Raw genomic sequence first — 53959 nt, 5'->3', positions numbered from 1 at the left:
TACAAGGGCGTCGGCCCCATGGTGGCCGACATCATCGGCGGCCAGGTCGAGATGGGCGTGGTGGCGGTGCCGGCGATCCAGGGCCAGCTCAAGAGCGGCGCAGTGCGGGCCATCGGCGTGATGGGCAAGAGCCGGGTGCCTTCGCTGCCGGACGTGCCGACCATGGCCGAGCAGGGCTTCCCGGAGGTCGACATTTCCGGCTGGTTCGCCGTGATCGGCCCGGCCAAGCTGCCACCGGCCGAAGTCAAGCGCCTGCACGCCGCCATCGTGGCCGCGTTCAACACGCCCGAGACCCGGGACGCCATGGCCAAGCAGGAGAACATCATCAATCCGATGACGCCCGAGGCCTCGGCCCAGTTCTTCAAGACCGAGCAGGAGCGCTATGCAAAGCTGGTCAAGAAGGCGAATATCACCGCCGAGTGACCCACTCAGGGGCACGCACGCAAGGGAGCTCGCCATGTCTGATCTGTTCGAAAACCCGATGGGCCTGATGGGCTTCGAGTTCGTCGAGTTCGCCTCGCCGACGCCCAACACGCTCGAGCCCTTCTTCGAGAAGCTGGGCTTCCAGCGGGTGGCCAAGCATCGATCCAAGGATGTCGTGCTGTACCGGCAAGGCGACATCAACTTCATCGTCAACCGCGAACCCAACAGCCCGGCGGCGTACTTCGCCGCGGAGCACGGGCCGTCGGCCTGCGGCATGGCGTTCCGGGTCAAGGATTCGCACAAGGCCTATGCGCGGGCACTGGCGCTCGGCGCACAGCCGATCGAGATCGCCACCGGCCCGATGGAACTGCGCCTGCCGGCCATCAAGGGCATCGGCGGCGCACCGCTCTACCTGATCGACCGCTTCGAGGACGGCAAGTCGATCTACGACATCGACTTCGAGTTCATCGAGGGCGTCGATCGGCATCCCGTCGGCCACGGCCTGAAGCTGATCGACCACCTGACCCACAACGTCTACCGTGGCCGCATGGCCTTCTGGGCCAACTTCTACGAGAAGCTGTTCAACTTCCGCGAGATCCGCTATTTCGACATCCAGGGCGAGTACACCGGCCTGAGCTCGAAGGCGCTGACCGCTCCCGACGGCAAGATCCGCATCCCGCTGAACGAAGAGTCGTCGAAAGGCTCGGGCCAGATCGAGGAGTACCTGATGAAGTTCAACGGCGAGGGGATCCAGCACATCGCGCTGCTCAGCGACAACCTGATCGACACCATCGACCAGCTCGGACTGGCCGGCGTGCCGTTGATGACCGCGCCCAACGACATCTACTACGAGATGCTCGAGACGCGATTGCCGGGCCACGGCCAGCCGGTCGCGGAGTTGCAGGCGCGCGGCATCCTGCTCGACGGAAGCACCGAAGGCGAAAACCCGCGGCTGCTGCTGCAGATCTTCTCGGAGACGGCGTTCGGTGGTCCGGTGTTCTTCGAGTTCATCCAGCGCAAGGGCGACGACGGCTTCGGCGAGGGCAACTTCAAGGCCCTGTTCCAGTCGATCGAGCGCGACCAGGTGCGCCGCGGCGTGCTGAAGACGCACTGAGACCGGTCATCGGCAACAACCCATCGCCGGCGGACGCTCAAGCCATGCGCTTGACGGCTTCGATCCACTTGCCGAAGGCGCGCATCTGGTCGGTGACGAACTTGCGCGTGGTGTCGTCCGTGCACGTTCCGTCGGCGTCGAACTTGGCGCCGGCGCCACCGATGAACACCTCGGGCTTCACCAGTGGCGCAGCATTCACGAACAACAGGATCTTGCGCAGATCGTATTGAACGCGCGCGCCGCCCAAGGGCCCCGGCGAGGCCGAGAGGATGGCCACCGGCTTGTGTGCGAAGGGCTGGTCGTCGCCACGGCTGAGCCAGTCGATCGCATTCTTCAGCATGCCCGGGACCGAGAAGTTGTACTCGGGGGTGGCGATCACCAGGCCGTCGGCGCGACGGACGCGGTCGCGCAGCGCCTCGACCACGGGCGGCAAGCCCTGGGCCAGCAGGTCGGCGTCGAAGGGAGGCACGCCGCGCCACTCGACGACTTCCATGCCCATGTCCTGCGGCATCACCGACGCGGCCAGGTCCAAAGCCATCCTGTTGATCGACGCGGCACGCAGGCTGCCGCAGAGGCCGACGATATCCAATGTGCTCACCGTGTTCCGTCCTTCAATGAATCGTTCCGCCTGCCATGTGGAGCAGGCTCTCGGTGACGTTGCGCTCCGTTCCGGAAATGTGCTGTCTCAGCAAGCCCAGCGCCTTGTCCACGTCGCGCGCCAGCACCGCCGCCAGCAGGCGTTGATGCTCGGTCGTCTTGTTGCGCTCGACCTTGCGGTGCCGCGCGGAGTAATACCTGTAGCGCTCTGCGCTGTCGAACAGCGCCGACACGAGCTTCAGCATCAGGGGCGAAGAGGCTCCCGCGTAGATGGCCATGTGAAACGCGCGATGCCGCTGCGACCAGTCCTCCTGCAGGACCATCGGACCGGTGCCCAGTCGCTGCTCGATCAGCGAGAGGCTGTGCGCGGCGGCCACCAGCCCGGCCTCCCAGGCGTCCGACCCGTTGGCCATGGAGTCGCGAAGAGCCTCGCATTCCACCAGCAGGCGTACGCGCGTGAGGTCGGCGATGCCTTCCACCGTGAGCGGCGCCACGTGGAAGCCGCGGTTTTCGAAGGCCTGCACCAGGCCTTGCTCGGCCAGCCGGCTCAGTGCTTCGCGCAAGGGGCTGCTGCTGACGTCGTAGTGCTTGCTCAGTTCGTCGACCCGCAGGCGCTGCCCCGGCTCGACCTCGCACCGCACGATGGCCTGGCGCAGCCGCCGGTAGGCGAGTTCGGCCAGCGGGATGTCTGCATCCGCCGGGACATCGAGGGGTTTGACTGAAGTCTTCACGGCGGCGATCTTAACGCATCAGGCAGAGATCACTCAACCACGCATACACGTTTACCCTAGGCATATTTCTATTTTTTATGCATGAAAATACTTTCGTGCATTGAAAGACGCGACGTCTCGACGCGAAACCACACCCACCTTCAAGGAATCCACATGAAACTGATGTCATACCTGCGCGCCGGCCGCGAGACCTGGGGCGTCGTGATCGGCGATGGTGTCGCCGACCTGAGCCAGCGCACCGGCTGCGCCACCCTCGCCGACTTCATTGCGAGCCCGGCCTTCGCGCAGCGCGATGCGCTCGTGGAGGGCCTGCAGGCCGACGCGAAACTGTCCGACGTGGTCTTCCTGCCGGTGATTCCGCGCCCCGAGAAGATCGTCTGCGCCGTGCGCAACTACATGGACCATCACCAGGAAGTGCTGGCCGCCGGCATGCAGCGAGAGCTGTCGGAGCAGCCGCCGATCTTCCTGCGCGTGTGGCGCTCGCAGACCGCGCACGGCGCGCCGATCATCCGGCCGAAGGTGTCGGACTCGCTCGACTGGGAGGGCGAGCTGGCGGTGATCATCGGCCAGGGCGGCCGCGACATCGCCGAGGTCGATGCATGGAAGCACGTGGCCGGCTACAGCTGCTACAACGACGCCAGCGTGCGCGAGTGGCAGTTCCACGCCAAGCAGATCGCCTCGGGCAAGAACTTCGAATCGACCGGTGCGTTCGGCCCGTGGATGGTGACGGCCGATGAAATCGCGCCGGGCCGGGAGCTCAAGCTCGAGACCCGGCTGAACGGCCAGGCGGTGCAATCGAGCCACACCGGCCACATGATCTTCTCGATCCCGCGCCTCATTCAGTACGCCTCGACCATCTTCACGCTGGTGCCCGGCGACGTGATCGCGACCGGTACGCCCGCCGGCGTGGGCTGGAGCAAGAAGCCGCCGCAGTTCATGCAGGCCGGCGACACCGTCGAGGTGGAGATCGAGGGCATCGGCTTGCTGCGCAACCCGGTGGTGGCGCAGGCCTGAAGCCGCCCTCGCCCCAAGGAGACAAGCAACCATGAAAAGAAGACACCTTCTGGCAGCCTGCAGCGCCTGGGCCGCGTGCAGCGCGCTGCCCGTCGCGGCGCAGGGCTACCCCGACCGGGCCATCAAGATCTACCAGGGCTTTGCCCCAGGCGGCAACGCCGACGCGATTGCCCGCGCAGTCGGGGTGGAACTGGGCAAGACGCTCGGCCAGCCCGTGGTGGTGGAAGCGCAGGCCGGTGCCGGCGGCACCATTGCCGCCTCCACCGTGGCCCGTGCCAAGCCCGACGGCTATACGCTGCTGATGGCCACCGGCGGCCACGCGGTGGCCGGCGCGCTCTACGGCACGCTGCCCTACAAGACCGTGGCGGACTTCGAGATGGTGTCCACCGTCACCTACTTTCCGTTCCTGATCGTCGTCAACGCCAATTCGAAGTTCCAGAACTTCGGCGAACTGGTCGCCGCGGCCCGCGCCGCGCCGGGAACGCTGGCCTACGGGACGGCCGGCATCGGCTCGACGCACCACCTGGCGGGCGAACTGCTGGTGAGCATGGCGCGCACGCCCATGCTGCACGTGCCCTATCGCGGCGACGCCGCCTCGCTCACGGCGCTGCTGTCGGGCGAAATTCCTTTCATCATCGCGCCGCCGACGGCGGTCATCTCGAACATCCAGGCCGGCAAGCTGCGCGCGCTGGCGACCACCGGGCCGCAACGCTGGCCCGGCCTGCCGGGCGTTCCCACGGTGGCCGAGCAGGGCGTGCCCGCCTACAGCGTGCGCTCGTGGGCCGGCCTGATGGCGCCGGCCGGCACGCCTCGCGCAGTGATCGACCGGCTCAACGCCGAGACGCTCGGCGCCCTGCGCACGCCGGCCGTACGCCAGCGCCTGGAAGACATGGGCGGCGAGGCCCGCGGCAGCACGCCGGAAGAGATGAAAACCCTGGTCGGCAGCGAGCTCCAGAAGTGGACGCAAGTGGTGGCCGAAGCCAAGATTCCAAAACAATGACCATGACACTGATCCACATCCGAAAGCGCAGCCTGACCGTCGAGACGGTCTATCACGAAGGCGGCCCCGTCGCCGACACGCACCTGCGGCTGGCCGCCGCCTGCGCGGTGGTTCGCAACCCCTACGCGGGCCGCTACGAACCCGACCTGCTGCCTTTCATGGCCGAGCTGCGCGGCCTCGGCCGGCTGCTGGCCGAGGAACTGGTGGCCACGCTGGGCAAGGGCCAGGTCCAGAGCTACGGCAAGGCCGCGATCGTCGGCGTCAACGGCGAGCTCGAGCACGGCGCCGTGTGGCACGAGGCCGGCGGCTGGGCCATGCGCGAAGCGCTCGGCGAGCCGAAGGCCATCGTGCCCTCGGCCAAGGCCGTGGCCCAAACCGGCTACCGCCTGATGGTGCCGCTGCACTACATCCATGCCGCCTACGTGCGCAGCCACTACAACAGCCTCGAAATCGGCATCCAGGACGCGCCGCGGCCCGACGAGATCCTGTTCGCACTGGTCATGGGCGACGGCGGCCGCATCCATGCGCGCCTGGGCGGCCTGAGCACGGACAAGGTCTGCGTGCATGACGGGCAGCGCTGAGCGATGACACGCGCCACCATGAAAGCCATCCAGCTCCAGGCCCCGGGCGGACCCGAGGTGCTCTCGCTGGTCGACCTGCCGCTGCCCGAGCCCGGCCCCGGCGCCGTGCGGGTCCAGGCGCATGCCATCGGCGCCGGCGGGCCCGACGTGCTGATCCGCAACGGCACCTACAAGTGGATGCCGCCGATGCCCGCGATCCCGGGCAACGAGATGGCCGGCGTGGTCGATGCCGTCGGCCCCGGCGTCCAGGCCCTGCGGGTCGGCCAGCGCGTGCTGGTGAGCGCGCGCGAGCTGCCGCAGCGCGGCAGCTGCTATGCCGAGTTCATCTGCGTGCCCGAAACGGCGCCCTTCGTCCTGCCTGACACCATCGCTTTCGACGACGCCGTGAGCCTGGGCAACTTCCAGCTTGCGTTGGCGCTGCTGGGCAGCAACGGGAACCTCCCGGCGCAATCGATCCTGGTGCCCGGCGCGGCGGGCGGCGTCGCGACGGCGCTGATCCAGGTGGCGCGCGCACGCGGACTGCGCACCATCGGCACCGCATCCACCGACATCAAGCGCGCCTTCGCGCTCGACAACGGCGCGGACGAAGTCATCGATGGCGATCCGCAGACCTTGACCGAACAGGTCATGCGCCTGACCGGCGGCCGGGGTGTGGATCTCGCCTTCGACCACCTCGGCGGCCAGCTGTTCATCGCCTGCCTGCGCGCCTTGGCGCCGTTCGGCATGGTGGTGTCGTACAACATCGTCAGCGGTCCGCCGGACGGCGACGTGTTCGACGAACTGCGCAAGCTGCTGGGCAGGAGCCTGGCCATCCGCACCTTCTCGATCCACACGGTCGACGCCGACGCCGCGCAGCGCCGCGGCCTGATGGCGTCGGCCATCGCCCTCATGGCCGACGGCCGCGTGCGCGCGCCGCGTGCCACGCACTTCGCGCTGGCCGATGCGCGCCACGTGCACGAGCTGCTCGACAGGGGCGAGACCCTCGGCAAGATCGTGCTGCATCCCTGACCTCACGCCCGGAGCCCACCTTGAACCAGCCCTACGCCCCCAATCTTTCGCACTGCGGCATCTTCTGCCGGGACCTGGCGGTGATGAAAGCCTTCTACTGCGGCACCTTCGACATGCAGGAGACCGACCGCGGCGAAGGCTTCACCTTTCCCTTCACGATCGTGTTCCTGAGCGGACGAGGCGACCAGCATCATCAACTGGCGCTGGCCTCCAGCCGCGGCGCCGACTCGCCGAGCACCGTGATGCAGCTGTCTTTCAAGGTCCAGACGCTCGATCACCTGCGCGAGGCCCGCCGCCGCGCACTCTCGCTCGGCGCCACGAAGATGCGCGGCCTCAACCACGGCAACGCCATCTCGATCTACTGCATGGATCCGGAAGACAACACGGTCGAGGTCTACCTCGACACCCCTTGGTATGTGAGCCAGCCGCACGGCGATCCGCTCGACCTCGACCAGGACGACGAGGCGATCTGGTCGGAAACCGAGCGCATCGTGCGCACCGATCCCAGCTTCATGCCGGTGTCGGAATGGGCGGCGCGCTTCGTGCAGCGCAGTGAGGCACTGCGCAACGCAGGCCCCTGAAGCCGGACGAGCGGGCCTCGCGTCAGTCGGCCAGGAGCTTTCCGGCGAACGCGGAGAATCGCGCCAGATAGGCGCGAAGGAACGCGGCCGTCGCTTCATCGCGCACCGTGTTCTCCTCGTCCAGCAGGTCGGGCTTGAACGAAACGTAGGCCTCGCCGCCGACCACAGAAGCGCCCAGGATGCCGAGGATCTGACGCAGGTGCTGCTGGCCGACGGCGGTACCGATCGCGCCCGGCGAAGTGCCGGTCATGGCGATCGGCTTGTCCTTCCACACATTGCGATCCATCGGCTTGGAGCCCCAGTCGATCGCGTTCTTCAGCACGGCGGGGACCGAGCGGTTGTATTCCGGCATGACGATGAGCATGGCATCCGCCCGCGCGCATTGCATCGTGAATGCGTGGACCGCTGCCGGCCTGTCCGCTTCCAGGTCGCCGTTGTACATCGGCAGGTCCGCGAGCGGTATCTCGTGGAAGTCGAGTTCGGGCGGCGCGAGCTTCATCAGCGCCTCCGCCAGCCTGCGATTGAGGGACGCCTTGCGCAGGCTGCCGATGAGGATGGCGGTCTTGATGCGCTTCACGGGGAGCTCCAGGGCCTCACGCAGCGCCGTGCGCCTCGCGCAGGACTTTCGCCGCCGAGACCATCGCGCGCAGCTTGGCCGTGGCGACGTCGCGCGCCAGGTACTTCATGCCGCAGTCTGGCGCCAGGATCACGTTCTCGGGCTTCACGTACGGCAGCGCACGGCGGATGCGCTCGACGATGGTCGCGACCGACTCGACCTCGGGCGTCGACAGGTCGATGCAGCCCACCATCACCCGCTTGCCGTCCAGCGCCTGGAGCGCCACGCAGTCCAGGTGCGACTGCGCGGTTTCGACGGACACCTGCCTGCAGCTGCATTGCGCCAGTTCGGGCAGGAAGGAGTAGCCGCTGGGCCGCTCGTGGATGATCGCCGCGTAGCCGAAGCAGATGTGGACCGCGGTCGTTCCCGTGATGCCGTCGAGCGCGCGGTTCAGGGCCGCGAGCCCGTACTGCCGCGCCTTCTCGGGCCGCGCCTGCATGTAGGGCTCGTCGATCTGCACCACGTCGGCGCCGGCGGCGAACAGGTCGCGGATCTCGGCGTTGACCGCCTCGGCATAGTCCATGGCGGCTTCTTCCTCGCTGCCGTAGAAGTCGTTCTGCGCCTGCTGCAGCATCGTGAACGGACCGGGCACGGTGATCTTGACCTGCCGGTTGGTGTGGGCGCGCAGGAACTTCAGGTCATCGACCTCGACCGCATGCCGGCGCCGGATGCGGCCGACGATGCGCGGCACCGGGTTCGGATGGCCCGAGCGGTCCAGGGCCGTGCCGGGGTTGTCGAGGTCGATGCCGTCGAGCGCGGTCGCGAAGCGGTTCGAATAGCTCTCGCGCCGGATCTCGCCGTCGCTCACGATGTCCAGGCCCGCCTCTTCCTGGGCCCGGATCGCGATCAGCGTGGCGTCGTTCTGCGCCTCTTCGAGGTACTGCGGCGGAATGCGCCAGAGCTCGCGCGCCCGCACGCGCGGCGGGAAGCGGCCCGCGAGCTTGGCACGGTCGATCAGCCAGTCGGGTTGCGGGAAGCTGCCGACGATGGTGGTGGGAAACAGCATGCTGATCTCCAGGGTGTGGTGGAAGAAAAGAAGAGGCGTCAGACGCCCAGGTAGGCGCGCTGGATCTCGGGCCGGGACAGCAGCTCCTGCGGCACGCCCTCGGCCACCACGCGGCCTTCCTCGAGCACGTAGGCGCGCTGCGAGATCTCCATCGCCATCACGACGTTCTGCTCGACCAGCAGCACGGACATGCCGCCCGCGTTGATGCGCCGGATGGCGGCGAACATGTCGTGCACGATGCGCGGCGACAGGCCGAGCGAGGGCTCGTCGAGCAGCAGCAGGCGCGGCCGCGCCATCAGCGCGCGGGCGATCGCGACCATCTGCTGCTGGCCGCCCGAGAGTTCGCCCGCCGGGCTCGCGAGCTTCTCCCTGATCGCCGGGAACAGCTCGATGACCTGCGCCAGGGTCTCCCGCCGTTCGGACTTGGCCTTCGGCAGGTAGCTGCCGAGCTCGAGGTTCTCGAGCACACTCATGCCGGTGAAGAGGCGCCGGCCCTCGGGCACCAGCGCGATGCCGGCGTCGCAGAAGCGATGCGCCGGCAGTTGCGTGATGTCGCGGCCGTCGAGCGCGATGCGTCCGCTGCGCGCGTGCAACATGCCGGCGATGGTGTTGATGAGCGTGGTCTTGCCGGCGCCGTTGGGCCCGACCACGCACAGCAGCTCGCCGTCGCGGACGTCGAGCGAGACCGACCACAGCGCCTGCGCGGCGCCATAGGCCACCTGGAGATCGCGCACTTCAAGCATGGGCCTTCCCCAGGTAGGCGGTCATCACTTCGGGCCGCTGCATCACGTCGCCGACCGCGCCTTCGGCCAGCAGTTCGCCGTGGTTCAGGACGACGATCCGGTCGGTCAGCGCCATCACGGCGCGCATCACGTGCTCGACGAACACGATGGTCGAGCCCTGGTCGCGGATGCGCCGGATCAGCGCCACCGCGTCGTCGATCTCGCTCGGCGTCAGCCCGCACAGCACCTCGTCGAGCAGCACCAGCCGGGGCCGCGCGGCCAGCGCGCGGGCGAGCTCGAGGAACTTGCGCTGATGCAGGTTCAGGTCGTCGGGCCGCGCGCCGGCCTTGTCCTCCAGGCCGGTGAACTCGAGCCAGCGCATCGCCTGCCTGCAGGCTGCGGCCGGGTTGCGGCTCGCGCCGCCGAACATCGTCGCGACCGCCACGTTCTGCAGCACGCTCAGGTGCGCGAAGGGCCGGGGGATCTGGTAGGTGCGGGCGATGCCGCTGCCCGCGATGCGGTGCGCCGGCAGGCCGTTGAGGCAGCGGCCCTCGAACCAGATCGAGCCGCCGGTCGGCGCGAAATGGCCGCTGACGACATTGATGAAGGTCGACTTGCCGGAACCGTTGGGCCCCAGCAAGCCGAGGATCTCGCCGCGCCGCACCTCGACATCGACGCCGCCGAGCGCGCGCACGCCCTTGAACGACTTGGACAGGCCTTGCACGCGCAGCAGCACGTCGCCCCGCGCGCCCGCGGTCGCTGCGGCCCGCACCGGCGCCTCGGACACCGGGGTCGGGCCGCTCGGCACGGCCGGCGCGCGCTTCCAGACGCGGCGAAGGCGCTCGAGGATGCCGTCGGGCATGAACAGGATCGCCGCGATCAGGATGGCGCCGATCATCGCCTTGCCGGCCACGGCGTGGTCGGCCGCCGTGAAGCTGTAGAGCAGCCCGGTGATGACCACCGCGCCGATCGCCGGCCCGGCCCAATGGCGCGTGCCGCCGAGCACGCTCATCAGCACCACCGTCAGCGGCACCGTGATCGTGAAGACGTCGCCGGCGGTCACGTAGGAGAGGAACAGCGCGTGGATGCCGCCGGCCACGCCGGCCAGCGCGCACGAGATCGCCAGCGCGAAGAGCTTGTAGCGGTAGGTGGGCACGCCCAGCACCTCGGCGGCGTCCTCGTCGTCGTGGATCGCGAACAGCCCGGCGCCGAACTTCGACACCTGGATGGCCCAGGCGATCAGCAGCGTGGCCACGGCCGCGGCGAGCGCCAGCAGGTAGAAGGTGGCCGAGGGCGTGGGCCCGATCTTCGGCACCGGCACCGCGGCCAGCGAGACGCCGTTGCCGCCGTCCAGCGGGGTGTTGACCACGATGGTGCCGATCACGAAGGTGATCGCCAGCGTGAGCAGCGCGAACAGCTCGCCGCGCACGCCCTTGACGCGGAACACCACGGCCCCCAGCGCCACGCCGAGCAGCGCGGCGACGCCCGCGGCCACCGGCAGGGTCCAGAGAAAGGGCCAGTCGTAGCGCGCCATCAGGTTGGCGCTGGTGTAGATGCCGGCGCCGAAGAAGGCGCCGTGGCCGAAGGAGAAGTAGCCCGAGTAGCCGGACAGGATGTTCCACGAGGTCGCCAGCACCACCCAGTGCAGCATCAGGTAGAGCAGCGAGTCGTAGAAGGCCGGCAGGCCCAGCTGCGGCACGAAGGCCAGGGCCACGCCGGCCAGCAGGATGACCATCGGGGTTCGTTGGAAGCTCATGCGGTCTTTCCGGGTCGCAGGACGAGGATCACGATCAGCAGCGTGAACGAAACGATCGGCGCCCACGAGGGCGCTGTCACCGCCATGGTGATCGCCTCGCTGATGCCGATCAGGGTGCCCGCGACCAGCGGCCCCAGCGCGCTGCCCAGGCCGCCCAGCATGACGGCCGCGAACACGACGCCGATCCAGGCGTACATCTGCGACGGTGCCAGCGTGAAGCTCAGCGCCAGGCAGACGCCGGCGACGCTGGCGAGCGCGGCGCAGGTGCCGGCCAGCGCCAGGCCGAGCGCCTTCTGGTTGACGCCGAAGGCCGCGGCCACCGGTGCGTCCTGCGCGGCGGCACGCATCGCCCGCCCGAGGTCGGTGTAGCGCAGCACCGCCCAGACCGCGAAGCTGAGGCTCACGGCCAGCAGCAGCGTGATGAGTTCCGGAACCGGCACGAACAAGCCGCCGAGCTTGAACTTCTGCTCGGCATAGCTCGATTCGAGCTTGCGGAAGTCGGCGGTCCAGATCGACTGGATCACGCTCTCCGCGATGCCCGTGAGGCCGAAGGTCAGCAGCAGAGAATTGAAGGGCGTCACCTGGAAGCGGACCATCACCCAGTGCAGGGCGGCGCCGAGCGCGAAGAAGGCCGGCACGATGACCAGCAGCGTCAGCAGCGGGTCCATGCCCATCGTCGAGAGCTGGTAGCAGAGGTAGGCCGCCAGGAAGGCGAACGCGAAGTGCGCCAGGTTGATCAGCCGCAGCAGGCCCCAGCTCAGGCTGAGGCCCAGGCCCATCAGGCCGTACAGCGCGCCGACGAAGATGCCCGACAGGATGGACTGGGACAGCAGCGAAAGGCTGGGCAGCGTGAAGTTCACGGCGTCAGCAGCTTGGCGCCACCCGAGGTGACTTCCTTCGGCCACACCACGACCCACTTGCCGTCCTGGATCTGCTTGATGCGCATCAGGTCGTCGCCGAAGTTGCCGGTGCCGTCGAAGCGCAGCTTGCCCTGCAGGGTGTCGACCTTGTGGGTCTTGAGGTAGGTGCCGATCGCCTTGTCGTCCAGGCTCTGGGTGCCGACCACCCCGGCCTCGAGGATCTGCCAGGCGGTGTAGGAGGCCGCGGCCTGGGTCTCGACCGAGGTGTCGGTGAAGCCGGCCTTGGCCGCACGCTCGCTGTAGATCTTCACGAACTCGGCGGCGCCGAAGTTGGACGTGAAAGGCGGCTGCGCCTCGAAGATCGTGGCCGAGAGCGCGTTCTTCGCGTCCGGCGACGCCAGCAGCGGCCCGGGCGCGGGGTAGAGATAGAAGTGCAGCGGCGGCGAATAGTCGATCTTCTTCATCGCGTCGAGCAGCAGGTTGCCCTCCAGCCCGATGGCGCCGACCCAGACGAAGTCGGGCTTGGCATCCTTCACGCGATTGGCGATCGGGCCGAAGTCGCGGTTGCCGAAATCCCATTCGAGGAAGAGCACCTCGGTCAGGCCGCGCTTCTTGAGCACTTCGCGCGCGCCCGCGCTCATGAACTGGATCGACGGGAACTTGCTGGTCACCACGGCCACCGTCTTCGGCGGCTTGGGCGACGCCGCCAGCGCGTCGAACAGCGTGTTCGGCACCGTGGTCGCCGGGTCCGAGCCGATCGACCAGGCCGGGAACTGCATGTCGTACTTGGCCAGCGACGGGATGCCCAGCGTGTGGTGCACCAGCACCTTGTTGTAGCGCTGCGCCACGCCCATGGCCGACAGGATCGCGCCGGTCGCGTACGGCCCCATCAGGAGGTCGACCTTGTCGGCCGTGACCAGCTGCTCGTACAACGTGCGCGCGAGGTCCGGCTTCGACTGGTCGTCCTTCACCACCCACTCGATCGGCCGGCCGAGCAGGCCGCCGCGTTTGTTGAGCTGCTCGACGTAGATCTCGCCCACCAGCTTGTGGATCTGCGCGGTGGCCGACAGCGGGCCGGTCAGCGCCAGCGTGCTGCCGATGCGGATCGGCGGGCCCGAAGGCTGCTGCGCGAAGGCGAAGCCGCTCGCCGCAAGGGCAATGGCGGCCACGGCCGCGCGCCGGTCGATGCCTGGAAGTTTTCCGGTCTTCATGGTGCTGTCTCCTGTAGGTTCTTATGAGCGAAGCGAACGAGAAAGGGTCTTCAGTGGCCGCCCGGCCGCCCGAAGGGCACTGAGCGCCCCCTCGGGGGGCAGCGATACGCGAAGCGATGAGCGTGGGGGTATTTCATGTCAGTCGACCTGCGCGCCGGAGCGCTTGACCAGGCCCGCCCACTTGACCAGTTCCTTCTGGTTGAAGGGCTGCAGGTCCTCGGCGCGCATCTGGCCCGGCTCGACGCCCTGCTCGCGCAGCCGCGTCATCACCTCGGGCTGGGCGAGCACGGCGGCGCCGGCCGTGCGCAGCTGCGCCAGGGTGGCGGCGGGGGTGGCCGCCGGCGCGTAGAGCATGAACCAGGCGACCAGGTCGAAGTCCGCGATGCCCTGCTCCATCAGCGTCGGCACCTGGCTCGCCGCGGCGCTGCGCACCGCGCCGCTGGAACCCAGCGCACGCAGCTTGCCGGCCTTGATCTGCGGCATCACGGCGGCCGGGTGATAGAACATGAAGTCGACCTGCGACGACATCACGCTGGTCAGCGCCATCCCGCCCTCCTTGTAGGGCACGTGGAGCATCTTGCCGCCCAGCCGCTGGGCCAGCAGTTCACCGGCCAGGTGGCCGGAGGTGCCGTTGCCGGCCGAGGCGAAGCTCAGGCCGGCCGGCCGGGCCGCGGCCTGCGCCAGGTCCTTGAGCGACTTGAGCGGCGAATCGGCCGCCACCACCAGCAGGGTCGGCGTGTAGCCGATGAAGGCGACGGGGGTGAAGTCGCGCGCCGGGTCGTAGGGCAGCTTGCTGAACAGCGCCGCGTTGATCGCATGCGTGCCCACGGTCCCCATCACCAGCGTGCGGCCATCGGGCGGCGACTTGGCGACCAGGTCGGTGCCGGTCGATCCGCCCGCGCCCGCGCGGTTGTCGACGACCACCGTCTGCTGCAGGTTCCTCGCCAGCGCGTCGCCGACGATGCGGCCCACGGTGTCGGTGGTGGTGCCGGCGCCGAAGGGCACGACCATCCGGATCGGCCCCTTGTTGTCCTGCGCCTTCGCCTGCCCGCCCAGCAGCAGCGCGCTCGCAGCGAGCGCCGCCGCGCCGAGCCATCGAATCGTCGTCCTGAAAGCCATGTCCTGTCTCCGTCCGTCGTTGTTCTATTTGCGCTTGAGCGCGGCGCGGATCTCGTCGCTGTGCTCGCCGAGCATCGGCGGCGGGCGCACCTCGAGCGCGCGCTCGCCGTCGAAGCTGACCGGCGAACGCACCGTGCGGAACAGCCCCATCACCGGGTGCTCGGCCGAGGTCATCAGCTGCAGATGCTTCGCCTGCGGGTCCTCGAGCGCCTCGCTGGTGTCGTACATCGGCGCGTTCGGCACGTCCTCGCGCTGCAGGCGGCGGCACCATTCGTCGCGTGGCCGCGTGCGGAAGCGCTCGCCCAGCAGCTGGATCAGCGTCTCCTGGTTGTCGATGCGCGCTTCGCGGGTGGCAAAGCGCGCGTCCTCGAAGATGTCCGGCTGCTCGATCGCGAGCGCCAGACCGCGCCAGAACTTCTCGGGCGACGACATGTGCAGCGCAATCCACTTGCCGTCCGCGCAGCGCAGCACGTAGGACTGCGACACGCTGGGCCGGCTGTAGGGGCCCATCACTTCGTCGACCTGGAAGAAGTGCGTGAAGGCATCGAGGTTGAAGTGCGCCATGGCCTCGAGCATCGACACCTCGACCTTGCGCCCGACGCCGGTCCGGCTGCGCTCGAACAGCGCGCCCAGCGCACCGTAGGCGGCATAGAAGCCGGTCAGCGAATCGGCGATGGCCGGGCCCACCACGCGCGGGTTCTCCGGGTTCACGAGCAGGTGGAGGAAGCCGCTCGCGGCCTGGGCCACGGTGTCGTAGGCCGGCCGGTTGGCAGCCGGTCCGGTGGCGCCGAAGCCGCTGATCGCGACATAGATGAGCTTCGGATTCAGCGCCTGCAGGCGCTCGGCGCCGACGCCGAGTTTTTCCGCCACGCCGGGGCGAAAGTTCTGGATGTAGACATCGGCCTCGGCGATGAGCGCGTCGAGCACCTCGCGGTCGGCGCCGTCCTTGGTGTCGAGCGTGATGCTGCGCTTGTTGCGGTTGTAAGTCTGGTAATGCGGGCTGTAGAGGCCGTTCTTGAAGGCGCGGAACGGGTCGCCCGTGCCGGGCTGCTCGACCTTGATCACGTCGGCGCCCAGGTCGCCGAGCAGCATGCCGGCCGCCGGACCGGTGATGAAGGTGCCTTGCTCGACCACCTTCAGGCCCTTCAGCACCGGGATCATGCCGGCCGCCCGCCGAAGCCCTCGGGCAGCTCGCCGTCGTATTGCGCTTCGCGCGTCGCCTGGTAGGACAGCGCGAATCCGATCGGCTGGCGGATCTCCTCGACCATGTGGGCGATCAGGCCCGCGGTGCGCGCGAGCATCGGCACGCCCTTGAGCCCTTCGACCGGGAAGCCGGCGCCGAGCAGCACGGCCGGGATCGCGCCCGAGACGTTGAGCTTGAGCGGCTTGCCCAGCACCTCGGGCAGCAGGGCTTCGGCGGCCTCGGCGATGGCGACGAAGCGCAGGTCGGTGCCGGCCGCGCGCGCCGCGTCGAACAGCGCGCCGACGCGCTCGTCGCGCTCCTTGTGCAGCGGATGGCCGTAGCCCGGAAGGGACCGCCCCGCCGCGCGCCAGGCCTTCATCACCTCGCGCGCGGCGGCGTCGATCGCCATGCCTGCCTGCACCTTGGCATCGATCTCGCTGAACATGCGGCCGGCCGTCTCGGACGAGCCGAGCACCACCGAGCCGCAGCCGAGGATGCCTGCCGCCACCGCGCCCTGCATCGCATCGGGCGCCGCGGCGAAGGTCATGCGCGCGGCCTGCACGCTCGGCACCAGGCCGTGCTCGGCGATCGCCACCAGCGTGGCGTTGAGCACGGCGGCCTGGCCTTCGGTGGGCCAATGGCCGGTGAGCAGCAGGAAGAAGTGGTCGACGAACGACACCTTGCCGATCAGCTCCTTCGACAGGTCGTAGCCGCGGATGACGATGCTGTGGGCGTCCGAGGTGCTGATGGACGAACGGGGCACGGTGGCCTTGCCGATCTTCATGGGAATCCTTGTTCGATGGTGGGTGGGGGCCGCGTTCAGGCCGGCACGGGCGCGAGGCGGACGTCGAAGCTGGCCGAGTGGTAGGGCACGCGCATCTCGCGGCCATCCACCGCCTTGCCGGGGGGATGGGTCTCGAAGTCGACCACCAGGCTGTCGCGCTTGCCGAAGACGGCGTCGGCGTCGATGTACGGGCTGCCGCCGACGAACAGCTGCGTCGTCAGCATCACATGGCCCGGCGCCGACACCTGCAGGTGGATGTGGCCGGGGCGGAAGATGCTGCGATCGGTGGCGCGCATCATCTCGCCCACCGGGCCGTCGTCCGGGATCGGGTAGTAGGCGGGGCGGATCGACCAGAACCAGTAGCGTCCCTGGGCATCGGTGTGGAAGCGCCCGCGCGCGCCCATCGTCGGCTCGCTGCTGAGCTGCACGTCGTACTTGCCGTTGCCGTCGCCCGACCAGACGTCGAGCAGCGCGCCGGCCAGCGGCTCGCCGCGCACATCGGTCACGCGGCCCATGTAGAGGGTCGGCTCGCCGAGCACGCCCTTGCCGATGTCGGCGCCCAGCGGCAGCTCGGGCGCACCGGCCCAGTAGAACGGGCCTTCGACCGTGGCCTCGGTGGCCTCGGTCGCGCCCTTCGATTCGCCGCTGGCGCGCGCCTGCGCCAGCGCCACCACCATCATCGACAGGCCGATCGTGTCCGACAGCAGGATGAACTCGGGCCGCTTGTCGGTCGAGATCTTCCCTGTCGCTTCGAGAAACTTCAAGCCGGCGAGCCATTCCTCGGGCTGGAGATCGACCTCGCGCGCAAAGGCGTGGATGTGCTTGACGAGCGCGCTCATGAGCTGGCGCAGGCGCGGGTCGGGCGTCTTGCCGAAGGCTTCGAGCACGTCCTGCGTGATGCTGTCCTGGTTGTAGTCCGCCATGGTGTTGTCTCCTGATGGGGCGGACGATAGGCCTTGGCCGATGCGCCGACAAATGATTACTTTCCATCGATATCATCGATGGCATCGATCATTAGCAGGGGTTTTCATGGAGATGAGGCATCTACGCTATTTCGTCGCGCTGGCCGATTGCCTGAGCTTCACGCGGGCGGCGGAGCGCGTGCACGTCACCCAGTCGACGCTCTCGCACCAGATCAAGCAGCTCGAGGACCAGGTGGGCCAGCCGCTGTTCGAGCGCATCGGCAAGAAGGTGGTGACGACCGAGGCCGGGGAGCTGTTTCGGGGCTTCGCCTCGCGCGCGCTGCGGGAGGTCGACCAGGGCGTGGCGCTGCTCAAGCCGGGCGCCGGCAACCTGACGGGCAAGGTGCGCATCGGCGCGACGCACACCTTCAACATCGGGCTGATCCCGGAATGCGTGGCGCTGTTCCTGGCGCGCCATCCGACGGTGCGCATCAGCGTCGAGGAGCTGGCCGCCGAGGTGATCGTCGCCCGGCTGGCGGCCGGCGAACTGGACCTGGGCATCGCCTACCGGCCCGAGGATCCGAGCGACCTGTGGTTCGAGCCGCTCTACAACGAGGAGATGGTGCTGGTCGTGTCGCCGGCCCATCCGCTGGCGGGGCGCAAGCGCATCCGCATGGTGGAACTGCACCGGCAGGACCTGGTGCTGGTGTCGGCGGCCTTCTCGACCCGCACCATGCTCGACGAGTGCTTCCGGGCCTGCGGCGCCGAGCCGACGGTGGTGGCCGAGATGTCGACGGTGGCGCCGATGCTGGCGCTGGTCGCGCGCACCTTGATCGGCTCGATCGTCGCCATCAACGCGGTGCCGGAGGGCATGCCGGGCCTGAAGGTGATCCCGCTCGAGAGCCCGACGCCGATCCGCACGCCGGGCATCCTGTGGCGGCTCGGCGAGAGCAAGCCGGCGGCGGTGCAGTCCTTCGCGGTGATCCTGCGCAAGACCGCGTTGGGAATCAGTCTGCGGCGCGAAGGGCCGGGCTGAGGGTCGCGGACCCCGTCGCTGCGGAGCTCGAGGCCGAGCGGCTTCATCAAGCCGGCACCGCGGCATTGAAGAAGCCGCGCAGCGCGTTGGCCATCTCGGCCCGGACGCGCTCGCCCGATACCACCACGTCGACCATCGTCAGCGAAGTGTGGGTGTGGCCGCGTGCGGTGATCCAGCGCGCCGGCGTCCCGGCCGCGGCCAGCGCCTGGGCGTAGGCAACGCCCTGATCGCGAAGCGGATCGAACTGGCAGGTGACGACGAACGCGGGCGGCAGATTCGACAGATCGTCGGCGCGCAGCGGCGACGCCTTTGGATGGGGGCGTTCGTCAAGGTCGGCATAGTGGTCCCAGAACCACTTCATCAGTGGCGCGGTCAGCACGTAGCCTTCGGCGTTTTCCACGCAAGACGGGCTGGTCATGCTGCAGTCGGTCACCGGTGTCAGCAACAGCTGCCCCGAGATCGACGGCCCCCCGCCGTCTCGCGCCTGCTGGCAGGTCACGGCCGCGACGTTGGCACCGGCACTCCATCCGGCCACCGCCAGCGCGCCAGGAACACCGCCCCACTCGACCGCGTGGTCGGCGACCCAGCGAACCGCAGCCAGGCCGTCGTCGGCGGCGGCCGGGAAGCGCGCCTCCGGCGCGTGCCGGTAGTTCACCGACACGATCAGCGCCTCGGAACGTCGGCACAGGTCCCGGCACAAGGGGTCGTCGGAATCGTGGCTTCCCAGCACCCAGCCGCCACCATGGAAGTAGACAAGCACTGGATGCGGGCCCGGGCTGTCCGGCCGGTACAGACGGTACGCCAGCGCTCCAGCCGCCCCTGGCAACGTGCCATCGATGGTCTCGCCGACCGCCGGGCCCGGCGGGCGCGCCGCCGACAGTTGCTGCAGGAGGGCGCGCGCCTGGTCGACAGGCAACGAATCGAAGCTTGGCAAGTTCATCGCCGCCATCATCTGCAGCACCATCGCCACGTCGGGCTGCAGGCGCCGGACCACGCCGTCCGTGCACCGCGTGCCCTGCGCACCGCTGCGCCTGAAGCCCAGGTAGTCGCAAGCCGCCACCTCGTCGCAGGCGCTGCGGTAGGCATCGACGCCGCCGACATAAGGCAGGAACCCCCGCGCTTTGCCCGGAACGTTGGCCCCCATGTACCAGGAATCGGCCGTCGGGTAGAGCGTGATGTCGGCGCAGTCGTTGACGTGCGTCACCCAGCCGGCCTCGGCGGTCTCGGTGGGCTCGATGGTGGTCATGCCCTCCGCGCGCAGCCGGACCAGACAGTCGGCAACCCAGTCGACATGCTGCTCGATCGACACCATCATGTTCGACAACACCGACGGGCTGCCCGGCCCGGTGATGGTGAACAAATTGGGGAAGCCCGCCGTCATCAGCCCGAGGTAGGTGATCGGCCCGTGCGCCCACTTCTGCTTCAGCGTGCTGCCGTCGCGCCCGGTGATGTCCACCGACACGATGGCGCCGGTCATCGCGTCGAAGCCGGTGGCGTAGACGATCGCATCGAACGCCATCGATTGGTCGGCGAGTGCGATCCCGGTCTCGGTCATGGTCTCGATCGGATGACGGCGCAAGTCGACCAGCCGCACATGGGGCAGGTTGAAGGTGGCGTAGTAGCCGGTGTCCAGGCACGGGCGCTTGGTGCCGAAAGGGTGGTCCTTCGGACACAGCAACTCGGCGATCCGCGGGTCTCGGACGATGTCGCGGATCTTCTCGTGCACCATGCCGGCCACGATTGCATTGGCATCGCGGAACAGGATCTGGTCGGCGAACACCCCCAGCATGGGGATCAACTCCCCCGCTTGCCAGGCCGCTTCGAAGCGTTCGCGGTGCACCTCGGGCGTGCTGTAGCGGCCATAGATCTGGGTCCGCTCACTCGGCACGCCGGCGCGCGACCACTTCGCCGTCTGGCGATAGGCTTCACGATCGGCTTCGAGGGCTGCGCGCCGTTCGGGCCGCACCGGGCCGTTGCCGGCCGGGATCGAAAAGTTCGGCGTCCGCTGGAACACCGTCAGCTGGCTGGCCTGGCGGGCGATGAGGGGGATCGACTGGATGCCCGAAGAGCCCGTGCCGATCACCGCCACCCGCTTGCCGGTGAAGTCCACCTCCTCCTGCGGCCAGCGGCTGGTGAAGTAAACCTCCCCCTTGAAACGCTCGGCGCCCGCGATGTCGGGTGTCTTGGGCAGTGACAGGCAGCCGCTCGCCATCACGTAGTGATTGCAGCGGATGTCTTGACCGGTGTCGGTGCGCAAGCGCCAGCAGGCGGCATCGGCGTCCCAGCGGGCGGCCACCACCCGGGTGTTGAAGTCGATATCGCGCCGCAGGTCGTAGCGCTCGGCCACGAACTGGGCATAGCGCAGGATCTCCGGCTGGGTGGCGTACTTTTCCGACCAGGTCCAGGCCTTCTCCAGTTCGGGGTCGAAGCTGTAGGTGTAGTCGGTGGTCGGGATGTCGCAGCGCGCGCCCGGGTAGCGGTTCCAGTACCAGGTGCCGCCCACGTCGCCGGCCACCTCGAGCACGCGGGTGGAGAAGCCCAGCTGCCGCAACCTGTACAGCAGGTACAGGCCCGAAAAACCGGCCCCCACCACCACCACGTCGAAGTCGGCGGCCTCGGGCGTCGTGTCGTTGGTCATTGGCTCCACCATGCAGGTACCCCCAGGTTGATGCGCTTGCCGGCGACGGCCGAGCGGTCTCAGGTTACAGCGTGCGGGCGCTGCGCGCTATTCACTTCTCGACACCCCTTGCGCAATTCGCGTTCCGGATGTCGACCTCCACGCGGTCCTCCTCCCGAGGGGCCAGAATGCGCGGATGGAGAAGGAACCCGTCGGCGAGGACCCCGGCCGCGCACGCCACCCGGCCCGCCGCGCGCTGATCGCGCTGTGCGTGCTCGGCCTTCTGCTGGCGGCGGCGTGGGTCGCACTGCGGCGCGCCTATCCACCGGAGCGGCTGGCAGCGATGCTCGCGGACAGCATCACCGCGGCGACGGGCCGCGCCTTCCGCATCGACGGCGAGCTCCGGCTGCGCGTGCTGCCCAGCCTGACGATCGCCGCCACCGACGTCGCGCTCGCCAATGCCGAGTGGGGCTCGGAGGCCGACATGCTGCGGGCACGGCACGTCGGTTTCGACATCTCCGTTCGCGACCTGCTGTCCGGCACCGTGCGCATCCACAGCGTCGACATCGAGGGTGCCGAACTGCGCTTCGAATCCGACGGCGCCGGCCGCTACAACTGGCGCATGGCGCCGGCCGGTGGAGACGGTGGGGGCGGCGCCGCAAGGACCGCGCCGCGGATTGCGCTGGACCGCCTGGAGGTGGCCGACGCGCGCATCAGCTACCGCCAGGGCCGGGAGGGGAAGCCGCAGGAATTGAGGATCGAATCGCTGGTTGCGGAGGCCACCGACGGACACACCCAATTGAATGCGAGCGTGGCGCTGGAGCCCCAGCGCTGGACCGTCGAGGGCCAGACCGGCCCGCTCGTCGCCCTGCTGGCCGGCAGCGCCGAATGGCCGCTCGACTTGCGCGCCACCACCGAAGGCGCTTCGGTGTCCCTGCAGGGAAGCATGGGCACCGGCGCCAACGCCGGGACGCTGGACGCCAAGGTCGCCCTGAAGGTGGACGCGGCGAAAGCGCTGGCGCCCTTGGGCGAGGCGGCGGCGGGGGTTCCGCTGCCCCTCGAATGGCAGGCGACGCTGGTGCACGCACCGGGGCAATGGCGCGCCGACCCGATGCAGCTGTCGCTGGCCGGACAGCAGGTGGCCGGCAACGCCACCCTGAAGGTCGGCGCCGGAGCGCCGCTGAAGCTCGAGGCCGCGCTCTCGGCCCCCAGATGGACCGTTGCGCAGTTGCCGGCCCTCTCGGCCATCCAGGTCCACGTCGCCTACGAGCCCGGGCGCCTGCAGTTCGAGCCGATCAGCTTCACCATCGCCGGCGGCCAGGCCCACGGCCAGGTCCGGGTCGGGCTGCGCCCCGGCGCCGCCCCGCGGATCGACGTCCAGTTGAGCGCCAGGTCGATGTCGGTCGAGGCGCTGGAGGCCGCGCATGGGGGCAAAGGCTACTTCAAGGGTGGCAGCGCCAACCTCGAAGCCAGGCTGGCGATGACCGGCCGCACGCCCTGGGCGCTGGCCGGCTCCGCCACCGGCGAGGCGATGATGACCGCCCGCGACGTCGGGCTGACGGGCCGGGCCGCCTCGCTGGACCGCGACCTCGTCGCGCGCCTGATCGACGCCCTGATCCCGACCGGCCAATCGCGCGACAACCTGGTCGTGCAATGCGCGGTCGCGCGGCTGCCGCTACGCAACGGCATGGCGGCCATCGACCGTTCGATCGCGGTGGAAACGCGGCAGATCGCGGTATCCGCCAGCGGCGAGATCAACCTCGCCCAGCGCACCCTTTCGCTGGCGTTCCAGCCCCAGGTCAAGCGCGGCCTCGACCTGAACCCGGGCAGCCTGGTCGAGCTGATGGTTCTCCAGGGCCCGCTCGACGCCCCCACGCTGAGCATCAATCCGCGCGGCGCCGCCCGCCAGGCCGCCAACGTGGGCGTGGCGGCCGCGACCGGCGGGATCTCGCTGCTGGCGCCGGTGCTGCGCTCGATCACCGGCGAGGCCTCGGCCTGCGAGCAGGCGCAGGCCAAGCCCGCCGCCGCCAGCCCGCAGGCGGAGAAAAAAGCGCCACGGCACCGGCTGCTGCCCTGGCCGAAGGCGCGCTGAAGCCGGCGGCCCGGGCCTGGCGTCCCGGCGGCTTGCGCTACCGGCCTCCCAGTTCCCCCAGCCTCTTGCGCAGGAATTCGGCGAACGCGTAGGCGATCACCGGAAGCTGCCTTCCCCGCAGGCTCGCCAGCACCACCGGGTACTCGGCGCAATCGCGCAGGCGCAGGGCCGTGCTGCCGCTGCGCGCCAGCGGGTGCCTGGCATGCATGATGGCCATGAGCCTCTGCTCGACCACGCCCGCCCGCTCGATGCGAGATGCGCCCGGATCCCAGGATCGGCTCGCCGTCGAACGGCAGTTCGCCTAACATCGGCGCATGGACGAACTACTGCAGCGCAGCGCCGGCCTGCCTGAAATCAGGCTGGCCCCTGGCGACACGGTGGTGCGCGAAGGCGAGTCGGGCGAGGGTCTGTGGATTCTGGTGTCGGGAACCCTGCAGATCAGCAAGGCCGGCATCGCGATCAATACGATCAACCGCCCGGGCGCCGCGATCGGCGAGATCTCGCTGCTGCTGGATTCACCCTACAGCGCCACGGTCGTGGCGGGCGAACCGAGCACCGTTCGCTACGCGGCCGATGGCCGCGCCTTTCTGATGAGCGACCCGGCCATCACGCGATTGATCGCAGTGGGCCTGGCCGAACGCCTGAACTTCGTCACGACCTATCTCGCCGACCTGAAGAACCAGTACGGCGATTCGCCTGGCCTGGCGATGGTCTCGGAGGTGCTGGGCCAGTTGGCACACCGCCAGGGCCGGCCGGCGCGCCCTGGCTCGGCCAGGGAGCCGAACCCCGACTACTGAACTCAGAAAACCGATCGCGCAGGCGCGCGTTCGGCGTCGAGCGCCAGCACTTCCTCACCCATCATCGAGCGCCACGATGCGCTGCCCGCGGCCAGGTCGATCACGATGTGAGCGGGCACCGGACCGATCTGCCGGCCGGCGTTGAAGACCCAGGTGGCGCCCAGGCGGTCCGCCCAGGCTCCCGCAGGCTTGAACGGCGGCTCGTGCACGTGGCCGGTCAGCACGAGCTCGGGCTGGTAGCCTGCGATCCAGGCCGCGACATCGGCGTCGCCATACTCCCGCTTGCCGGTCCAGCAGGTGGGCGAACCCGTCGGCGGCCAGTGGTAGATCCAGACCCAGCGGGCAGGACGCCGTCGTGCGTCCGCCGCCAGTTGCCGTTCGAGCGCGGCCCGGCCGGCCGGGCCGTCCCACCAGGGGCAGATCGTGATCAGGGTGTCGCCGATCGTCAACGAATCGCCGTCCGTCGAGACGCCGGTGCGACGGCTCTCCGGCAGCCACAACGCCGCCCGCTCGCCGTGCCGATCCGGCCCCGTCAGGTCGTGGTTGCCGGAGGCCAGCACCAGCGACGTGCCCGGATTCATCAGCGAGAAGTAGCGCAGCAAGACCACCGACTGCGCGTCCAGCGAGACCGGCGAGCTCACATCCAGGTGGTCGCCCGCGAGCACCACGAGGTCATAGGATGGCGCCGACCGCACCACCCAGTCGAGCTGGGGCAAGGTGTAGTGAAGATCGGAAACAAGCAGGATGCGCACGACATTGACTGCAGCGACGGAGCTTCGCATTGTGGGGGCTGGAATGCCCTGGCGAAACGCCTTTTCGCAGCTGAGGCCCCGCCGAGGTTAAGGTTGGCGGTGCAGACAATCGGAGAACCGGGACATGAACACCGAAGCACAACCCACCACCCTCACGCTCGGCGGCGCCGAGACCGTCTCGGGCCTGGTGCGATCGCCGCCCGCGCCGCGGGCCTGCTACGTCTTCGGCCACGGCGCCGGCGCCGGCATGGCGCACCCGTTCATGGCCGAGGTGGCCGACGGCCTGGCGCAGCGGGGCATCGCGACGCTGCGCTACCAGTTTCCCTACATGGAGCGGGGCTCGAAACGCACCGACTCGCCGGCGGTCGCGCAGGCCACGGTGCGCGCCGCGGTGGCGCACGCCGCGGGCCTTTTCCCCTCGCTGCCGCTGTTCGCGGGCGGCAAGTCCTTCGGGGGGCGCATGAGCTCGCAGGCCCAGGCGCAGTCGCCTCTGCCGGGGGTCGCCGGGCTGGTGTTCGTGGGTTTTCCGCTGCACGCGGCGGGTGCGCCGTCGAGCGACCGGGCGCGCCATCTGTTCGACATCCGAACGCCGATGCTGTTCATCCAGGGCACCCGCGACAAGCTCGCGGAATTCGACCGGGTCGAGAAGCTGATGGCCGAACTCGGCCCCGTGGCGACACTGCTTCGGATCGACGAGGCCGACCATTCCTTCCACGTGCTGGTGCGCTCGGGCCGCAACGACCAGGAAGTGATGCAGCAGGTCCTCGACGGCGCCGCGGCCTGGATGCATTCGATTGTGTGACTTCCTTCGGGTGAAAGAGGAAAACCGCTGTCATGCGCTGCACGGAAACAAGGTCCAAGTCCGCTAAAGTGACGATGCGACAGAAGAGGGGTCGTCGTCGGCGTCCGAGGGGATGAGCGGATCGACCTCGCTTCCGGCCGCATGCGTCCCACATGACCTTCACCCACATTCGAATCACCGGGCCACACGGCGCCTTCTATCGACTCGGCGACCCCATGCAGGTCCATGAGGGCAAGGCCCTTCTCGCGACCTTGGGCCCCGTGCTCGTCCTGAACTACGGCACACGGATCCACATCGAGCCGTTCACTGCGTCGCCGGCTCTGCTGAACGAGCGCAGGCACATCGGGCGGCTCATCTTCTTCGAGATCTGTGCTTTCATCTCGGAGCACTTCCCGCAGGTGCAGGCCGTCAGCTTCGCCTTCGTGCGCCCGATCGAAAGCCTGGGCGGCCCCGCGCAACAGGCCGGTTCACGCGTCGCCATGCTGGAGCGGGTCGGCGTCGAAGACGTCCGGATCACGCCCGTCACCTCGGGCGCGCACGTGGTCTCCGGCACCTGGGTCTACAGCGACAAGAACCTCGAAGCGCTGCAAGTCGCGCTGGCCGAGCAGCGGGTGATCTTCGGCGCCGATCCGATCGCGGGCGGCGCCCGCGACACCGTGGGCGTCGCGGCGGCGATTCGCCGACTGATCACGCGGCGGCGGCCCAAGGCCTAGCGCCGGTTCACGCTCAAGTGCTACTGTCGCCCTCCAACCGGCGCCGAGCCGGACTCGAGGAGATCCATCGTGCAGATCGGCGTACAGAGCTTCGCATCCCGGGCACCCCCGCGCTTCGACAGCAGGGAAGCGGAGCGCACCCACTTGCTGCAACGGCTCGCCGCCGCGTGTCGCATCTTCGGCCGGCGCGGATTCTCGGAGGGCCTGCTGGGCCACGTCACGGTGCGCGACCCCGAGCTGGCTGATCACTTCTGGGTCAATCCGGTCGGCGTCGCCATGAACCAGGTCAAGGTGTCGCACCTGGTCCAGGTCAACCCTCAGGGACAGGTGGTTCGCGGCAGCGGCATGGTCAATCCCGTGGGGCTCCTGTTGCACACCGCCATCCATCGAGCGCGTCCGGAGATCGCGGCCGTCTGCCATGCGCACGCCTTGCATGCGTCGACCTGGTCTTCGTTCGAGCGGCTGCTCGACCCGATCACCCAGGACGCCTGCATCTTCTTCGAGCAACAGGCGCTCATCCTGGAACCGCGAGTGGTGCGCGAAGCGGCATCCGCAGCCCGCTTCGCCGCTGCTTTCGGTGACAAGCGCGTCGCGGTCCACGGCGGGCACGGCATCTTCACGACGGGTCAGAGCATCGATGAAGCCGCGTGGTGGTTCGTCCTCATGAACCGGTGCTGCGAATCGCAGCTCATGGCCGAGGCGGCAGGAACACCCACCCATTGGCAGGCGGAGGATGCCCGCTGGCTGGCGTCGGTACTCGGCTCGCCCTCCTTCGGCTGGCTTTCGTTCCAAACGCTGTGGGACGACATCATCGTGAGCGACCCTGATCTCGTGGACTGAATCGAGGCCCGTCAGATCGGCGCCAGGCCAGGCCAGAGCGCCTGCAACAGGATTTCCTTGTCCAGCAACTCGCCCGGATGCTCGACAAAAAAAAGGAGCGCGTTGAACAGGCGCGGCGTGAGTTCGACCGACGTGCCATCGCTGCGCAGCACCCGACGCTGCGACGGCTGCAGCACGAACCCGCCGAACTCGTAGGCGTCGTCGTCGATCATGGCCGAATTTCATCCTTTTTCAGGGATCTTTCAAGGCCCGCTTCGTGACGAGCGTGCGGGAGACCGCGATGGTGAAGGGCTCCGCTCGACGCGTTGCCGGTCGGAGCCTCTGGTAAAACCACGGCATGACAAGAAAGCGCCGGGAGCCGTCCATCACCCGCAAGCCGGGGTCCGACGGCACCGGTTCGACCTCCGATCTCGTCCACCGCCGCGTGGAGAAGCGCCACGAGATGGACGCGCAATCATGACGCTCGCCCCCGCCAGCCCCGAGGTGGTCGTCTTCGGCAGCCTCAACATGGACCTCGTGGTTCGTGTGCCGCGCGTGCCGGAGGCCGGCGAAACCCTGCAGGCCCATTCGTTGATCCAGACGCCGGGCGGCAAGGGCGCCAACCAGGCGGTGGCATGCGCCCGCCTGGGTGCGCGCGTCGCGATGGTCGGGCGCATCGGCGACGACGCATTCGGACTCGAGCTGAAGACATCGCTCGAAGCCGATGGCGTGGACGCCCGGGATGTCGCGACCGATGCGGTGCCCACCGGCGTGGCCTTGATCATGGTCGACGACGGCGCCCAGAACCGGATCGCACTGGTCCCCGGCGCGAATGCGTCCGTCAGTGTCGAGGACGCGCGAAACTTGCACCCTGTTCTCGAGACCGCGCGCATCCTGTCGCTGCAACTCGAGGTTCCCATCGGCGCGGTATGCGAAGCGGCCGCGGTCGCACGGGCTTGCGGCTGCAGCGTGCTGCTGAATCCGGCCCCGGCGCAGCCGCTTCCGGAGGTGCTGTGGAAGCTCGTGGACATCATGGTGCTGAACGAGACGGAAGCCGCCACGCTGAGCGGCATCGCGGTTCACGACATCGCAAGCGCGGCCAGCGCGGCCGACCTGCTGCGCCGTCGCGGACCCTCCCAGGTGATTCTGACGCTGGGAAGCCAGGGCGCTCTCGTGGCAGGCGCCGATGCTTGCCGCCACTTCCCGGCACTGTCCGTGCGGGCAGTCGACACCACCGCCGCGGGAGACACCTTCATCGGCGCGCTGTGCGCCGCCCTTGCCAAAGGCGAAGCCCTCGACGCCGGCGTAGCGCTCGGCATCCAGGCCGCCGCGGTCTGCGTGACAAGAGCGGGAGCGCAGATCTCCATGCCCCATCGAGAGGATCTTGCCGCAATGCCGCCAGTGCGGATGCCTACCGTGGTGGCTGCCGTCTAGACTCAACCAAAGGAGGGCTCAAGCCGGCGCGTTCGACGCCATGCGCTTGCGCTGCCAGGCCACATAAACGAGCGAGGCCACCACATTGATGAGCAGGTACAACATGATGGCGGCGGTCACGCCATGCTCGCCCGGGAAGTTGACGGTCGCCAGCGCCGATGCGATGCCGGGATGGCGCGACGCGGTCGACAGCGCGAGCACCGCGCGATCCCGCCGATCGGGGCCCCCCAGCCAATGGCCCGCCGCCAGCCCGACGACGATGAACACCAGCAGCGCCAGGATGGTTCCGTCGCCGACCAGCGCCAGGATCGCATGCCGGCTCGCACCCACGATCAGCAGTGCCCCGGCGACCAGCAGCACGGTGCCGACGATGCCGGCCGACCTGGCCATGCGCCCGGCCACCTTGGGCAGCACGGCTCGCACCGCCATGCCGGCGGCGAGTGGCAGGATCACCGCCTTCAGGATCACCGCCGCGATGCCGGCCAACGGCATCTCGAAATGCCGGCCGAAGACCTGCGTCATCAGCACCACCCCGAGCGGCACGACGCCGAGCGACAGGACCCCCATGGTCACCAGCAGGCCCAGCGCATAGGACTCCCGTCCGCCGGCCTTGTCCTGCTTCTTCACCAGCAAGGGCGGCACCGGCGACAGCGACAGCGCCGCCAGCGCGATCTCGGTCTCGTGGTGCAATTCGAACGCCTTGTCGAGCGCGATGGCCACCAGCGGCATGAGCACGAACATCGCGACGACAGAACGCAGGAGGCGCCGGGGGCGGCGCACCACGTAGAGCACGTCGTCGACGGTGGCGTCGAGGCCGAAGCTGAAGACCGTGATCACGATGCTCGCCTGCACGGCGAGCAGGATCGTCTCCTGGACGGTCATGGCAGCGCAGATCCGGCCGAGGCCGGGTTGACCGCACTCTCGGCCGGCTTGGCGGTGGCCGACGGGTCGGTTTGTGCATGGATGCCTGGCGCGGCCATCGACAGTGCCAGGAGAATGGCCGGGAGCAACTTGTATTTCAAGGCGATCTCCTGAACGACGCGCGCTCGCTTCGAGGCGAAGCGTCGCGATCGGCGCCTCCCCAGCATAAGGGCGCCACCAGGGCATCGCAGCCCTCCGAGTCATCGTCCGGACAGCCTACCTCTTTTGTCCGGGCCGCAAGCGCGGCACGCCCGATTGAAGTAAAAAGCGATTTCCTCGATGGTTTCCAATTGAAGGAGGGTCTGATGTTCAGCATTTTTCAGCCCAGTCGAAACGGCCACCTGCGGCGCGTCATGACATTGCTCGAAGAGGCGCATATGGCGCGCATCGAGCACCAGGCCGCCGCCGAGCACCATGGCGCGCTGGCCCGCATGTACGCGGAGCGCGCGAAGAGACTCGAACGGGAGGTCTACGGCACGTCGGCCTTGCCTTCGGGAGAAAACGGCGCTCATCAGAAGTCGGCGGATGACAAGCAGGTCGTCTATGCGCTCGACGCCAACCGCCGGCTCGACGGCCAGGCAAAGACCTCCTAGGCAGCTGGAAGTCGCCGGGTGCTCGCGAGAGCCTGGCGGTAGCCGCACGCAAGACAGCGACGGTCCTCAGAAGAGGGACGGCTGCGGCGGATCCGACTTGGCACGGGCCGGCTTGGGCTTCGGCTCCTTGGCCGGGGGCGGTTCCGGCGCCATGACCAGGCGCTCGGCCGGATACGGGTTCATGAAGTCCATGGACCGCTCTGGCGGCGAATCGAGCCACTCTTCGTACCGCGCCTCGGGCAGGATCACCACCATGCGCTTGTCCTGCTCCTCGGGCGGGCGCTTCGAGTCCGGCCGATGCATGAGCTTGAACAGCGGGTGCTCGTCGGCGTTGATCGTGAGCATCGTGAAGCTCAGCGCCCACTCCCCCGTTTCGGGGTTCTTCCAGGGCGACCACAGGCCGGCCACTCCGAGCGTCTCGTCGTTCGCCGCGGTGAACCGCGTGGGAACGCAGCTGCCCGTGCGCCAGTCCGGTTCATAGATGGCTTCGCAGGGCACGATGCAGTGCCGCGCCTTGGCCCAGGCGCTCTTGAAGCTGGCCAGCTCGCGGACGGTCTCGGTGCGCGCGTTGTAGGTCTGGAGGCCATACTTGACCTCCTTGGCGAAGCCGGGGAGCAGGCCGAAATGCCCTTCGACGAGTTCGAAGCCCGGCACGGCCTCGTCGCCCGACTCGCGCTCCGGCGGCCGGCGAATGATCGGCGCCCTCTGCGTCGGGTAGATGTGCAATCCGCCCGGCGGCGGTTCCCAGCCGGGCGGCAGCCTGATGCCGAAGTGCTTTTCGATCTGCTTGCGGCGCTTCTCGGCTTGGTAGTGGCTGCACATCGGCGTATTGTGCTGGAGATCAGCCCGGCGGAATCCGCACTGGCCCGGCATGGACGCTCCCCGAAGCCGGGCGCCGACTCGCCGCGGCCATACTGAACTCTTCCATCCATGGAGGTCGCAAATGGCACARCATGCAATTACCGCTGTTCACTACGGGGGCGGCACGATTGATCTCGTGGCCATTCATCCGGTTGCTGAAAAGGAGTTCGGTTCGAAAGAGTTGACGCTCGGCGCGGCACAACGGATCAGCATCGGCGAATGCACCAGCCTCATTGCTGCCGGCGAGGAGGTCTGTCTTGCGCGGCGCACCGAAAGCCATGCCTGGGAGGTCATCTGCGACGTCGAGCTCTTGCCGGACGGGAAAGGCATCACCGGCGTCGACATTGTCGACCGGCCGAACGACGCCTTGCGGAGCCTTCCCGTATGGGAGTAGAAACCGGTGCATTGACGAGGTCCGGGTGATGCCGGATCCATGGAAGCGTCGTTTCATCCTGTTCGTCCGGCGCTTCTGGCAGCCGACCAGCGCCTGCATGACCTGCATGCCCGGAAGCCTCGGGAACATCCTGAGCATTCCGCACTGGGCGCTCGCGTTGCAGACCGGCCTGTTCACCGGCATTCTCGCGGTGCTCCTGACCTTCACGCCGGCCGCGAAGCTCTACGCGAACCGCTATGGCAACGCGCTGGTCGTCGGCATCCTGACGATGGTCGGCGACTCCTTCTCCCACCCGGGTCACTACGGCATCCCTCGCCTGGAGGCCGTGGTGACGGGAATCGTCTCCGGCATGCTCACGCTTGCCGGCTCGTTTCTGTTCGAAGACCGCGCCCGGAGGCTGCGGGCGCTATGGGCGCGGCTCCGCGGGCGCGGACAGCAAGCGCGCTGAGCGGCTCGAAAGCCGGCTCTCCGTCCCGATCGTGCGATGGCGCACAGACAGGTGCCCGCAGACCGTTCCATACTCCAAGCTGACAGTCATCCGGCGCTGGTAGAGGTTGCTTCGGCACCCGCCCGTCATGGGTGGTTCCTCGATGCCGGCGACTGTCCCCCATGCGCTGCGCTCGCTCTCGCATATGTTCGGTATCGAACAGACATCGATGGCGCCCACCGCTACGCTGGTCCCTCCATGCATCAGCTCGACGACATCGCAACGAAGCTCCTGGGTGCGCGTTACGACGCCCTCGACGCGCGGACACAGCGCGTCGCGCGACACGTTGCGGAACGAACGCATGTGTCACGCAATGTCGCAAAGGATGCCGATGCCGGGCAGTCATTGGGCCAGCGTGCGGCAGACGCGGTCGCGTCATTCGGCGGCTCGTGGACCTTCGTCGGCCTCTTCGGCGCCACCATGCTGCTGTGGGTCGCTCTCAATGTCCTGCTCCTGGTGAGCCGCGGCTCGACTTTCGACCCCTACCCGTTCATCCTGCTCAACCTGTTTCTTTCCATGCTGGCGGCAGTGCAGGCACCGATCATCCTGATGTCACAGAACCGGCAATCCGAGAAGGACCGGATCCATGCGGAGCACGACTACGAGGTCAACCTGAAGGCCGAACTCGAGATCATGCTGCTGCACGACAAGATCGATCAGTTGCGCAAGAGCCAATGGGAAGATCTGCTTGAAATCCAGAAGCAGCAACTCACGCTGTTGACTGCCCTTCGACAGCCGCCCCCATGAGGAGGTACTCGATCGTCCGGGACTCGAAGCGACGGCCTGCGCCTGCTATGCCGCGGACGAAAAAGGCTACGGGGGATCGCTCTGAGCCGCGGCATCTGTGCGCTGGCGAACTGACAAGCGGCGGTGCCCGCTGTACAAGGAAGCATTGGGCCTAGCCCCCTCTGTTCAAGCAAGGCATCATGGACTACGACCTCGACCCTACGCGCCTCTCCTATCACGGCTGGGAGATACGCAGCCACCTCACGAACGTTTCCTTCGACGGCACCCTGGCGGCCGCGGCGATGCTGTTCTTCGAAGAGGCATGCCAGTGCCACATCATCTCGTGCAGGCAATTCGCCAACGGCGAAGATGCCATCCACGCCATTGAAGCGAAGGCGTCGCTCTGGATCGACGACCGCGAAAGCAACCCCAGGACCCCTCATGTCGAATCCTCCCTTCTTTCATGAATCGTCGGGCGCCGTCCATTTCTGGGTGCCCGTCGATGGCAAGCTCGTCGGCGCGAGCATCGGCAAGGAAACGCTGCACTACTGCTATCGGTCGACCGCCATTGACGACCAGCCACTGGAGACCTACCAGCTCCACGCGCAGGAGATCGATGCGGCCGTGCGCCGGCGCGTCTCGGGCGGCTCCGTCGAGCCGGTGATGTTGCGCGACTATGACCTGCACGAGCCAGTGGGCAAAGGCATCGAATAGGTTTCGCAGGGCGGAGTTCGGCCCTTCAGCAGCCGCTGAAACTCGGGCGATGCCAGGATGATCTTCCCTGCCGCGGCGCGCAGCCGATCCACCGCCTCGTCCGGCAGGACGAACGACGTCGGCTGCTGGTTCAGGAGGCGGCGGCAAGGGACATGACGATGCCTGCCTTTCCGAGATTGCAAACGTCCAGGTGGCGCCCAAGCCGGCCGCGACGCCCGGGCACTTCGTGGTCACCGGTGTCTGGCGCTACAGCGACCGCAACCTGACCGCCTTGAACGAGGTGCTCGAAGGGCTGCGCGCGCTCTATCGCGATCGCCCGATCGGTACCGACCCGAAGGGCGTCGCCGGGGTGCTGAAGCGGCTCGTGTCGAGGTGGCGTCCTGAAGCGTGACTTCCGGCCGGATGAGCGAAAGCACTTCGGATGCCTCGCATTCTTCGAGATCTGCGCCTTCATCTCGGAGCACTTGCGCAGGTACCGGGAAGCTGGAGGCACGACATGAAAACTTTGGAGTTCAGTTCAGCACGAGGCTTCGGATGGACAGCTTCACCAAGAGCCGCCATCGCCAACTATGCACGTTTTTGCTCGCAGGAGCGCGCCCGTGGCCCTTATGCGCCACAGCCTTCATCGCTACGATCCGACCAAAGCTCGATCGGAAATGAGAAAGCGAAGGAGTGTAGAAATGGATCAACGCAGCGAAGGCTTCGAGACCTTGCCTCACCTTCTGGAGGACAGCGCATCGAAGCGCATGCAAACGGCGCCCAACGCGGCCCTGTACAAACATTGGGGCACCATCAGTGCCGATGGCATCACGGCATCTCAGTTCATCGCGTTCCTGCAGCCCCTTGCCGACCTGGATGGCATTTCCGTCTCTTATGCGATCAGCGATGAGGATGGCAAGGAGCACGTCTACAACCACCGGCGCGAAGACTTGTCGCATGCGACCCCGCTCTCGCAAGCCATTCGGGCCCGGAAGGTCACCAAGGAAAAGGCGCTCACCTTTGCCCTGAACGAGGAGGGCAAGGTCTGGATCGAGAGCAATTTCATCGAGTTTCCGTAACCATCGCCCTCCAAGACCATGCGCAATTTCTTTCGACGCCATCGTCCTGGTCAGGCAGGCCCCGAGCTGCCTGATGTCAGCGAGTCCATGCCGCTGCACGAATCGCCCCAGTCGAGGTCTGCCAAAGACAAAGGCAGCGCAAGACCGGACAAGCCGTACGAGTGCCCTCGCGACCCGGCGGCCGACACGACCGTCAGCGAGTTGTCCGAACTGGAAGCGCGCGACCTTTGCGCGCGCGAGGGCATCCCGGTTTTCTGGCCTCGCCGCGACCGCGACAAACGCGCCTGACCGCAAGTTCGGTGCGCGCACGGCCTTGCACCGACTTCCCGGACCCTCATGCAACGCCCGGCGCCGGGCCTGCGGCCGTGCGTCGCAAACAGTCCATGAGCTGCTCCGTGGCGGGGGTGCGAGGACGTCCTCGCAGGGTGATCATTCCCACCGGCGGCAGCTCGATCGGCACCTTGAGCTTCAGGACTTTGACAAGTCCCTCTGTCTCGAAGTGTCGTGCCACGCCGCGTGCGAGGAACCCTAGCGCAGGGCGTTCGCGCACGAACGTCAGCGTGGCCAGAAACGATGCCGTCTCCACGATGTCGACGGGGGGCGCGAGCCCATGCTTGTAGAACATCTGCTCGAGCTTGACTCGCGAGGATGCCCATGGTGGCGGAACGACCCAGGGAACGCCGGCGAGTTTTGACCAGTCAACGCGCTTGTCGCGCGCGAGTGCATGGTCGGGACGCACGACGATGCACATCGGCTCGGCATAGAGCGCCTCGGTGTCCAGATCGGGCGACGCATAGCCCGGCTCCAGCCGGCCTACGAAGAGATCGAGTTCGCCGACGCGCAGCCTCGGGAGGAGCCGCGTCAGATCGCCCTCTTCCACCAGCACCGTGGTGCGCGCCGAACGTTGCTTGAGCAGGGCGACGGCGCGCACGAGCAGGGAGGGTATCGCCACCACCATCGCTCCGACACTGGTGCGGCCGGCCGCACCGCCGGCCACGGCGGCGATCTCGTCGCGCGTGCGGCCGAAATCCGCAAGCACCGAACGGGCGAAGCGAACGACGGCCTCGCCATAGGCTGTGGGTTCGGTGCCCCGCGTGGAGCGCACGAACAGGTCGAGGCCGAACATGCGCTCGATCTCGACCAGCGTCTTGGACACCGCCGGCTGGCTCACGGAGAGGAACTCGGCGGCGCGCCCAAGGTGCCGGAATTCATCCAGCGCCACCAGCAGCTGCAGGTGGCGCAGCTTCAGGTTGGATCGCAATACCCGGTCGATCTCTGCCATGTGAGCTCCATAACCATTTAGGAATGAAGAGAGTCCTATTTCTGATTGGATTGTAATGATCTAAAGACGAACAATCGGGTCTCCACGCCGAAACATCAGGAGACAAACCGATGACATCCAATCGCCGCCAATTCATGCTCGGCAGCCTCGCTGCTGCCATGCTTCCGCTTTCCGCGACCCGCGCTTTCGCGGCCGGCTACCCGGAACGTCCGGTGACATTCATCTGCCCCTGGCCAGCGGGCGGCACCGCGGACGTCACGATGCGCGCGCTCTGCGCGGCTGCCGCCAAGGCGCTCGGCCAACCGGTGGTGGTGGACAACAAGGCCGGGGCGTCCGGCATGATCGGGCTGAAGGCGCTCGCCTCCGCGAAGCCCGATGGCTACACCATCGGACAGATCCCGATTTCGGTGACGCGCTTCTCGCAACTGGGCACGGTCCAGATCGATCCGATGAAGGACCTCAGCTACATCGCCCGCGTCTCGGGCCAGACCTTCGGCATCGCCGTGCGTGCCGAGGCCCCGTGGAAGACGCTCAAGGATCTGGTCGCGGACGCCAAGGCGAATCCGGACAGGATCACCTACGGCACCGCAGGCTTGGGCGGCGCGACGCATGTCGGCATGGAAGAGTTCGCCATCGCCGCAGGCGCCAAGTTCAACGCGATTCCCTTCAAAGGCGGGGCCGAGGCGCTGCAGGCTCTGATGGGCGGCCACGTCGACGTGCTTGCCGATTCGAGTTCATGGGCGCCGCATGTGAAGGCCGGCAAGTTGCGCCTCCTGGCTACCTGGGGGGAGCAACGCACCACCGAGTTCAAGGACGTGCCGACGTTGAAGGAGTCCGGATACAACGTGGTGGTGGATGCGCCCAACGGCATCGGCGCTCCGAAGGGCATACCGGCCGACGTGCTGGCGAGGCTGCGCGCCGCGTTCAAGGTCGCTGCGGCGAGTCCCGAGTTCACCGAGGCCTGCGCCAGGATTGACGCGCCCTTGCTCTATCTCGATGCGCCGGACTACGAGAAGTACGTGGCCGCGAGCTATGCCAAGGAGAAGACCTTGATCGAACGGCTCAAGCTCAAGGAACTGATGAGCAAGAACTGAACGCCTGGCCACTCCGGAGATCCGCCATGAATGCAACTCTCGCACCTGCGAACCCGAACGTCGCCACTGCATCGGCATTGATACGGCTGCACGCCAATGACAACGTGTTGATCTCGCGCTCGCCGATCGGCCTCGGGCAGGAGTTGCCCGAATTGGGCCTGCGCATGCGCGCCCAGGTGCCGGCCGGCCACAAGATCGCAGCGTGCCGCATCGCGGYCGGCGCGCCGGTGAAGAAGTACGACACGGTGATCGGCGCGGCGATGCGCGACATCGAACCGGGCGAACACGTTCACACGCACAATCTGGCGCTGATCGACTTTGACCGGGACCCCGGTTTCTGTGAAGACGTGCGGCCCGTCGACTACGTGCCGGAAGCCGAGCGCGCCACCTTCATGGGCATCGTACGCCCCGACGGGCGCGTCGCGACGCGCAACTTCATCGGCCTGATCTCGTCGGTGAACTGCTCGGCCACCGCCATTCACCACATTGCGGCGCACTTCACGCCCGAGCGGCTCGCGGCCTTTCCGAACGTCGATGGCGTGGTCGCCTTCGCGCAGACCAGCGGCTGCGGCATGTCGTCCCCCAGCGAGCACTTCGATGTGCTGCGTCGAACGATCGCCGGCTACGCCCGCCATCCCAATCTGGCCGGCGTGCTCATCGTCGGGCTGGGCTGCGAACGCAACCAGGTGGCCGACCTCGTCGCCTCGCAGGGCTTGACGCTCGGCAGCCACGTCAAGACCTTCGTGATGCAGGACACGGGCGGCACCCGCGCGACGATCGCTGCCGGCATCGCGGCCATCGAAGGCATGCTGCCGGCCGCCAACGATATCCGGCGCCAGCCCGTCAGTGCCGCGCACCTGAAGATCGGACTCGAATGCGGCGGCTCCGACGGCTTCTCCGGCATCACCGCCAATCCGGCCCTCGGGGCGGCGATGGACATCCTGGTGCGCCATGGCGGCACCGCGATCCTGTCGGAGACGCCCGAGATCCACGGCGTCGAGTTCATGCTCACCCGCCGCGCGGTCAGTCCGGAGGTCGGCCAGAAGCTGCTCGATCGGCTGGCCTGGTGGGAGGCGTACACGCGTGGACACAACGGACAGTTCAATGGCGTCGTAGGCCCCGGAAACCAGGCGGGCGGCTTGGCCAACATCTTCGAGAAATCGCTCGGCTCGGCCATGAAAGGCGGTACCACGCCGCTGCAGGCGGTCTACGAGTACGCCGAGCCGATCGACAAGGCCGGCTTCGTGTTCATGGATTCTCCCGGCTATGACCCGGTCGCCTCGACCGGCCAGATCGCCAGCGGCGCCAACCTGATCTGCTTCACGACCGGGCGCGGCTCGATGTTCGGCAGCAAGCCGGCACCGACGATCAAGCTCGCGAGCAACACGCCGATGTTCACGCGACTGGAAGAGGACATGGACATCAACTGCGGCGCGGTGCTCGACGGCGAGGTCGACATGCAGCAGATGGGTCAGCGCATCTTCGATCAGATCCTTCGCGCCGCCTCTGGAGAAAAGACGAAGAGCGAACTGCTGGGGCTGGGCAACCACGAGTTCGTGCCCTGGCACATGGGCATCGTCAGCTAGCGCCGCTGGCGGACCCTCTCCCGGATGCCGCGATGGCTCGCGGCCTCCGGCACCCGACTTTTTCAGTTTCAAGATCGACGAGACACACCCACCATGTCGCTGACCCTTCAACGCACCGACCTGCTGCGCGGTGCCAACTTCATCGCCGGCCAGTGGTCTGAAGCCACCGGCGGCAAGCTCGACGTCACCGACCCGGCGACCGGCGCGCTGATCGCGCAGGTGCCCGATTCCGGCGCCGCGCAAGCGCGCGCTGCGGCCGACGCCGCGCACCAGGCCTTCGCCTCGTGGCGCAAGGTCCCGGCCAAGCAGCGCGCTCAGATCATCAAGCGCTGGAACGATCTCGTCATGGCGAACCAGGACGACCTGGGCACGCTGATCTCGCTGGAGCAGGGCAAGCCGCTTGCCGAAGGCAAGGGCGAGGTCGCCTATGCGGCAAGCTACATCGAATGGTTCGCCGAGGAAGCCACGCGCATGAACGGCGAGATCATCCCCGCGCCCGTCCCGGGTCGGCGCATGTTCGCGCTGAAGGAGCCGGTGGGCGTGGTCGCGGCGATCACGCCATGGAACTTCCCGGCCGCGATGATCGCGCGCAAGATCGCCCCCGCGCTCGCCGCCGGGTGCACCGTCGTCTGCAAGCCGGCTGAAGACACGCCGCTGACTTCGCTCGCGCTGGTGAGGCTGGCGCAGGAGGCCGGGGTGCCTGCGGGTGTCATCAACATCGTCACGGCTTCGCGCGAGAAGACGCCGGAAGTGGTCGACGCCTGGCTCGACGATGCACGCGTGCGCAAAATCACCTTCACCGGCTCGACACCGGTGGGCAAGCACCTGGCGCGGCGCTCCGCCGACACGCTCAAGAAGCTCTCGCTCGAACTCGGCGGCAACGCGCCCTTCATCGTGTTCGAGGACGCGGATCTCGATGCCGCCGTGGAGGGCCTGATGGCCTCCAAGTTCCGCAACGGCGGCCAGACCTGCGTCTGCCCGAACCGGGTATTCGTGCAGAGCAAGGTGCACGACGCTTTCGCCGACAAGCTGGCAGCGCGCGTCGGCGCTCTCAAGGTCGGGCCGGCCAGTGATCCGGCATCGCAGGTCGGCCCGATGATCAATGCGCGCGCGGTCGAGAAGATCGAGCGCCACGTTCAGGATGCAGTGTCACGCGGGGCGAAGGTGCTGGCCGGCGGCGAACGGCTGCCGCACCTGGGTGTCCACTACTTCGCACCCACCGTTCTGGTGGGCGCCGACTCGACCATGGCCTGCGCCTGCGAAGAGACCTTCGGTCCGGTGGCGGCGCTGACCCGCTTCGAGACCGAGGACGAGGTGGTCGCGGCGGCCAACGACACGCCTTTCGGGCTGGCCGCCTACTTCTACTCGAACGACGCGCGTCGCATCTGGCGCGTCGCGGACGCACTGGAGTCGGGCATCGTCGGCATCAACGAGGGCGCGTTGGCGGCCGAGGCCGCTCCTTTCGGCGGCGTCAAGGAATCCGGCTACGGCCGCGAAGGCTCGGTGCATGGGCTTGACGACTACCTGCACACCAAGTACGTGTGCCAGGGCCAACTCGACTAGACGGAGTACGACGCAATGAACAATCCATTCAAGCAGGCGCTGGCCGCCGGGCGAGCGCAGGTCGGCCTGTGGCTCTCGCTGGCACAGCCCTACGCTGCCGAAGCCTGTGCCACGGCCGGATTCCAGTGGCTGCTGATCGACGGCGAGCACGCGCCCAACGACGTGCGCAGCACGCTGGCCCAACTGCAGGCAGTGGCGGCCTACCCCGCGCAGCCGGTCGTGCGCGCGGTGACCGGCGACACGGCGCTCATCAAGCAACTGCTCGACATCGGCGCGCAGAACCTGCTCGTCCCGATGGTCGACACGCCGGAGCAGGCACGGGCACTGGTGGCCGCCACGCGCTATCCGCCCGAAGGCCTACGCGGCGTCGGCGCCGCCGTGGCGCGCGCCTCGCGCTGGGGTGCCCGCCGCGACTACCTGGGCGCCGCCAACGACGAGGTCTGCCTGCTGGTGCAGGCGGAGACAAGGACGGCGTTGACCCATCTGGCAGCCATCTGTGCGGTCGATGGCGTCGACGGCGTCTTCATCGGCCCGGCCGACCTGGCCGCCTCGATGGGCCATCGCGGCGCGCCCGGCCACCCGGAGGTGCAGGCTGCGATCGACCAGGCCATTCGAACCATCGTCGCCAGCGGCAAGGCCGCCGGCACCCTCACCGCCGACGCCGGGCTGGCCCGCCACTACCTGGAACTCGGCGCCACCTTCGTCGCCGTCGGCATCGACGTGACGCTGATGGTCCAGGGCGCGCGCCGCCTGGCAAGCGACTTCGGCCTGGGCACCGAGAGCGCGATGAGCGCGGCCGGCGGCGCGGCGTATTGAACCGTATTTCAACTTGGAGCAAGCACCATGGGCACGAGCCACAACAAGACACTGAAGATCGCCAGCATCGCTGGCGACGGAATCGGCAAGGAGGTCATGCCCGAGGGCCATCGGGTGCTGGAGAAGGCCGCGAGCCGCTTCGGCTTCGACCTGCGATTCACGAACATCGAATGGGCGAGCTGCGACTACTACCTGCAGCACGGCAGCATGATGCCCGCGGACTGGAAGGCACAGCTCGAAGCTCAGGATGCGATCTATTTCGGCGCGGTCGGCTGGCCTGACACGGTCCCGGATCATGTGTCGCTGTGGGGTTCCTTGCTGAAGTTTCGCCGCGAGTTCGACCAGTACATCAATCTGCGCCCCGCGCGCCTGTTCGAAGGCGTGCCGTGTCCCTTGGCGGGGCGCAAGGCAGGTGACATCGACTTCTACATCGTGCGCGAAAACACCGAGGGTGAGTACACCAACCTCGGCGGAATCATGTACGAGGGTACCGAGCGGGAGATCGTGGTGCAGGAAACGGTGATGAGCCGATTCGGCACCGACCGCGTGCTCAAGTACGCCTATGAGCTCGCGCAGTCACGCCCTCGCAAGCACCTGACAGTGGCGACGAAGAGCAACGGGATCGCCATCAGCATGCCCTGGTGGGACGGTCGCGCCGACGCAGTGGGCCAGGGCTACCCCGATGTGAAGGTGGACAAGCAGCACATCGACATCCTCACTGCGCGTTTCGTGCTGCAGCCTCAGCGCTTCGATGTGGTGGTGGCGAGCAACCTGTTCGGGGACATCCTGTCCGACCTCGGACCGGCTTGCACCGGCACGATCGGTCTGGCGCCGTCGGCCAACCTGAACCCGGAGCGCAAGTTCCCGTCGCTGTTCGAGCCAGTACACGGTTCGGCGCCCGACATCTACGGAAAGGGGATCGCCAACCCGATAGCGATGATCTGGTCGGGCGCGCTGATGCTGGATTTCCTCGGTGAGCGCGAGGCGCACGACGCGATCCTCGCTGCCATCGAGCAGGTGCTCAAGGACGGACCTCGCACCGGCGATCTCGGCGGCAAGGCCAGCACACTGGAAATGGGAAAGGCCATCGCCGAACTCATATAGGGTTGCCGGGCCGCAACGTCCCGGACCCGACGTCGTCCGAACGCCATGAAGCGCGGGCGACCCGCCACAGCCAGCCGGCCAGCCCCGCCGACGCCCAGGCCACCAAGGCACGGCCAGCCAGCCCCTGCTGGTCCGCCAGGTACACGCTGCACAGCTGCCGCGGCGCTTCCTGGTACATCAGGCCCGCGGCCAGGGTCATCCAGAACCCGTTGAGGACGACGAACGCCTGCAGCACGGTTCCTGCGCAGGCCCAGGAAGCGCGCAGCAGCAGGCCCGCGGCGACCAGGCTCGCGACCTTGGCGACGGCCACGCCCGCGTGCAGCACGGCCAGGTCCAGTGCCGCAGGGACCATCCAGAACCCGGTCACGCACAGCGCGAACAGCAGGCCCGGCAGCCCGTTGGCGTTCCAGCGGGCGATGGCGCGGCTCAAGCTGTCTCCGGTCCGGGCGGCTGCGAGCCAGCCGAGCAGGAACAAGGCGGGCAGCTCGAGGCCCATGTGTCGCGCCATGGTCTGTTCGAGCCAGGGGTGCGCGGCCGCCGTGCCGGCCAGCAGCAAGCCCGGAGCGAGGTCGCGGAGATGGTTCCTCCACCGCCTCGCCATGCTCACGCGCCCCCGACGCTGCGCAGGTAGTCGGCCAGCGCGATGTCCGGGCGTTCGATGTCGTAGGCGCGGCTCAGGCGGCCGTCCTCGCCAATCAGGAACAGTGCCGCGTTGTGCGAATAGCCGCCCAATCCGTCCGGCAGCACGACGACACCGAACAGGTCCAGCATGGCCCGCAGTTGCGCCGGATCGGCGACGCCGGCAAAGCGCCAGACCGCGGGGTCGGCGTCCAGCCGCTGCGCATGCTCGGCCAGCACCTGAGGCGTGTCGTTGGCCGGATCGAAGCTGAGCGTGAGCAGCCTCACGCGATCGGCGAGCCCGCGCGCCCGGATCTCCCCCTGCAGCCAGGACTGCCCGGCAGCGCTGGTGAGGCACACGGACTGGCAGCGCACATAGGCCAGTGTGACGAAGGTGGCTTGCCGCGCCGGCCGGCCATAGTCGCTCAACGCCAGCCGCCTGCCGCTGGCGTCGACCAATCCGATCGTGGGCAGCGTGCGGGGCGCACTCGCGATCTCGGCGCGCCGGACGCCGTCCGACGTCACCGCGGCAAAGCCATGGGTCACGGCCGCGAACGCGGACAGCGCCGCGGCGGCCACCCCGGCCGTCGACGCCAGCGTGCGCCAGCCGCGCATCACGGCCGGGTCCCGCCGGCGGAGGCGACGAACTTCTCCAGTTCGGCGATGGCCGGCCAGGGCTGCGTGCGCTCGGCGCCGGCCTTGCGCGCGGCCTGAACGGCCGCCGCGTCCACCGCGGCACTGGCATTGCCCCATTCGGCGCGGATGAAGCTCAGCACCGCGGCCAGCTCGGCGTCGTTCAACTGTTCCCCGAAGGCGGGCATCGAGCCGTTGTAGGTTGCGCCGGTGACTTCGATGGGACCATTCAGCCCGTGCAGCACGATCTGGATCGGAATCTCAGCCGGTCCCTTGACCCACGACGAATTCGCCAGGGGCGGAAAGACACCCGGCAACCCCTGGCCGGCGGCCTGGTGGCAGGCCTGGCACTTGGCGACGAACAGCTGGCGGCCATCCACCGTGCTTCCCTCGGCCGGCGCCGTCCCTTGCGCCAGGGTGGCCGGCGCGCGCTGGTCGCCCAGTCCCGCAAGGCCATCGGGCCTGGCCAGCAGGATGTAGGCGACGGCCCAGACCACGAGCGCCAGCGCCAGGCTCAGCACCACGCGTGGCACCGGGTTGTACTGCTCGTGCGGATCGGCGTGCTCGCTGCTACGGCTTTGCTGGGGTTGCTTCATCGTTGTTCTTTCCTGCGGGGACTTCGGGTGGCGCGTCGGCCGCCGCCGGCGCTTCGAGCCCGCGGCGCGCCGGCAGCATGCGCGTGACGGCCTCCGCCTGGGCCGGCGTGAGCACGGGGTACTCGCGCTTCAGGCTCTGCAGGTAGGCCACGAGATCCAGCGCCGCCGGGGTGGCGACCACGGTCTTGCCGAGCGGCACGGTGCCGGGCGGCAGCGCCACGACGCGCTCGCTCTTCGCGGCGATGCCCTCGTCCTTCACCTCGAACAGGAAGGGATACGACGGCATGATGCTGCCCGGCACGTAGGCGCGCGGCTGGAACAGGTGGCCCAGGTGCCAGTCTGCGCTGGGCTGGCGGACGCCGATGTTGAAGAGGTCCGGCCCGGTGCGCATCGTCCCGAGCAGCGGCGGCTCGTCGTAGTGGTAGTCGCCGGCCACCGAGGCGCGGCCCCAGCCGCGGCGCGCGTCGGCGATGCCGGCGCCGGTGGTGCTGGGCTGCTGCGTGTGGCAGGCGATGCAGCCGTTGGCCATGTAGACCGCGCGGCCACGCAGCGCCTGGCTGGTGTAGGGCTTGAGGGCCGGCGGCGCCGGCTCGTCCTTGAGCTGGAGGAAGGGTACGACGATCATCGCGGCGGTGGCGAGCGAGAGCGTCACCATCGCGCCGCTGACCAGCTTGAGTTCGTTTTCCATGGTGTCAGACCGCCGAGGTGTGGAGTGCGATGCGGTCGGTCTGCGTGAACACGCCCGAGCGCGCGGTGATCAGCGCGACATGCCACGCGAACACCAGGTGGCCGAGCGTCATCAGCGCGCCGCCGATGGAGCGGCCCTGGAGCCAGGGCAGCGTGACCGCGACCGAGTCCATGAAGGGGCGCGCCGGATCGAGCAGGATCAGGCCCTGCAGGATGCCGCCGATGCTCAGCGTGATCATGTAGACCGCGAAGCCGGCGGCCACCAGCCAGAAGTGCAGGCTGATCAGGGCGGGCTTCGGCCAACGGGTGTCGAGGATGCGCGGCAGCGCGAAATACACGCCGCCGAAGATCACCATCGACACGAAGCCGTACATGCCCAGGTGCGCGTGCGCCACCGTGAAGTGCGTGAAGTGCGTGACCGCGTTGAGCGAGCGCAGCGCTTCCAGCGAGCCCTGCAGAGAGGCCAGCGTGTACATCACGGCGCCGAAGAAGATGAAGCGCAGCACGTGCGAATGCTTGAGCGCGCTGAAGTGGCCCTGCAGCGTCAGGTGCTGGTTGAGCGAGAAGGCCACCACCGGGATGATCATCATCACGCTCTGCACGATCGACAGCGTGATCAGCCACTCGGGGATCGGTCCGCCGATCAGGTGATGAGCGCCGACCTGGCCGTAGAAGAAGGCCAGGGTCCAGAAGCCGAGCAGCGACAGGTTGTACGAGCGCACCGGCCGGCCGATGACCTTGGGCAGGAAGTAGTAGACGCAGGCGATCGACAGCGGCGTGTAGAACAGGCCCAGCACGTTGTGGCCGAACCACCAATTCATCGTCGCCTGTTCGACCCCGAAGTGCACACCGGGGATCTTGGCCACGATGTAGAGCGTCGGGAACCAGAACAGCGCCGCGCCCATGTACCAGACCGACACGTACAGGTGGTGGACCTGGCGCCGCTGCAGCATCAGCGCCATCGGCAAGCCGATCAGCATGCCGCCGACCGCGAACAGGCCGCCGATCTGCCAGGGGATCTCCAGCCACTCCATGCCGGCGCTCAGGCCGATGGCGATCGCGCCCAGCCCGGCGATCAGGCCCGCGTTCCAGAGCACGGCGCCGACGATGACCAGGCGCCCGCCCATCAGCTGGGTCTTGAGCAGGCGCGGCAGCATCCAGACCGCCAGGCCGAGCAGGCCCAGCGGCGCCCATCCGTAGGCGACTGCATTGAGGTGCAGCGTGCGCAGGCGGCCGAGCGTGAGCCAGGCCTGCTCGGTCAGCAGGTCCGGCCAGTGCAGCTTGAGCGAGCTCAGCAGGCCGGCGGCCGAAGCCACCAGCAGCCAGACCACGGCCGAGCCGATGAGCACGAAGGCCGGGAACGCGCTGGAGCGGTCGGCCGCCTCGCGCACCGCCGCCTCGCTGGGCGCCATGCCCCGGGCCGGCGAGGTCTGGCCCGCGGTCACGGCCGCCAGCCGGCGCTGCTGCTCCGCGCTGGCCGAGGGCTCCTCGGGATGGCCGATCTCGCCGGCCGAGAAGATGGTTCGCGCGCCGGTCGATTCGGCATCGAACAGGCCCTTGCGCAGCGACCAGATGAATGCGAACAGGCCGGTGATCGACAGCAGGAAGGTGGCCAGCAGCAAGGCGGTGGGATTCATGTGCTCTTTCTGTCTTCCCGAGGGTCAGGCGCTGGGCCGGGGAAGAACGTGGCCATGATCCTAGGCCGCATGGATCAGATCGAGAATCACCAGTTACGCCATCAAAAAGCAGATCAGATAGCGATCTGCTCTTCCCCGCTTCATCGAAATCTGGCCGACAAGCTCACATTCATATGCTTCACTACAATTTACGAAATTCCATATCAGCGCACGCCGTGGCTAGCCTGTCGCGAGCTGCATTCGAGAGGCATTGATGAAGCTCTATGAAGCGCTGGCCGCCGACATCGAGGCGTCGATCCGCACCGGCGTGCTGCACCCCGGCGACCGCCTCGCGTCCGTGCGCCACACCACCCAGAGCCGCGGCGTCAGCGCGTCCACGGTGTTCCAGGCCTACTACCTGCTGGAAGCCCGCGGCCTGATCCGGGCCAGGGAGCGATCGGGGTACTACGTCGCGGCCGGCGTCCGGCAGGTTCCGCCCGAGCTGGACCTGACCTCGCAGCCCAAGGACGAATCGATCGCGGTCGACGTCAGCGAGCAGGTGTTCGAGATCCTCGAATCCAGCATGACGCGCGATGTGGTTCCCTTCGGCTCGGCGTTTCCGAGCCCGTTGCTGTTCCCCCTCGGGCGGCTCGGCCAGGCCATGGCCTCGAGCGCCCAGTCGCTGGACCCCTGGAGCACGGTGGACGACCTGAGTCCGGGCAACGAGGCCCTGCGCCGCCAGATCGCGCTGCGCTATCTCGCCGACGGCATGCCCGTGCACACGGACGAGATCGTCATCACCAACGGCGCGCTCGAAGCCCTGAACCTGTGCCTGTCCGCCGTGACCCGTCCCGGCGATTCGGTGGTCGTCGAATCGCCCACCTTCTATGCGGCGCTGCAGGCGCTCGAGCGCATGGGGCTGCAAGCCATCGAGGTGCCGACCCACCCCCGCGAAGGCATCGACCTCGCGGCCCTGGAGCATGCGATCTCGCGCCACAAGCCGAAGGCGTGCTGGCTCATGACGACCTTCCAGAACCCGCTCGGGAGCTCGATGCCGGAGGCCAAGAAGAAGGCGCTGGTGGCGCTTCTCGCGCGCCACCAGCTGCCGCTCATCGAGGACGATGTGTATGCCGAACTCTATTTCGGCGACAAGCGTCCGGCGCCCGCGAAAGCCTTCGACACGCAGGGCCTGGTCATGCACTGCTCCTCGTTCTCGAAATGCCTGGCGCCCGGCTACCGCATCGGCTGGGCGGCGCCCGGGCGCTTCGTGAAGTCCGTCGCGCGCCAGAAGCTGACGACCACGCTGAGCGCCTCCGCGCCGGCGCAACGCGCGATGGCGCTCTACCTGGAACGCGGCGGCTTCGACAAGCACCTGCGCAAGCTGCGCCAGACGCTGGCGGCCCAGCAGGCCACCTTCGCCGAAGCCGTCGGACACCATTTCCCGAGCGGCACGCGGGCGACCCGGCCCGCGGGCGGCTACTTCCTGTGGGTCGAGCTCCCCGAGGGCATCGATGCGCTGAAGATCCATCGCCATGCGCTGTCCCTCGGCATCAGCGTGGCACCGGGACCGATCTTCTCCGCCAGCCGCGCGTTCACGAACTGCCTGCGGCTGAACTACGGCCACACCTGGGATGCGCGCAGCGAACAGGCCCTGGCGAGCCTGGGGAGACTGGTTTCGTCGCTGTAGTCTTAGCCGACAGCGCGCCCTACTTCTCGGCCTGCACGAAATAGGTCTGGATCGGCTCCGCCTTGCCCTTGACCAGGGCCGGCGGCATGGGGCGCAGGCGAAACTGATCGTCGACCGCGCGACGGATTTCCTCCGTGATCAGCAGATCGACTTCGTACTTGCCGGTCAGCGATTCGACCCGGGAGGCCACGTTGATCGGATCGCCGGTCACGCTGAACTTCGAAAGGCCCGCGGTCCCGATCACGCCTGCCACCACTTCCCCGCCGTGAATGCCGATGCCGAAGCGAAGTTCAGGCAGGCCCTTCTGACGCAAGGTGTCGTTGTAGCGCGCCAGTTCCGAGCGCATGTCCAGTGCGGCGAGTACGGCGTCCCGCGCCTGCCAGGGGCTGGATTCCGAACGCATGGCCAACGGACCGTTCCGCTGGGTGCTCGCGCTCGCGATCGGGCCAGACTGCGAATTCTGCCGTAACGCCGCGCCGGCCGTTCTCTCAGTCGAATCGAAGGTGATCGATGCCCAACAGCAGAAAGCTGGCAGGGCGTCCTTCACGGCGGCTGCCGTCGTCGCTGACGACGATGATTCCTGGTCCTGCGTCGACGACGGCTGGACACACTCCCTCTGCGCGCGCGAGGCCTGGCAGACCGGGAATGGTGACGCGACGCGCAGAGCCGTGCGGCTGGCCGTTCCAGAGCCAGAGTGAGAACTCGCCGCCTTCGCGCGACATCGRCCCGCTGACCACCAGGTACGCACCGAGCGAAGGCATGTAGGAAAGACCGCGGATGCCATGGCCGCCCAGATCCAGTTCGCTGAGGTCGGCGGCCAGCCGAGGCGGCTCGTCGTCATCGAAGAGCGCAGCCGGATTTTCAACGCTGGCGATGATCGCGCGACCTTCGTGCAGCGGGCTTCGAAAGCCGATCAGCAGCCGCTGCTGGTCCGGGCACATCTCCAACGCCTCGATATTGAGCCCTCCGGCGTCCTTGACGTCCCGGATCTCGGCAGCCGAGGCCAGCAACGGATATGCCATCGTCAAGGCGCGCTTCAGTCCGTGCACGACCTTGGGCTCGACCACGCGATGGCCGTCGACTCGGAAGCGAACCAGCCGTTCGCGCGACTTCTTCTCGTTGCCATCGTCGTCACGAGAATGCGAGGTGATGGCGTACACGAATCCCGATCGGTCCAGCGCGAGTCCTTCAAGATCGTCGAGCTTCCAGAAGTCGCTGAAGATTTGAAACAGCCCGGCAGTCAGGGGTGCACTGCCAACGCTTCCGTCAGCGCCCATCGTGACCAAACTGAAGGGGTGGTCCTTTTCATCCTCAACCACAAGAAAGCGCCCGTCCGGCAACTGCTGGATCGCGGACGGCTCATAGATGCCGGCCAAGGGCCGGAAGGCAGGAAGAGTCTGCGGCACTCGGGCATTGTGGATTTCCATGGCCTGCCTTCGGTCCGCTGCTTCACCCTTCGACCAGCGTCGCGAGAAGCGGTGCAATCCCAGTCAGCGGCACGACGCTGTGCGGACGTTGGTGGTTCATCGCGTGCAGCGGGCACGCGGGCGCCGCGGCGTCCTGCACGACCGCCACGCCGTCGGCCTCCTCGATCGCGCTCATGCCCAGCGTGCCCTCGCCCTCACTGCCTGCGAGCAGTACCCCGATCACACGCTGGCCGCAGGTCGCGGCAGCAGAGCTGAACAGGCGGTCGATGGGGCGCATGCCCGTCGACGTCGTGTCCCGATCATCCAGCCCCATCACGCCCTCCGGCCGGATGACGAGGCCCTTGCCCGCCGGCGGCAGATAGACATGGCCGACCCGGGCGAAGCGACCTTCGCACGCATAGCTCACCGGCATGGACGAATAGCCATCCATGATGCGGACCAGCGTCTGGACACTCTGCGAATGGGTGCGCAGCGCCACGAGGATGGCCGCGTGGAAAATGATCGGCAGCGAATTCAGGAGTGTCGACAAGGTGGGCAGTGCCCCCTCGACCGCACCGATCACGACCAGGTCGCGCCGCGGGTTCACGGTCGACCTCGCCGCAGGACGTCATCCTTTCGATCCAGGCGAGGAGGCGCGGCGTCGCCGGCGCTCTCGCTCTTGCCCATCTCTGCCTGCTCGGATTTCATGGCGATCCTCCTTCTTGATAAGGTCGAAAGCCTGATGGCGAACCGAACGTTCACGCCAGCATCGGCCGTCGTTCCGCTGACTGGCTTTGAAGGTATGCCACGGATGAAGCATTCGTGCCATCAGTCTTCGGGCCGTGCGCCTGTAGGCGGCGGCGTCGTTCAATCTCACAAACAACTTCGCCGATGCCTCGAATCCGTATAGTTGCGCTTCCACAGTGGGCTTGCAGGCACTTTGGCCTGCCTATCATGGTGAAGGCGCATGGCTCGCATCGCCAAGCCAGCGCCGGAAGCATAGCCACGAAAGGAGCCACCTGTACCCCTACCTCAGAACAGCCATGCGTGCCGCCGCCGTTGCGGTGGCGGGCCTCGCTTTCGTCGGTTGCACGACGACCATGAAGGGCGAGAGCGCGAGCAGCACGTCTTCGCGTGCGTCGATCGAAGCCCAGGTCAATGAGACGCTCTCGAAGCTCTACACCAATGTTGCGGGCTCGCGCGAGTTGGTGGCCAAATCCAAGGGTGTGCTGGTGTTTCCGGCCGTGGTCGACGCGAGCTTCTTTGTCGGCGCTCAATACGGTCGCGGTGCGCTCCGCGTGAGCCGACGCACCGAGGCTTATTACAGCACCACCGCGGGGTCGCTCGGTTTCCAGGCGGGCGCGCAGTCGAAGGCGGTCATCTACCTGTTCACCACGCAGCAAGCACTGGATAAGTTCCGCAGCAGCCAGGGCTGGACGGTCGGCGCGGACGCCACGGTGGCGCTCGCAACCATCGGCGCCAACGGAAACATCGACACCAACACTGCTCAGCAGCCTGTGGTGGGTTTCGTGCTCACCAACGTCGGGCTGGAAGCCGGTATATCGCTGCAAGGCGCGAAGATCGATCGGATTCAACTTTGAACTGAGCGCGACTCGTGGGGTCCCGGGACTCCACCAGTCGTGCTGCCGGCCCGGCAGGCCACCTTTGCCGAGGCGGTCGGACGGCCACACCCGGGATGCGCGCAGCGAACAGGCCCTGTCGAGCCTGGGAAGACTGGTTTCGTCGCTGTAGTGAAAGCCGCGCGAACCTTCTTCAGGCAACAACTCAACCCCAGACATTTCCCCCGCCAGTTTCCGAACCGACGGGGTTCGCGCAAGCGCCGCACCGCGGTGAAATGGCCGGTTGCTGCATGTGCCGACCGCTTCCTGTGTTCGGCCACGCGCAAGGTCGCTCAGGGCTTTGCTCTGAGCAAAAAGGCGAGCCCCGAAGGTGCGACTAACACCAACGAGGCTCTAACCACAACGTGCAACCCTTAGAAAGAAACGCACATCATGGCTACCTCGAATGATAGTGACCTCCCCGGCATCGCCATTTCCGTCCACGGCGGACCGGTGCAGCTCATCGTGAACATCGGCAATGCGCCGGCGCGTCGTGCCGCGCACGACGCGGCCGGCTCGAACGGCCACCGGCCGTTGGCCTCTCGGCGCGGCCTCTTCTGTGTCCCGCCAGGGCGGCGCCTCGCTGCCGTGCTCGATCGCGGCTTGCCGCCCGCTGCGGCCTCTGCGGGCGAAGCGCCACGTGGCGCATTCTTCGCCACGCGCTCGCCCTTCGACGTGTTCACCGAACTGGCGAGGGTGGTGCGTGCGGCCCGGCGCGAGGTCCTGATCGTCGACCCCTATGTGAACGCCACCGCGCTGACGGACATCGCCATCGCCGCACAGGAAGGCGTGCACATCCTCATCCTGGGCGACCGCGCCGGGACCAAGGCCAGCCTCGCGCCGGCGGCCAGTCGCTGGCAGGCGCAGTACAAGGCATCGCGCCCCCTGGAAGTCCGCCTCGCACGCGACAAGTCCCTGCACGATCGCCTGCTGTTGATCGACCGCACGGAGGTCTGGAACCTGTCTCAATCGATCGCGGACTTCGCCAAGAAATCGCCGGCGTCGATCGAGCGAAGCGGCGCGGCGATCGAGAAGGAGAAGGCGGTGGCGTACCTGGGCTTGTGGTCCTGCGCCACGCCGCTTGCCTGAGGGGCCAGCATGAGCAGGCCACCGGACGGTGGCCTGCGCTTCGTCCAACATCATTGAGTTTCCGGTAGCCGTGACTCCCAGACAGACTCACAGGTCGCCCAGATGCGCCCCGTCCACCGGTCTGCGCATCCATTTCATGATGTCCGCGCCCAACGCGTAGGTCACGTTGCCGACCATGCTGCATGTGCTCTTCGGAAACCCGAAGTACATGAACATCTGGCGTTGCGCGGTGAACTTCGCAGCCGGCATGCCAGGGCGGTCGAGAACACCGTGAATCTGCACGATCTTGGGGCCGCCATACATTCCTCCGGCGTTCGCCAAGATGTCCGTGATCTCGATCTTCAGAAGCGCGGCCGATTCGGTGCCCGGACCCCGCGTGGGATGCAAGTATTCATACGGCGCTTCCAACTGATCTTCCACCGCCTGGCGCAGCGAATCGGGTACGCCGCAGTTGTCATCGGCCTTCGACAACTGAAGGCCCTTGCTCGTGGTGCCGTATGCAACCGGTGGCATCACCACCGTGTTGTGTGCGGTGGCTGCCGGCGGTTGCGGCTCGGGCGCAGCAGGCTGGCGAGTGCCGCAAGCGGCCAGGAGTGAGGTCACTGCAATCGCGACGAACGCATTGCGCACGGGTTGTCTTACTGTCATCGGTACTCGAAGTTGAGGTAGATCAGGAATTGGGGCGCGGGACGCACCCCAACAATCGCTTCAGCGCGTCGGGCGCGCACAGTTGGGCGCATCGTGAGTGTCGACTGGCGCGCCCTCGATCGTGGTGATCGAAAGCGCGCAGGTGGGGCCGACGCCAGAGAGTCGGACAACGTACTTCGCACCAACGACAGGCGTCATCGTCTTCGCAGCCCACGGGCAACTGCCACCCGGGAAGACGAGGTTTGTCTTGCTCAGGTAGTCGAAGCCGGTCGTGGAATAGCGAACCCACTGGCCCGCGATCAGGATGGGCTTGCCGGCTGGTGCCGTGATCTTCCAAGGGCCGGGGGCATCGGCGCGGCGCAGATAGGAATCCATCGTCTGGAGGTACGCGACGCGCTCCGCGCCAAGGCAGTCGTCATCGACGGCGGCATTGATCTTGGCCTTGAACTGCGTGCTCGTGCCGAATCGGGATTCGAGGAAGAACTCGGGGTCGCCGGGTTGCGCGACGTGGTTGTATTCCGGCTTCGGATAACCAGCTCCGTCGTAGGCACAGCCGACGAGCATGCAGGCAGCGGCAACCGCCCCAAGAAATTTCAGCAGTGACATGGGTTCTCTTGAGTGCAGGATCGAGAATGAGCCAAGGCCACAGGTGGTCACGGCGCTATTGCTTTGACAATCTTGGCCATTTGACAAACGCAAAAACCCACACGGCAATTAGATTTATCAATGGGATGACGCTCAGGAGCGCCCACCAACGGGAAAAACCTGCTTTCGAAATGACACAAGATGAAAAGAAAACCACGATGACAAAGAGTACTGTGGTTATGGGCAATCCAAGAGTCAACAAAACACTTGAAAACCAAGATTTATAAAATGTGATTAACAATTGATAGATCGAAGACATGGTTAATTCGAGGGCGTAACTGTCTTGGTCTTCGATGCGGGCCATTTTCTGAGTGCAAGAATGCCTGCGATGATAAGTAGCCCAGGCGTTGATAGTATCGCGAGAAGCGACCAAGCCGGATTAAAGCCGGCACGCTCGAATATTCTCCACAACGGAAATATGAAAAGCAAACAAATTAATAAAGTTAGAAGGCTCATAGATCTTTCGTTGACGAGAAGCGGCTGCAACGGGACTGCATCGTATTGCATTATAGAACACTGATTTCAAATCCCAGCCCTTGCAACCGTTTCTGCATGACCAACTCGCTTCCTGGTGCTACTTGAAGCAGAGTTTGAAATACAGTTGGAGATCGGCCCATTACTGCAAGATCAGAGAAGTTAATCCCTGATCTCCCTGCCCCAGAGAAACTGGCCTGTGTGATAGTCCAACTCGAAGTAGTACATGCCTGCGTGCTGTACCCACGCCTTCACACCATATTCCCCCTTCCTGCCATCAACCGGATTGAGGTAGGGTCCACTGACGTCAAGAAATGACGTCGGCGACTCGGCAGACTCGGGGTTCTTCGGCCCGGTGAGTTGCCATGGAACGGATAGGCGCACACGTTCCTTTGCCGTTGCGTCGAGCAGCAGGCAATTGTCTGGTTTCCCTACCTCCTCAAAGCAAATGAACCCGGAGGAATCAGGAAGGGCCGAAATGGATAGCGTCGGCTTCCCGTCCTTGACTTCGATGTCCAACTCACGTGCATCCTCATTGCACAGCCAAATCAACTTGACTAGGGGGCTTGGCACTTTGCCTTCCAYCAACGAGACCTTCTGGTCGATTGGCAGGTCATCGTAAAAACTCAAGCCGTCCGCGAAATGCCTCTTTAGTCTTGTCACAATCACATCAATTTCCTTTCCCCAACCACATTGAATATGGTCGCCCTGTCGCCCGGCGGAATCACGAAATGCAATTGGTTTCCGCCTCCAGTCGCAGAGCCTTGTGGAC

General features: G+C 67.3%; 63 protein-coding genes (1 of these 63 cut by a window edge). 32 read left to right on the top strand and 31 right to left on the bottom strand.

The window, feature by feature from the left end:
• Nucleotides 1–423, top strand: the final stretch of a protein-coding gene (locus AC1D2E_RS09210; protein ID WP_478197120.1) for a Bug family tripartite tricarboxylate transporter substrate binding protein. The gene continues 558 nt to the left of window position 1, outside the view; only the last 423 of its 981 coding nucleotides appear in the window; its start codon lies off the left edge, out of view; the stop codon is at nt 421–423.
• Nucleotides 424–457: 34 nt separating this feature from the next.
• Entirely contained in the window at nt 458–1537 is a 1080-nt protein-coding gene (gene hppD / locus AC1D2E_RS09205) for a 4-hydroxyphenylpyruvate dioxygenase (protein WP_478197119.1), read from the top strand.
• A 37-nt stretch (nt 1538–1574) separates the two neighbouring features.
• Here the strand turns inward: hppD and AC1D2E_RS09200 are convergent, their stop codons facing one another.
• Nucleotides 1575–2135, bottom strand: coding sequence for an NADPH-dependent FMN reductase (locus AC1D2E_RS09200; RefSeq protein ID WP_478197118.1), 561 nt, complete (start codon nt 2133–2135; stop codon nt 1575–1577).
• Between the two features lie 13 nt (nt 2136–2148).
• A complete protein-coding gene (locus tag AC1D2E_RS09195; RefSeq protein ID WP_478197117.1) occupies nt 2149–2865 on the bottom strand; it encodes a GntR family transcriptional regulator in 717 nt (238 codons plus the stop codon).
• A 153-nt stretch (nt 2866–3018) separates the two neighbouring features.
• On the opposite strand from AC1D2E_RS09195, the gene AC1D2E_RS09190 reads away from it, so the two are divergent.
• The 5 genes from AC1D2E_RS09190 to AC1D2E_RS09170 are packed head-to-tail and all read left to right on the top strand — an operon-like array spanning nt 3019 to nt 7049.
• On the top strand, nt 3019–3879 hold the full coding sequence (locus AC1D2E_RS09190; RefSeq protein ID WP_478197116.1) for a fumarylacetoacetate hydrolase family protein: 861 nt from the start codon (nt 3019–3021) through the stop codon (nt 3877–3879).
• A gap of 31 nt (nt 3880–3910) precedes the next feature.
• Nucleotides 3911–4879: a tripartite tricarboxylate transporter substrate binding protein gene (locus AC1D2E_RS09185; RefSeq protein WP_478197115.1), complete on the top strand. Its 969-nt coding sequence runs from the start codon at nt 3911–3913 to the stop codon at nt 4877–4879.
• Between the two features lie 2 nt (nt 4880–4881).
• Nucleotides 4882–5460 carry an amino acid synthesis family protein gene (locus tag AC1D2E_RS09180; protein WP_478197114.1) on the top strand — a complete coding sequence of 193 codons (579 nt, stop codon included), beginning with the start codon at nt 4882–4884 and terminating at the stop codon, nt 5458–5460.
• Between the two features lie 3 nt (nt 5461–5463).
• Complete coding sequence (locus AC1D2E_RS09175) at nt 5464–6468, top strand: zinc-dependent alcohol dehydrogenase family protein (protein ID WP_478197113.1); 1005 nt, start codon at nt 5464–5466, stop codon at nt 6466–6468.
• Nucleotides 6469–6488: 20 nt separating this feature from the next.
• The gene (locus AC1D2E_RS09170) at nt 6489–7049 is read left to right on the top strand and encodes a VOC family protein (protein ID WP_478197112.1); all 561 of its coding nucleotides are present in this window, start codon (nt 6489–6491) and stop codon (nt 7047–7049) included.
• Nucleotides 7050–7071: 22 nt separating this feature from the next.
• Here AC1D2E_RS09170 and AC1D2E_RS09165 read toward each other — a convergent pair whose 3' ends face one another.
• From AC1D2E_RS09165 to AC1D2E_RS09120, 10 genes are all read right to left on the bottom strand, one after another.
• On the bottom strand, nt 7072–7626 hold the full coding sequence (locus AC1D2E_RS09165) for an NADPH-dependent FMN reductase (protein ID WP_478197111.1): 555 nt from the start codon (nt 7624–7626) through the stop codon (nt 7072–7074).
• A gap of 16 nt (nt 7627–7642) precedes the next feature.
• Nucleotides 7643–8671: a uroporphyrinogen decarboxylase family protein gene (locus tag AC1D2E_RS09160; RefSeq protein ID WP_478197110.1), complete on the bottom strand. Its 1029-nt coding sequence runs from the start codon at nt 8669–8671 to the stop codon at nt 7643–7645.
• A 38-nt stretch (nt 8672–8709) separates the two neighbouring features.
• Nucleotides 8710–9414, bottom strand: coding sequence for an ABC transporter ATP-binding protein (locus AC1D2E_RS09155; RefSeq protein WP_478197109.1), 705 nt, complete (start codon nt 9412–9414; stop codon nt 8710–8712).
• On the bottom strand, nt 9407–11149 hold the full coding sequence (locus tag AC1D2E_RS09150) for a branched-chain amino acid ABC transporter ATP-binding protein/permease (protein WP_478197108.1): 1743 nt from the start codon (nt 11147–11149) through the stop codon (nt 9407–9409). Before AC1D2E_RS09150 ends, AC1D2E_RS09155 begins: the two co-directional genes overlap by 8 nt.
• Nucleotides 11146–12009: a branched-chain amino acid ABC transporter permease gene (locus AC1D2E_RS09145; protein WP_478197107.1), complete on the bottom strand. Its 864-nt coding sequence runs from the start codon at nt 12007–12009 to the stop codon at nt 11146–11148. The genes AC1D2E_RS09150 and AC1D2E_RS09145 overlap by 4 nt, the downstream gene beginning before the upstream one ends.
• On the bottom strand, nt 12006–13220 hold the full coding sequence (locus AC1D2E_RS09140) for an amino acid ABC transporter substrate-binding protein (protein ID WP_478197106.1): 1215 nt from the start codon (nt 13218–13220) through the stop codon (nt 12006–12008). Before AC1D2E_RS09140 ends, AC1D2E_RS09145 begins: the two co-directional genes overlap by 4 nt.
• A 138-nt stretch (nt 13221–13358) precedes the next feature.
• Entirely contained in the window at nt 13359–14339 is a 981-nt protein-coding gene (locus tag AC1D2E_RS09135; protein ID WP_478197105.1) for a Bug family tripartite tricarboxylate transporter substrate binding protein, read from the bottom strand.
• Between the two features lie 24 nt (nt 14340–14363).
• The gene (locus AC1D2E_RS09130; RefSeq protein ID WP_478197104.1) at nt 14364–15500 is read right to left on the bottom strand and encodes a CaiB/BaiF CoA transferase family protein; all 1137 of its coding nucleotides are present in this window, start codon (nt 15498–15500) and stop codon (nt 14364–14366) included.
• On the bottom strand, nt 15497–16306 hold the full coding sequence (locus AC1D2E_RS09125; RefSeq protein WP_478197103.1) for a citryl-CoA lyase: 810 nt from the start codon (nt 16304–16306) through the stop codon (nt 15497–15499). Before AC1D2E_RS09125 ends, AC1D2E_RS09130 begins: the two co-directional genes overlap by 4 nt.
• Before the next feature lie 35 nt (nt 16307–16341).
• Complete coding sequence (locus AC1D2E_RS09120; protein ID WP_478197102.1) at nt 16342–17229, bottom strand: dioxygenase family protein; 888 nt, start codon at nt 17227–17229, stop codon at nt 16342–16344.
• A 106-nt stretch (nt 17230–17335) separates the two neighbouring features.
• Between AC1D2E_RS09120 and AC1D2E_RS09115 the strand changes: the two genes are divergently transcribed.
• A complete protein-coding gene (locus AC1D2E_RS09115) occupies nt 17336–18244 on the top strand; it encodes a LysR substrate-binding domain-containing protein (RefSeq protein WP_478175601.1) in 909 nt (302 codons plus the stop codon).
• Nucleotides 18245–18290: 46 nt separating this feature from the next.
• On the opposite strand, the gene AC1D2E_RS09110 is transcribed toward AC1D2E_RS09115, so the two are convergent.
• Nucleotides 18291–20882, bottom strand: coding sequence for a flavin-containing monooxygenase (locus AC1D2E_RS09110; RefSeq protein WP_478197101.1), 2592 nt, complete (start codon nt 20880–20882; stop codon nt 18291–18293).
• A 175-nt stretch (nt 20883–21057) separates the two neighbouring features.
• On the opposite strand from AC1D2E_RS09110, the gene AC1D2E_RS09105 reads away from it, so the two are divergent.
• Nucleotides 21058–22953 carry an AsmA family protein gene (locus AC1D2E_RS09105; RefSeq protein ID WP_478197100.1) on the top strand — a complete coding sequence of 632 codons (1896 nt, stop codon included), beginning with the start codon at nt 21058–21060 and terminating at the stop codon, nt 22951–22953.
• Nucleotides 22954–22990: 37 nt separating this feature from the next.
• On the opposite strand, the gene AC1D2E_RS09100 is transcribed toward AC1D2E_RS09105, so the two are convergent.
• A complete protein-coding gene (locus tag AC1D2E_RS09100; protein WP_478197099.1) occupies nt 22991–23170 on the bottom strand; it encodes a hypothetical protein in 180 nt (59 codons plus the stop codon).
• A gap of 97 nt (nt 23171–23267) precedes the next feature.
• Between AC1D2E_RS09100 and AC1D2E_RS09095 the strand changes: the two genes are divergently transcribed.
• Nucleotides 23268–23750 (top strand): cyclic nucleotide-binding domain-containing protein, encoded by a 483-nt coding sequence (locus AC1D2E_RS09095; RefSeq protein ID WP_478197098.1) that lies wholly within the window; start codon nt 23268–23270, stop codon nt 23748–23750.
• 2 nt (nt 23751–23752) lie between these two features.
• On the opposite strand, the gene AC1D2E_RS09090 is transcribed toward AC1D2E_RS09095, so the two are convergent.
• A complete protein-coding gene (locus AC1D2E_RS09090; protein WP_478197097.1) occupies nt 23753–24532 on the bottom strand; it encodes a metallophosphoesterase family protein in 780 nt (259 codons plus the stop codon).
• Nucleotides 24533–24626: 94 nt separating this feature from the next.
• Here AC1D2E_RS09090 and AC1D2E_RS09085 point away from each other — a divergent pair, with 94 nt between their 5' ends.
• From AC1D2E_RS09085 to AC1D2E_RS09075, 3 genes are all read left to right on the top strand, one after another.
• Nucleotides 24627–25304 (top strand): alpha/beta hydrolase family protein, encoded by a 678-nt coding sequence (locus AC1D2E_RS09085; protein WP_478197096.1) that lies wholly within the window; start codon nt 24627–24629, stop codon nt 25302–25304.
• 152 nt (nt 25305–25456) lie between these two features.
• Complete coding sequence (locus AC1D2E_RS09080) at nt 25457–26017, top strand: hypothetical protein (RefSeq protein WP_478197095.1); 561 nt, start codon at nt 25457–25459, stop codon at nt 26015–26017.
• 66 nt (nt 26018–26083) lie between these two features.
• Nucleotides 26084–26857, top strand: a complete 774-nt coding sequence (locus tag AC1D2E_RS09075; RefSeq protein WP_478197142.1) for a class II aldolase/adducin family protein — start codon at nt 26084–26086, stop codon at nt 26855–26857.
• 11 nt (nt 26858–26868) lie between these two features.
• On the opposite strand, the gene AC1D2E_RS09070 is transcribed toward AC1D2E_RS09075, so the two are convergent.
• A complete protein-coding gene (locus AC1D2E_RS09070) occupies nt 26869–27069 on the bottom strand; it encodes a winged helix-turn-helix domain-containing protein (RefSeq protein ID WP_478197094.1) in 201 nt (66 codons plus the stop codon).
• A gap of 244 nt (nt 27070–27313) precedes the next feature.
• On the opposite strand from AC1D2E_RS09070, the gene rbsK reads away from it, so the two are divergent.
• Nucleotides 27314–28270, top strand: a complete 957-nt coding sequence (gene rbsK / locus AC1D2E_RS09065) for a ribokinase (protein ID WP_478197093.1) — start codon at nt 27314–27316, stop codon at nt 28268–28270.
• Between the two features lie 18 nt (nt 28271–28288).
• Here rbsK and AC1D2E_RS09060 read toward each other — a convergent pair whose 3' ends face one another.
• Together AC1D2E_RS09060 and AC1D2E_RS09055 are read right to left on the bottom strand one after the other, a co-directional pair.
• Complete coding sequence (locus AC1D2E_RS09060) at nt 28289–29152, bottom strand: bile acid:sodium symporter family protein (protein WP_478197092.1); 864 nt, start codon at nt 29150–29152, stop codon at nt 28289–28291.
• Nucleotides 29149–29292, bottom strand: a complete 144-nt coding sequence (locus AC1D2E_RS09055) for a hypothetical protein (protein WP_478197091.1) — start codon at nt 29290–29292, stop codon at nt 29149–29151. Before AC1D2E_RS09055 ends, AC1D2E_RS09060 begins: the two co-directional genes overlap by 4 nt.
• Before the next feature lie 189 nt (nt 29293–29481).
• Here AC1D2E_RS09055 and AC1D2E_RS09050 point away from each other — a divergent pair, with 189 nt between their 5' ends.
• Nucleotides 29482–29784, top strand: coding sequence for a hypothetical protein (locus AC1D2E_RS09050; RefSeq protein ID WP_478197090.1), 303 nt, complete (start codon nt 29482–29484; stop codon nt 29782–29784).
• A 66-nt stretch (nt 29785–29850) separates the two neighbouring features.
• On the opposite strand, the gene AC1D2E_RS09045 is transcribed toward AC1D2E_RS09050, so the two are convergent.
• Nucleotides 29851–30606: an SOS response-associated peptidase gene (locus tag AC1D2E_RS09045; RefSeq protein ID WP_478197089.1), complete on the bottom strand. Its 756-nt coding sequence runs from the start codon at nt 30604–30606 to the stop codon at nt 29851–29853.
• 121 nt (nt 30607–30727) lie between these two features.
• Between AC1D2E_RS09045 and AC1D2E_RS09040 the strand changes: the two genes are divergently transcribed.
• The 8 genes from AC1D2E_RS09040 (at nt 30728) to AC1D2E_RS09005 (ending at nt 34312) form a co-directional block, all read left to right on the top strand.
• Nucleotides 30728–31039, top strand: coding sequence for a hypothetical protein (locus AC1D2E_RS09040; protein WP_478197088.1), 312 nt, complete (start codon nt 30728–30730; stop codon nt 31037–31039).
• 28 nt (nt 31040–31067) lie between these two features.
• Nucleotides 31068–31487, top strand: coding sequence for a hypothetical protein (locus AC1D2E_RS09035; protein ID WP_478197087.1), 420 nt, complete (start codon nt 31068–31070; stop codon nt 31485–31487).
• A gap of 237 nt (nt 31488–31724) precedes the next feature.
• A complete protein-coding gene (locus tag AC1D2E_RS09030; protein ID WP_478197141.1) occupies nt 31725–32273 on the top strand; it encodes a DUF1003 domain-containing protein in 549 nt (182 codons plus the stop codon).
• A 179-nt stretch (nt 32274–32452) separates the two neighbouring features.
• A complete protein-coding gene (locus tag AC1D2E_RS09025) occupies nt 32453–32719 on the top strand; it encodes a hypothetical protein (RefSeq protein WP_478197086.1) in 267 nt (88 codons plus the stop codon).
• Nucleotides 32694–32966 (top strand): DUF1488 family protein, encoded by a 273-nt coding sequence (locus AC1D2E_RS09020; protein WP_478197085.1) that lies wholly within the window; start codon nt 32694–32696, stop codon nt 32964–32966. Before AC1D2E_RS09025 ends, AC1D2E_RS09020 begins: the two co-directional genes overlap by 26 nt.
• Nucleotides 32967–33156: 190 nt before the next feature.
• Entirely contained in the window at nt 33157–33357 is a 201-nt protein-coding gene (locus AC1D2E_RS09015; protein ID WP_478197084.1) for a hypothetical protein, read from the top strand.
• Between the two features lie 289 nt (nt 33358–33646).
• Complete coding sequence (locus AC1D2E_RS09010; RefSeq protein WP_478197083.1) at nt 33647–34024, top strand: hypothetical protein; 378 nt, start codon at nt 33647–33649, stop codon at nt 34022–34024.
• A gap of 18 nt (nt 34025–34042) precedes the next feature.
• On the top strand, nt 34043–34312 hold the full coding sequence (locus tag AC1D2E_RS09005; RefSeq protein ID WP_478197082.1) for a hypothetical protein: 270 nt from the start codon (nt 34043–34045) through the stop codon (nt 34310–34312).
• Between the two features lie 46 nt (nt 34313–34358).
• Here AC1D2E_RS09005 and AC1D2E_RS09000 read toward each other — a convergent pair whose 3' ends face one another.
• Nucleotides 34359–35306 carry a LysR substrate-binding domain-containing protein gene (locus AC1D2E_RS09000; RefSeq protein ID WP_478197081.1) on the bottom strand — a complete coding sequence of 316 codons (948 nt, stop codon included), beginning with the start codon at nt 35304–35306 and terminating at the stop codon, nt 34359–34361.
• 110 nt (nt 35307–35416) lie between these two features.
• Here AC1D2E_RS09000 and AC1D2E_RS08995 point away from each other — a divergent pair, with 110 nt between their 5' ends.
• The 5 genes from AC1D2E_RS08995 (at nt 35417) to AC1D2E_RS08975 (ending at nt 41469) form a co-directional block, all read left to right on the top strand.
• Nucleotides 35417–36400, top strand: a complete 984-nt coding sequence (locus AC1D2E_RS08995; RefSeq protein ID WP_478197080.1) for a Bug family tripartite tricarboxylate transporter substrate binding protein — start codon at nt 35417–35419, stop codon at nt 36398–36400.
• A 26-nt stretch (nt 36401–36426) separates the two neighbouring features.
• Complete coding sequence (locus AC1D2E_RS08990; RefSeq protein ID WP_478197079.1) at nt 36427–37986, top strand: UxaA family hydrolase; 1560 nt, start codon at nt 36427–36429, stop codon at nt 37984–37986.
• A gap of 93 nt (nt 37987–38079) precedes the next feature.
• On the top strand, nt 38080–39549 hold the full coding sequence (locus tag AC1D2E_RS08985) for an NAD-dependent succinate-semialdehyde dehydrogenase (protein ID WP_478197078.1): 1470 nt from the start codon (nt 38080–38082) through the stop codon (nt 39547–39549).
• Nucleotides 39550–39564: 15 nt separating this feature from the next.
• Nucleotides 39565–40365 carry a 4-hydroxy-2-oxoheptanedioate aldolase gene (gene hpaI / locus AC1D2E_RS08980; RefSeq protein WP_478197077.1) on the top strand — a complete coding sequence of 267 codons (801 nt, stop codon included), beginning with the start codon at nt 39565–39567 and terminating at the stop codon, nt 40363–40365.
• Nucleotides 40366–40392: 27 nt separating this feature from the next.
• Nucleotides 40393–41469: a tartrate dehydrogenase gene (locus AC1D2E_RS08975; RefSeq protein WP_478197076.1), complete on the top strand. Its 1077-nt coding sequence runs from the start codon at nt 40393–40395 to the stop codon at nt 41467–41469.
• Here AC1D2E_RS08975 and AC1D2E_RS08970 read toward each other — a convergent pair.
• The 5 genes from AC1D2E_RS08970 to AC1D2E_RS08950 are packed head-to-tail and all read right to left on the bottom strand — an operon-like array spanning nt 41462 to nt 45640.
• Complete coding sequence (locus tag AC1D2E_RS08970) at nt 41462–42070, bottom strand: hypothetical protein (RefSeq protein WP_478197075.1); 609 nt, start codon at nt 42068–42070, stop codon at nt 41462–41464. The two genes, AC1D2E_RS08975 and AC1D2E_RS08970, sit on opposite strands and share 8 nt — an antisense overlap.
• 2 nt (nt 42071–42072) lie before the next feature.
• Nucleotides 42073–42702 (bottom strand): SCO family protein, encoded by a 630-nt coding sequence (locus tag AC1D2E_RS08965; RefSeq protein WP_478197140.1) that lies wholly within the window; start codon nt 42700–42702, stop codon nt 42073–42075.
• Nucleotides 42702–43316: a c-type cytochrome gene (locus AC1D2E_RS08960; RefSeq protein WP_478197074.1), complete on the bottom strand. Its 615-nt coding sequence runs from the start codon at nt 43314–43316 to the stop codon at nt 42702–42704. The genes AC1D2E_RS08965 and AC1D2E_RS08960 overlap by 1 nt, the downstream gene beginning before the upstream one ends.
• Entirely contained in the window at nt 43291–44004 is a 714-nt protein-coding gene (locus AC1D2E_RS08955; protein WP_478197073.1) for a cbb3-type cytochrome c oxidase subunit II, read from the bottom strand. The genes AC1D2E_RS08960 and AC1D2E_RS08955 overlap by 26 nt, the downstream gene beginning before the upstream one ends.
• Before the next feature lie 4 nt (nt 44005–44008).
• Nucleotides 44009–45640 carry a cbb3-type cytochrome c oxidase subunit I gene (locus AC1D2E_RS08950; protein WP_478197072.1) on the bottom strand — a complete coding sequence of 544 codons (1632 nt, stop codon included), beginning with the start codon at nt 45638–45640 and terminating at the stop codon, nt 44009–44011.
• Between the two features lie 253 nt (nt 45641–45893).
• Between AC1D2E_RS08950 and AC1D2E_RS08945 the strand changes: the two genes are divergently transcribed.
• Entirely contained in the window at nt 45894–47306 is a 1413-nt protein-coding gene (locus AC1D2E_RS08945) for an aminotransferase-like domain-containing protein (RefSeq protein WP_478197071.1), read from the top strand.
• A gap of 19 nt (nt 47307–47325) precedes the next feature.
• Here the strand turns inward: AC1D2E_RS08945 and AC1D2E_RS08940 are convergent, their stop codons facing one another.
• Genes AC1D2E_RS08940 through AC1D2E_RS08930 form a run of 3 tightly spaced genes read right to left on the bottom strand, consistent with a single transcriptional unit; the run spans nt 47326 to nt 49319 of the window.
• Entirely contained in the window at nt 47326–47853 is a 528-nt protein-coding gene (locus AC1D2E_RS08940) for an adenylate/guanylate cyclase domain-containing protein (RefSeq protein WP_478197070.1), read from the bottom strand.
• Nucleotides 47795–48733, bottom strand: coding sequence for a DUF3616 domain-containing protein (locus AC1D2E_RS08935; protein WP_478197069.1), 939 nt, complete (start codon nt 48731–48733; stop codon nt 47795–47797). The genes AC1D2E_RS08940 and AC1D2E_RS08935 overlap by 59 nt, the downstream gene beginning before the upstream one ends.
• 22 nt (nt 48734–48755) lie before the next feature.
• Nucleotides 48756–49319 (bottom strand): chemotaxis protein CheB, encoded by a 564-nt coding sequence (locus AC1D2E_RS08930; protein WP_478197068.1) that lies wholly within the window; start codon nt 49317–49319, stop codon nt 48756–48758.
• A gap of 436 nt (nt 49320–49755) precedes the next feature.
• On the opposite strand from AC1D2E_RS08930, the gene AC1D2E_RS08925 reads away from it, so the two are divergent.
• Both AC1D2E_RS08925 and AC1D2E_RS08920 read left to right on the top strand, forming a co-directional pair.
• Nucleotides 49756–50313 (top strand): BPSL1445 family SYLF domain-containing lipoprotein, encoded by a 558-nt coding sequence (locus AC1D2E_RS08925; RefSeq protein WP_478197067.1) that lies wholly within the window; start codon nt 49756–49758, stop codon nt 50311–50313.
• 411 nt (nt 50314–50724) lie between these two features.
• Nucleotides 50725–51420, top strand: coding sequence for a hypothetical protein (locus AC1D2E_RS08920; RefSeq protein WP_478197066.1), 696 nt, complete (start codon nt 50725–50727; stop codon nt 51418–51420).
• A gap of 87 nt (nt 51421–51507) precedes the next feature.
• Here AC1D2E_RS08920 and AC1D2E_RS08915 read toward each other — a convergent pair whose 3' ends face one another.
• The gene (locus AC1D2E_RS08915; RefSeq protein ID WP_478197065.1) at nt 51508–52050 is read right to left on the bottom strand and encodes a hypothetical protein; all 543 of its coding nucleotides are present in this window, start codon (nt 52048–52050) and stop codon (nt 51508–51510) included.
• Between the two features lie 78 nt (nt 52051–52128).
• Entirely contained in the window at nt 52129–52674 is a 546-nt protein-coding gene (locus tag AC1D2E_RS08910; RefSeq protein ID WP_478197064.1) for a hypothetical protein, read from the bottom strand.
• 26 nt (nt 52675–52700) lie between these two features.
• On the opposite strand from AC1D2E_RS08910, the gene AC1D2E_RS08905 reads away from it, so the two are divergent.
• The gene (locus AC1D2E_RS08905; RefSeq protein ID WP_478197063.1) at nt 52701–52940 is read left to right on the top strand and encodes a hypothetical protein; all 240 of its coding nucleotides are present in this window, start codon (nt 52701–52703) and stop codon (nt 52938–52940) included.
• Nucleotides 52941–53349: 409 nt separating this feature from the next.
• Here AC1D2E_RS08905 and AC1D2E_RS08900 read toward each other — a convergent pair.
• On the bottom strand, nt 53350–53959 hold a 610-nt coding region (locus AC1D2E_RS08900; RefSeq protein WP_478197062.1), incomplete at its 5' end, for a hypothetical protein.

The organism is Variovorax sp. P1_H2 (assembly GCF_056405295.1).
This window is presented reverse-complemented; position numbering and strand designations above follow the sequence as displayed.

Coding starts and splice junctions, on each gene's coding strand:
- AC1D2E_RS09100 (WP_478197099.1), bottom strand. CDS start 23,170: ATGGCCATCATGCATGCCAGGCACCCGCTGGCGCGCAGCGGCAGCACG.
- AC1D2E_RS08910 (WP_478197064.1), bottom strand. CDS start 52,674: ATGTCACTGCTGAAATTTCTTGGGGCGGTTGCCGCTGCCTGCATGCTC.
- hpaI (WP_478197077.1), top strand. CDS start 39,565: ATGAACAATCCATTCAAGCAGGCGCTGGCCGCCGGGCGAGCGCAGGTC.
- rbsK (WP_478197093.1), top strand. CDS start 27,314: ATGACGCTCGCCCCCGCCAGCCCCGAGGTGGTCGTCTTCGGCAGCCTC.
- AC1D2E_RS09060 (WP_478197092.1), bottom strand. CDS start 29,152: ATGACCGTCCAGGAGACGATCCTGCTCGCCGTGCAGGCGAGCATCGTG.
- AC1D2E_RS08965 (WP_478197140.1), bottom strand. CDS start 42,702: ATGCGCGGCTGGCGCACGCTGGCGTCGACGGCCGGGGTGGCCGCCGCG.
- AC1D2E_RS08920 (WP_478197066.1), top strand. CDS start 50,725: ATGGCTACCTCGAATGATAGTGACCTCCCCGGCATCGCCATTTCCGTC.
- AC1D2E_RS08995 (WP_478197080.1), top strand. CDS start 35,417: ATGACATCCAATCGCCGCCAATTCATGCTCGGCAGCCTCGCTGCTGCC.
- AC1D2E_RS09120 (WP_478197102.1), bottom strand. CDS start 17,229: ATGGCGGACTACAACCAGGACAGCATCACGCAGGACGTGCTCGAAGCC.
- AC1D2E_RS09155 (WP_478197109.1), bottom strand. CDS start 9,414: ATGCTTGAAGTGCGCGATCTCCAGGTGGCCTATGGCGCCGCGCAGGCG.
- AC1D2E_RS08975 (WP_478197076.1), top strand. CDS start 40,393: ATGGGCACGAGCCACAACAAGACACTGAAGATCGCCAGCATCGCTGGC.
- AC1D2E_RS09045 (WP_478197089.1), bottom strand. CDS start 30,606: ATGTGCAGCCACTACCAAGCCGAGAAGCGCCGCAAGCAGATCGAAAAG.
- AC1D2E_RS09010 (WP_478197083.1), top strand. CDS start 33,647: ATGGATCAACGCAGCGAAGGCTTCGAGACCTTGCCTCACCTTCTGGAG.
- AC1D2E_RS09150 (WP_478197108.1), bottom strand. CDS start 11,149: ATGAGCTTCCAACGAACCCCGATGGTCATCCTGCTGGCCGGCGTGGCC.
- AC1D2E_RS09005 (WP_478197082.1), top strand. CDS start 34,043: ATGCGCAATTTCTTTCGACGCCATCGTCCTGGTCAGGCAGGCCCCGAG.
- AC1D2E_RS09095 (WP_478197098.1), top strand. CDS start 23,268: ATGGACGAACTACTGCAGCGCAGCGCCGGCCTGCCTGAAATCAGGCTG.
- AC1D2E_RS09180 (WP_478197114.1), top strand. CDS start 4,882: ATGACACTGATCCACATCCGAAAGCGCAGCCTGACCGTCGAGACGGTC.
- AC1D2E_RS09025 (WP_478197086.1), top strand. CDS start 32,453: ATGGACTACGACCTCGACCCTACGCGCCTCTCCTATCACGGCTGGGAG.
- AC1D2E_RS08945 (WP_478197071.1), top strand. CDS start 45,894: ATGAAGCTCTATGAAGCGCTGGCCGCCGACATCGAGGCGTCGATCCGC.
- AC1D2E_RS09190 (WP_478197116.1), top strand. CDS start 3,019: ATGAAACTGATGTCATACCTGCGCGCCGGCCGCGAGACCTGGGGCGTC.
- AC1D2E_RS09030 (WP_478197141.1), top strand. CDS start 31,725: ATGCATCAGCTCGACGACATCGCAACGAAGCTCCTGGGTGCGCGTTAC.
- AC1D2E_RS08985 (WP_478197078.1), top strand. CDS start 38,080: ATGTCGCTGACCCTTCAACGCACCGACCTGCTGCGCGGTGCCAACTTC.
- AC1D2E_RS08955 (WP_478197073.1), bottom strand. CDS start 44,004: ATGGAAAACGAACTCAAGCTGGTCAGCGGCGCGATGGTGACGCTCTCG.
- AC1D2E_RS09125 (WP_478197103.1), bottom strand. CDS start 16,306: ATGAAGATCGGCAAGGCCACCGTGCCCCGTTCGTCCATCAGCACCTCG.
- AC1D2E_RS08970 (WP_478197075.1), bottom strand. CDS start 42,070: ATGGCGAGGCGGTGGAGGAACCATCTCCGCGACCTCGCTCCGGGCTTG.
- AC1D2E_RS09000 (WP_478197081.1), bottom strand. CDS start 35,306: ATGGCAGAGATCGACCGGGTATTGCGATCCAACCTGAAGCTGCGCCAC.
- hppD (WP_478197119.1), top strand. CDS start 458: ATGTCTGATCTGTTCGAAAACCCGATGGGCCTGATGGGCTTCGAGTTC.
- AC1D2E_RS09035 (WP_478197087.1), top strand. CDS start 31,068: ATGCCGGATCCATGGAAGCGTCGTTTCATCCTGTTCGTCCGGCGCTTC.
- AC1D2E_RS09085 (WP_478197096.1), top strand. CDS start 24,627: ATGAACACCGAAGCACAACCCACCACCCTCACGCTCGGCGGCGCCGAG.
- AC1D2E_RS09080 (WP_478197095.1), top strand. CDS start 25,457: ATGACCTTCACCCACATTCGAATCACCGGGCCACACGGCGCCTTCTAT.
- AC1D2E_RS09175 (WP_478197113.1), top strand. CDS start 5,464: ATGACACGCGCCACCATGAAAGCCATCCAGCTCCAGGCCCCGGGCGGA.
- AC1D2E_RS09020 (WP_478197085.1), top strand. CDS start 32,694: ATGTCGAATCCTCCCTTCTTTCATGAATCGTCGGGCGCCGTCCATTTC.
- AC1D2E_RS09135 (WP_478197105.1), bottom strand. CDS start 14,339: ATGGCTTTCAGGACGACGATTCGATGGCTCGGCGCGGCGGCGCTCGCT.
- AC1D2E_RS09140 (WP_478197106.1), bottom strand. CDS start 13,220: ATGAAGACCGGAAAACTTCCAGGCATCGACCGGCGCGCGGCCGTGGCC.
- AC1D2E_RS09105 (WP_478197100.1), top strand. CDS start 21,058: ATGGAGAAGGAACCCGTCGGCGAGGACCCCGGCCGCGCACGCCACCCG.
- AC1D2E_RS08925 (WP_478197067.1), top strand. CDS start 49,756: ATGCGTGCCGCCGCCGTTGCGGTGGCGGGCCTCGCTTTCGTCGGTTGC.
- AC1D2E_RS09090 (WP_478197097.1), bottom strand. CDS start 24,532: ATGCGAAGCTCCGTCGCTGCAGTCAATGTCGTGCGCATCCTGCTTGTT.
- AC1D2E_RS09070 (WP_478197094.1), bottom strand. CDS start 27,069: ATGATCGACGACGACGCCTACGAGTTCGGCGGGTTCGTGCTGCAGCCG.
- AC1D2E_RS09160 (WP_478197110.1), bottom strand. CDS start 8,671: ATGCTGTTTCCCACCACCATCGTCGGCAGCTTCCCGCAACCCGACTGG.
- AC1D2E_RS09130 (WP_478197104.1), bottom strand. CDS start 15,500: ATGATCCCGGTGCTGAAGGGCCTGAAGGTGGTCGAGCAAGGCACCTTC.
- AC1D2E_RS09110 (WP_478197101.1), bottom strand. CDS start 20,882: ATGACCAACGACACGACGCCCGAGGCCGCCGACTTCGACGTGGTGGTG.
- AC1D2E_RS09185 (WP_478197115.1), top strand. CDS start 3,911: ATGAAAAGAAGACACCTTCTGGCAGCCTGCAGCGCCTGGGCCGCGTGC.
- AC1D2E_RS08960 (WP_478197074.1), bottom strand. CDS start 43,316: ATGAAGCAACCCCAGCAAAGCCGTAGCAGCGAGCACGCCGATCCGCAC.
- AC1D2E_RS09115 (WP_478175601.1), top strand. CDS start 17,336: ATGGAGATGAGGCATCTACGCTATTTCGTCGCGCTGGCCGATTGCCTG.
- AC1D2E_RS08905 (WP_478197063.1), top strand. CDS start 52,701: ATGAGCCAAGGCCACAGGTGGTCACGGCGCTATTGCTTTGACAATCTT.
- AC1D2E_RS08950 (WP_478197072.1), bottom strand. CDS start 45,640: ATGAATCCCACCGCCTTGCTGCTGGCCACCTTCCTGCTGTCGATCACC.